Source organism: Caldithrix sp. (assembly GCF_056497305.1).
Map to the genome: position 1 here is coordinate 1 of NZ_JBSMDE010000154.1, position 42036 is coordinate 42036.

Genomic DNA, 42036 nt, shown 5'->3' on the forward strand with positions numbered 1-42036 from the left:
AATCTTTGCTTTGTAAAATTTGATTTCTAAATGTTCATCTACTCAAACGTTTGGGATTGCCCTGTAATTAGGCAGCTTAAAAATTTTCGCATCCCGCTAAGCGGGATTATAAGTTTTGAAGGAAGTATTCTAACCTGGCTTGTTTCCTGGCACTAATTCAACTAAATTGTCGATAATATGGAGGGATTATGATCAGAACCATTTTACATGTGGACATGGATGCTTTCTTTGCTTCCGTTGAACAGAGAGAGCATCCCGAGTTAAAAGGAAAGCCGGTTATTGTCGGCGCCGATCCTGGTGGGGGACGGGGAAGGGGCGTTGTTTCTACCTGCTCTTATGAGGCACGCAAATATGGGGTTCATTCGGCCATGCCCATTTCACAGGCCTATCGACTCTGTCCGCATGGAATCTACCTTCCGCCGAATGGTAAGTTGTACCAGCAGGTCAGTCAAAATATTTTCCAGATATTTTATGAATTCACAGACCTGGTAGAGCCCATTTCCATCGATGAAGCCTTTCTGGATGTAACGGGTAGCCAGCGTCTGTTTGGCGACGGAACAACCATTGCCCGAAAAATAAAAAAACGCATCGAAGAAAAGGAGCAGCTTACGGCATCCATTGGCGTTGCGCCCAATAAATATCTGGCAAAAATCGCTTCCGACCTGAAAAAACCGGATGGGCTGGTTGTGGTCCGGCCTGATGAGATTGAAGCCTTTCTATGGCCTCTGGATATCTCTCGCCTATGGGGCGCCGGAGAACACACGCAGCAGACGTTGAGAAAAATGGGCATTCATACCATTGGCGATCTGGCCCGATTTCCCCTGGACGTTTTGAAACAAAAACTGGGCTCTGCCGGCGAACATTTTTATCGATTGGCCCATGGCCTGGATGAACGTCCGGTAAGCGTGGAACAGGGCGTAAAATCGGTAAGTAATGAACACACATTTGCTCAGGATGTGAATGATGTGGAAGAGCTTACCAGAAAGCTGGTTTACCTGTGCGAAAAGGTGGGCTATCGATTGAGAAAAAAGAATTTGAAAGGTAAAACCATTCACCTTAAGCTGAGATATGATAATTTTTCAACCATTACGCGTAATCTGACCCTTTCTCAAGCAACCAATCAAACGCGTCAAATTGTCGATGTGATTCTGAATCTCTTTGAAAAAAATTACATGGCCGGGCGAAAGGTACGCTTGTTGGGCGTTGGCGTAAGCAATTTTGATCAACCTGGCGGCCGACAGATCAGCCTTTTTGACCTGCTGGATGAAAAACAGAACCGCCTGGATCGAGTTCAGGATTTACTGAGTAACCGCTTTGGGCACGATATTGTACAGCGCGCCGAAAGCCTGCCCCAAAAAAAAGGAGGCGGTAAAACGTAAAGTTGATTGTCCTTTGGGGCAAAAGATTGTAAATGTTTGGCGCTCAAGTCTCCGGCCATTCTTTAGTTAAGAAGGCTTAGGAATGCAGAGTCCTTAAGGCCAAACAACAATATGCGTTCAGTGGCAATCTATTATTTTTTAGAATCCTTCTCTTAAAAGATCTATCACTTTAACGTGCGAAAATTTTTATGCAGTGTGAAGAAGCAAAACCGTTGATTTGTTGAATTGTTGGTTGAATTGTTGAATGAGCATCGGGCCGACCATTGGTCGTGAATGGGGCACGTGTAAGGAATCCCCAATACATGTTAAATTTTCACACACAAGTCTTCCCCCTCTCCCAGACTTTTATTCTGGGAGAGGAGGAGAGGGCTAATTCGTGAAATGACTTCCGCTTTTGGAGGAGTAGAGTTAAGAGTATATGAGTGTAAGAGTTAAAGGGTTCAGGGGCAACGGCCTGTCATTTTTTAAAGAAGTTCTTTTGGTTGCGGCTGGGCTGCCTTAGATAAATTCCTCTTGAATCGGATTAAAAATCCTTAATCTGAAAAAAGAAATAGAGCAGAAAAATAGGAAACAAACAAATTTTGCAAGCGATTAATATTGATAATGATTAAAACTTTACTTAAATTACATGTTTGTAATTTAACAAGGAGCTGAAAAGGAATATGTACACATTATTGATTATTCTCTTTATTCTGGTAAGTATTATGATGGTTGTGGTCATTTTGCTGCAGTCGGGTAAAGGTCAGGGCCTGGCTGGTTCTATTGGCGGTGGAATGGGTGGTACTTCTGTATTTGGTGGGCGTGGCGCTGCCGACTTTTTAAGTAAAGCCACGGCCTGGATCGCGACCATTTACATTATTCTGGCCATTATGATCAGCGTCATTTACAAATCCCGTGCAGAAGCAACGCAAAAAAGTTTAATAGAAAAGAGAGTGGAGCAGCAGAAAGAAATACCCGCTCCGCACATTCCGGTCGCTCCCTTGCCCGGTGAGCAGGGACAACAGCAGCAACCGGCCAACCCTTAAAAAATAAAGCTGGAGTGGTGGAACTGGCAGACACGCTATCTTGAGGGGGTAGTGGGCGAGATGCCCGTGCGGGTTCAAGTCCCGCCTCCAGCACCCTAAAAAGAGCATCTCCAGCAGGAGATGCTCTTTTCGTTTTAACTCAACTTGATGGAATGCAATGACTGAACTGCTCCTCTTTCTGAATCATATTGACACGGTGCTCTTTATCTTTTTTAATGTGCATCTGGCCAATTCTATTTTTGATGTGGTCATGCCCTTTGTGACCGATAAGCACACCTGGTATCCGGTCTGGCTGGCGACAATTGTTTTACTGACCTGGAAGGGCGGCCCAAAAGGTCGCTGGGTGGTGCTGATTACCCTGCTGGCTGTGGGCACGGCTGATCTTGGAGTCAACCGCATCTTAAAACCGTGGATCCAGCGCATTCGTCCCTGTAATGTGGTTGATCAGGCCCATCTTTTAATCGGAAAAAAATCGTCATTTTCCATGCCTTCATCTCATGCGGCCAATTTTTTTACTCTGGCCACGGTGTTTAGTTACTTTTATCGAAAGTACCGCTATATCTTCTACTTTCTGGCTGCACTGGTAGGCTATTCGCGTATTGCCGTAGGTGTGCACTATCCGTTTGATGTCCTTGTCGGTGCCCTGGTTGGAATGGCTATTGCCTATAGCTGGATCGAGCTTTTCAGGAAATTGCTGGCTTCGAAACAAAACCCCTGGCTGCAATAAGCTGTGCCGCTCCGCTGTCAGCAAATCTAACAGTATTTGTTTACTCCAATGAATAAAGAGCACAGATTATCCCCGCAAAAAAACTTGCCTGTTTTAGAAATAACAGTGAAATTGTCTCATTAAAGGAAATGTGTAATGCAACCTGCATGGATCAGCAATGCGTGTAAGCGGTAAAAAGGAGCTGGATCGTGTCTTTAAAAATTCTTTTCATCGGAGGCACCGGGATTATCAGCTCGGCCTGCGCTACGGTTTGTCTGGAAAAAGGGCATGAGCTGTACCTGATCACGCGCGGGCAGAGTGAACGGCCCATTCCCCGCCGCGCCCGACATATTTCTGCTGATGTCCATGATGTGGATTCCCTTTCTGAGGTATTGAAAAATAAGTCCTTTGACGCGGTGGTAGATTTTGTGGCTTACACTGTTGAGCATGTGGAACGCGATTTACGATTCTTTAAGGACAGAACAGCACAGTACGTCTTTATCAGTTCGGCCTCGGCTTACCAGAAATCGCCACAACGCTGGCCCATTACTGAAGACACGCCTTTAAAAAATCCATTCTGGAAATATGCCCGGAATAAAATTGCCTGCGAAAACCGTTTGATGCGCGCCTGGCGCGAAGAGGATTTTCCGGTGACGATCGTGCGCCCCTCGCACACCTATGACCCGCGTACCATCCCTTTAAAAGGCGGTTACACCAATATTGCCAGATGGCAGCAGAATAAACCGGCTATTTTGCATGGCGATGGCACTACCTTGTGGACACTGACCCATCATCTGGATTTTGCGCAGGGTTTGGTCGGCTTACTCGGTTTGCCACAGGCCATCGGAGAAGCCTTTCACATCACATCCGATGAGATTTTGAGCTGGAATCAGATCGCGGCTATTGTGGCCGAAGTTTTTGAAGTCCCGTTGCGAACATTGCACATCCCCTCTGAAGTCCTGGCTAAATATGATGCCGAATGGGCTGGAAGTCTGTTAGGCGACAAACGCTTTTGCCTGTTTTTCGACAATTCCAAAATTAAACGTTTTGTGCCAGAATTTAAGGCAAACATTCCTTTTAGACAGGGTGCCAGGCAAATGGCTGAATGGTTTAAGGCGAATCCTCACAAACAACAAGCCGATCCTTACTGGGAGAAAATATTTGACCAAATTGAACAAGACTGGAAGGCTACAATAAATGGCTAAATTAATCGATCTGTCACATCCCATTACTGCTGACATGCCGCTTTTTCCCGGTACACCTCCTGTAAAAATAAATCAGCTGCACACGGTTGAAAAAGATGGTTTTGCCGAAAAACAAATTCAATTAACCACCCATGTAGGGACCCACCTGGACGTTCCGGCGCACATGTTAACCAATGGCAAAACCGTAGATCGATTGCCTCTGGAAACCTTTTGGGGCCGTGCGCAAGTAATCGATGTGCGTGCCTTTGTGGATCAAACCATACCGGCACATCTATTCAATGCTCTGTTAAACAATGATGCTCCCGACTTTTTACTTTTCTACACAGGTTTTGGACAAAAATGGGGAACAGAGGCCTATTGGGGACGATTCCCTGTGCTGAGTGAGCAGGCTGCTGAGAGGATTGGGCAGAGCCGCGTTAAAGGAATTGGGCTCGACGCCCCTTCGGTAGATCCTATGGATGCTGTTGAATTTTCGATTCATCTTAAGTTGTTTTCCTGCCAAAAAATTATCATTGAAAATCTTACCAATCTGCGCTGGCTACCGGCCAACACCTTTTGGTTGAGTGTTTTCCCCCTGAACCTGATAGCAGCCGACGGAATGCCGGTCAGAGCGGTAGCCATCATAGACGAGGAGTAGTCATTGAAGCACAGAAAACGATGCGACTGGGTACCAGAAAACGATCCTTTGTACGTGGTCTACCACGACCAGGAGTGGGGCGTGCCACTTTTTGATGATCAAAAACTGTTTGAATTTTTAATTCTGGAGGGATTCCAGGCCGGACTGAGCTGGAGGACCGTGCTGTACAAAAGGGAAAATTTTCGCCGCGCTTTTGATTATTTTGATGCTCAGAAAATTGCAGACTATGATGAACACAAAATCGAGCAGCTCATGCAGAATGCAGGCATCATCCGTAATCGGCTAAAAATTTTGGCGTGTATTAACAATGCCCGGCGTTTTCTGGAAGTGCAGCAAAAATTCGGCAGTTTTTCACACTTCATCTGGCGCTTTACCAACGGCAAACCGATTATCAATCACTGGAAAAGTATGAAGGAATTGCCGGCCAGAACGGATTTGTCCGATCTCATCAGTAAAGAACTCAAAGCATTGGGCTTCAAGTTTGTCGGCTCAACCATTATTTATGCCCACATGCAGGCTACAGGTATGGTAAATGATCATCTGGTTTATTGCTTTCGACATGTGGAATTATCGGGAAAGTGAGTTCTGTAAGGAATGCCTCTGGTATGTAGGCCTTGATGGTCCCTGCCTGAACGGACTCTTTCTACTCGTCAAAGCGTATTTAAAATCGTGTAACGGATATTATCGCCTATGAATCGCAAAACCAATGGATTGAGACATGGCTTGTGCAACGTAGAAAATACAAGATTTTTTTGAAATTAATCGGTTCATTGACTACATTTTGGAAGATCAAAAGGCAAAAAACGACAACCAGACTCATGACAGCAAAATCCGAACTTCCAGGCGCTAACGACACTACCAAAACAGACGCTTCCTGTTCGCAAACGAGTTGTATTCAAAATAAGATGCGTTTAGTCCTGATAGCGAAATACAGCCTGATAACTTTTAAACGATTTGCTCCTTTGATTACGGTTTAAGAAGCCATGGACGAAATCAGCATTAATTAGAAAGCCTTAAAGCTTTGAGGCGCGCATGAAGATCATCATTACCGGAGCTACAGGCTTCATAGGGCGTTATCTGGTATTCTTCTTTGTAGAGAGAAAATTCTCAGTAGTTGCCCTGAGTCGCCATCCACAAAGGGCCAGAAATCTGTTCCCCCCTTCAGTAAAATGTTTACCCTGGAAAAATCAGAACCCTTCGTCCTGGATCGAAGAACTCCAGCAACCTTCAGTGATCATTAATTTGATTGGCGAAAATATTGCCGGGGGACGGTGGAGTGAGGCATACAAACAGAGGCTACGCCATAGTCGCCTGGATTCTGTAAAAACTTTACTCAAAGCCTTACAACCGCCATGGGCACAGAACCATTTGCTTGTACAGGCATCGGCGGTGGGCTATTATGGCCATGTCCAGCATGTGGTCGATGAAACCGCGCCGCCAGGCCATGATTTTTTAGCGCGTCTGGTGGCCGATTGGGAAACAGCCAGCCAACCGCTTGAAAACCTCGGAGTGCGTCGCGTCATTATGCGGCTGGGCGTGGTGCTGGGTAGAGGCGGGGCGCTGCGCAAAATGTTGTTACCTTACAGACTTTTGTTAGGCGGAAGTCTGGGCAGCGGAAAACAAGGCTTTCCCTGGATTCACATTCTGGATGTGGCCCGCGCCATCTTATTTTTGATTGAGCATGTTGAACTGAACGGGGTATTTAATTTTGTAGCGCCGCAAAAAGTGAATCAAAAGGAATTTAGCCGCGCCCTGGGCAACGTATTGCACCGCCCGGCCTGGTTACCCATGCCGGCGCCGCTCTTAAAACTACTACTGGGCGAAATGGCCCGCCTGGCTTTGCTCAGCGGACAGTTTGTGGAACCCAAAAAATTGCTTTCTGCTGGATTCCGTTTTCAATATCCTGAACTGAAAAGCGCTTTAAATGATATTCTCAGATAATACTTAAAGGTAATTGAAATGATTTCTAAAGTGTACACGGCTGCCTTGATGGGCATCGATGCTTATGTGGTGGAGGTGGAAACGCATCTGGAAAAAGGGATGCCCTATTTTGGCATTGTCGGACTGCCGGACAATGCGGTTAAGGAGAGCCGCGAACGAGTCGCTGCGGCCATTAAGAATTCTGGCATCTATTTTGTAGCCCAACAACGGATCACTATTAATCTGGCCCCGGCCGATATTAAAAAGGAAGGCTCCTCCTACGATCTGCCCATTGCCATCGGCATTTTAACTGCTCAGGGCAAAATCGACGCTCAGGCCGTGGAAGATTATCTGATCCTGGGAGAGCTGGCACTGGACGGCAGTATTCGTCCCATTCACGGCAGTCTGTCTATTGCCATTAAAGCGCGCGAGGAGCAGTTCAAGGGCTTAATTGTTCCTCAGGAAAACGCTCGTGAAGCGGCCATGGGCAGCGGTTCTGTAAAAGTCTATCCCATGAGTCATTTGCTGGACGTGGTCAATTTTTTGAATGGTCATGCTGATTTTGATCCTCTGACTGTAGATGTGCACCGGATCTTTGCCGAAGAGAGTAAATCTCCTCTGGATTTACGTGATGTAAAAGGTCAGGAGCACGTGAAACGGGCCATGGAAGTGGCTGCAGCCGGCGGACACAATATCATTATGATCGGGCCTCCGGGTTCCGGGAAAACCATGCTGGCCAGACGTTTTCCTACCATTCTACCGTTGATGTCATTGGAAGAAGCCATTGAAACAACCAAAATCCATTCTGTGGCTGGTTTGCTGCCCCCGGATCATGGCTTGATTGGCGTACGTCCCTTTCGGTCTCCGCACCACACCATTTCGGATGTCGCTCTGGTGGGCGGCGGACGTTTCCCCAGGCCAGGCGAAGTCAGTCTGGCGCACCATGGGGTTCTCTTTCTGGACGAACTGCCCGAATTCAAGAAAAATGTGCTGGAAGTATTGCGACAGCCCATGGAAGATGGCAAGGTCTCCATTGCGCGCGCTGCGTTCTCTTTAACCTATCCGGCTAAATTTATGCTGGTGGCGGCTATGAATCCATGCCCCTGCGGTTATTACGGAGATCCTACCCATTCCTGCACCTGCACCATCCCACAAATTCAAAAGTACCGTTCCAGAATCTCCGGGCCTTTGCTGGATCGCATCGATTTGCACGTGGAGGTGCCCGCTGTAAATTTTAAACAATTAACTTCCGATCGTTCCGGTGAACCCTCTGCTGTAGTGCGTCAACGTGTGCAGCGAGCCAGGGAAATCCAATTAAAACGTTTTGCCAGAGAGAAACACGTCTTCTGTAATGCCCACATGGAGAGCAACCTGATTCGCAAATACTGCGTGATTGATGAGCAGGGCAAGGAATTGATGAGCAATGCCATTAAAAATGTGGGCTTGTCAGCCCGCGCTTACGATCGGGTTCTGAAAGTGGCAAGAACCATCGCTGATCTGGAGGAGAGTGAACAGATCTTGCCCCACCATTTAAGCGAGGCTATTCAGTACCGAAGCCTGGACCGTGAGATGCCCTGAAAAAGAGAGTGATAAAGTGATGAAAAGAAAAGATGGAAGCCCCTTGAATAATTGAAGAATGTTGGTGGGGGAAAGTGGCTGGGGATGACGGTAGGTAAAAAAGTTTCCTTTCACTTACTATTTAATGCGAAATGGAGAAGGATTTGACGATCATCGCTATGAGACTGTTTTAAACTTGTAAAAAGAAGGTGCGTCGTGGTTGAAGCAGAAATAATTATTGTTGGTGGTGGGCCGGCAGGCGCCAGCTGTGCCGGGGAACTCCATCGAGCGGGGCGTGATGTATTGATTCTTGACAAAAAATCGTTTCCTCGCACCAAGCTTTGCGCTGGTTGGGTCACGCCCAGAGTCTGGAAATTACTTGGCGTTAAAGCGCAGGATTACCCCCATAGTATTGTCCTTTTTAAAAAGCTCCACTATTTTTTCGGGAAAAAACGGATTGCACTACCCACCCGCCAATATTCCATCCGACGGTATGAATTTGATCATTGGCTAATCCAGCGCTCTGGTGCGCAGTTTATACGACACGAGGTCAAAAATATCCGTCAACAGGAGGAAAATTTCATTATCGATGATCAATTCCGCTGTAAAATTCTAATAGGGGCCGGTGGAACGAATTGTCCGGTTTACCGTACCTTTTTTGCCAAACACAGACCGCGCCATCCTGAAAAACGCATCGCCACTATGGAGCTGGAGTTCCCCTTTTCCTACAGGGACCCTAACTGTTATTTGTGGTTTTTTGAAAATGATCTTTCCGGTTATTCATGGTATGTTCCAAAAGGCAACGGCTATTTAAATATTGGTATTGGCGGTAAATTTGCCGTCCTGCAAAAAAAGAGACAAACCATTCAACAACATTGGCAGTTTTTTATCAACAAGCTGGTATTAAACCATTTGATTGATGCTGATCCCGGGCCGGTGAAGGGCTACCAATATTTTTTGCGTCAGGATGATCAGGTGCAGTTAAAAAATATCTATTTAATAGGGGATGCGGCGGGCCTGGCGACCATCGACATGGGGGAAGGCATTGGCCCTGCCATTCAGAGTGGGCTGCTGGCTGCCAGAGCCATTTTAAATGGGCAGCCTTACACTATTAATAGGATACCGAAATTTAGTTTATGGGATATTCTGTTCTGGTGGCGATAAAAAATAATTAAAAATTACGAATTATGAATTTTGAATTTAAAATATGGGTTCACTCTAAAAAATATTTTTGTATTACTTCCATTAAAAGATCTAGTCCCGCCACAGCGGGATGAGAAAATTTTTGTGTTGTGTGAGGAAGTAAAACCGTTGAATTGTTGATTTGTTGAGTGGTTGAATGAGCATCAGGCTGACAGGACCAAATTCCCATTGATCGTGAATTTTACATGATAGGAAATCTCTAACACATTTGGGGAAATTTAACACACAAGTCTTCCCCCTCTCCCAGATTTTTATTCTGGGAGAGGGGGATTGAGGGGGTGAGGGCAAATAATTACTTTACGCCCTTTGCGGTCTTTTAAAAGTTGCGGCTTTGCTACCTTAGAGCACAGATTTACATTTTTTAATATCTGGAGCAGCCAGCTTTCCATTTTCCACTGCGCCACACACATCATTGGCCACTCATGTTAAAGTTTTCTGGAAAAGAGAATGGAGCAGCTACCAGTCTTAACATCAGACAAGGCGCTGAATTTCCCTGGGTAGCAATAAACTAAAGGTTGTCCCGCGGGCAGGTTCGCTGTCAACCTGAATAAGCCCTTGATGTTCGAAAACAATGCGTTGTACCAGGCTAAGACCAATTCCCGTGCCGCTGGCTTTTGTGGTGAAGTAAAGATTAAATATCTTGTCTTTTTGATCCGGCGGAATGCCCCTGCCGGAATCGGTGACATTGATCTGAATTTTATCCTCAACCTGCAGAACTTCGATGGACAGAGTCCCCTGGTTTTCCATGGCATCCAGCGCATTTTGAATCAGATTGGACATCACATCGCGCATCTGATTGGCATCCCAGAAAACCATTCCATCCCAGTGCATGTTTAATTTAAATGTAACCTGACGTTCAGAAAAGGTCGGTTGATATTGAGCCACAATGGAATTGAGCCATTCACTCAATTGAAACTTAGAAGGTCGTACTGGCTCTGGTCGTGAAAAGCGTAAAAATTCATTGATTTTTTGATTGATGCGCTTGACCTCAGTGTACACAATGTCCATCAATTCTTCGTACAGAGATTGATCTTCCTGTGGCTTAAAATCTTTTTTTAATTGTTGCACAATGGTGCTGATGCTGTTTAGCGGATTTCTGATTTCGTGCGCCACGCCTGCCGCTAACTGGCCGATAGCGGTCAGTTGTTCCTGGCGTTTGAGATGCTCTTCAAATTGTTTCTGTCTGGTAATGTCTCTCAGTACCAGAATGCTGTTTTCATGCCCTTCACTGTCCAGAAACCGGCTTTGAGAAACCAGAATGGTTTTTTGCACATTGTTCACTACCAATGGAACTTCGTGGATCTGGTCGGGCTGTTCAGCCAGGCGCTGCCGGATGGGTTCGTCTAATAGCCGTTCCAGCGGCTTACCCAGCAAGCGGTCTCTTTTTGTATTAAACAATTGCTCTGCAGAGCGGTTAAAAATTTTAATGCCTGTTCTGGAATCGGAAACAATAATCGCGTCACTCACATTTTCAATGATATTGGATGAATAGGTTTCAATGATCGTGTACTGTTTGTGCAAAATATCGTAGCGCTGTCTAAAAAAGGTGAAGGTAACCATTAACAGGGCCAGAGTGATCAAAATAAAACTTAGGACCATCAACCGGCGATAAATGCGTTGATTGATGCTTTCCAGAGCTCTGGAAGACAAACCCAGGCGAAACAGACCAATGTTGTTCTGGCGGTAGGAAAACGGATGGTCCGCTTCAAAGATGCGAACCGAATCAAAATCGAGGATTTTAAAGGAAACCGGATTTGATTGTGTAGCATGTTGTAAAAACGTTTGCTCCTCTGGAGGGGCCAGGTACTCTAATTTTCCGGCCGCAGCAATGATGTTGGTAGAATCTTGCAGGGCCAAAAAGATAATGTTGGGAACTTCGGTAGCCAGGCTACGAATTAAAGAACCGAAATCGGCCTGCTGGCTGGTTACGTTTTTCAGAGTTGCTCTGCCAATCAAAAAGAGGATTTCTCCCCGAGGAGTAAACATACATCCTACGCGAAAGAGGGAAGTATCTGCGGCGTCATTCCATCTTTCCTGCCAGAAGAGCGTGTCGCCACTCACCGCACGTAATTCAAGGGCTTTGTCCAGTAAATGATTCAACTGATCTAAGGAAAACTGTTTGAATTGTCCGCTAAGCAAAAAGGGTGTGTACAGCGAATCGAGAAAAAGCAACCCATCGATGTTGGCTCGGCGCATGGTCTTTTCTATTTCTCTGAAAGAGATGCGTTCCTCAATACTTAAAGCGTAAAAAGTCTGTAAAATGCGGGCCAGATGGTTCTCAATAATTTTTTGCCCCTGAACATTATTTTTAATCAGGTTTTCAGAGGCCATAATGACCGAGTGTAGTGTGGCTTCTGACTGATTGCGCATCAATTCAAGAAGCTCGTTCCTGCTCTGGCGCATTTCAAACAGGGCATTGGCAATCAACAAAAAAGCCACCAAAAGGTAGAGTAAAATGAGATAGCGGTAGGTCTTTATGGATGTGATGATTCTTTGTAACATGTTAATTAAAAAGCCACCCTCAAAACGGAGGATGGCTTTTCGACATATTATTTCTTTTTTGGTATCGGGTGTGCAATTTTGGCTGCATATTGCTTAAAATTAAAGGGTTTATGGAAAGGATTTTTTTCGTTATGACAGGTTACACAAACCTTTTCTGTCGGAATGATCAACCCATTGGCTTTAGCCTTTTCAAGATTTTTCATGACGCTCATTTTTTTGTACGCGCTGCCAGGGCCATGGCAGGATTCACAGGACACGCCTTCTTCCATGGTTAATTTACCCTTAGGATCGATCTGGGCTTTATCAACGGCCGCCATGGTTGAATGGCACGTAGTACATTTGGGATCCTTGGAAGGATCGGCAATCCCATGTTCTTTGGCATATTTCATGGCTTTTTCACTTTTCAACGATTCCATGGCTTTGGCATGAGGGCCATTTTTCCAGATAGTGTATTGTTTGCCGCTCTTCTTTGTGTTGTGGCAGGTCTTACATTTGGCAACGCCTACATATTTAAAATTGCCGGCCAAAGCATAATTGCTCCATACACTAAATGCAAGAAAGAGCGTTACCAGAAATTGCATGGTTTTTCTCATAGTTCCATCCCCTACGTTAATTGGACACTTTTAATTACTACAAGAATAAGATAGCGATATCTTTAATTTAATTCAACTCTAACGCCTAAAATTTTTTCATGTTTCATCCTTTTAAAAAATTTTGTTAATTTGTGAACAAAATTTTAAAATAACTAAAAATCGTTGTATATTTGTCTTTTGAAAAGAAGTGAGCGCGCTTCAGCCAATGTGCGCCTAAATAACAGAGAAGAGTAGGGAAAAAGGCTTTTAAGCCCTGAAGCCATATATGATAAATAGATTAATCGGAATAAAAAATTCGGGTTTAAACCTCAGGTTTTTGGTTTACTTTTTACTCTTTGCTTATGTGCCACTAACCATTTTCAGTGTGGTCGGTTATTTTTTGAACCGTCGAATTTTGCATCAGATTTACAGCCAGGATCAAAAACAATATGTTTTAAGATGGGAAAGAAGCTATCGTCAAATCCTGGAAAGTGAAAAAGCCGTCTATTCGATTCTATTAACCAACCTGGACGACCCGCTTAAAATCTTCGAACTTAAAAAATCACACAGAGCCCTTATCAGTCATCCCTGTGCTTTAATAGTGAAAGGAGAGGTATTTTCTCCCTATAAGCAAGATAACGATTTTAATCGCGATATCCGTAAGGCGTTAACAGCCCAGAGCGATCTGTATTTCAATCTGAAAAACACCACCTTCTGGTTAAGGTTACATCTGGATGCCGATCATATCCTCTTTGTCAGATACCCCGTGCACAATTTACTGACCACGGGTCTGGGGCTGCAACAAAACACGCAAATTTTTTTGATTTCAGAAGATCAGGGGGTGGTCATTTCCAAACAGGAAATACGGGTATTCGACGACCAGGCTCATGACAGAAGCAGGGAGATTACGGAATTTGTTCAGAAATTAAAAGACAATCCGGAATGGCTTACGGTCCTGTCCGATTTTGAACCAGGCTGGCAGGTAGTTTACCAGAGGAGTACAGCAGCCATTTTCAGCCCTTTAAAGAAATTTCTTTTTCAAATTATTGTGGCCAATCTGGCCATAGGTATTTTGTTGCTTGTTTTTGCCGTGTTCACGGCTCAGAGTATTTCACGGCCCATCAGAATGCTGGCCGAAGCGGCTAAACGAATCAGCCATGGGCATCTGAACGAAGCTTTTCCTATTAAAGGAAAAGATGAAATCAAAGAACTGGCCGTGGAGTTCGAGACCATGCGCCAGAAGCTGCTGGAATCGTATCAGAATTTGGAAAAGAAGATCGAAGAGCGCACACGGGCTCTGCGTGAAGCGCAGTTTCAGATATCGCATCAGGAAAAAATGGCCAGCATCGGATTGCTGGCGGCTGGCATTGCCCACGAAATTGGCAATCCCTTAACCAGCATCTCTTCCATGACTCAAATTATTAAACGCAAAGTCAACGACGAAAATGTCGAGCAATATTTGAACACCATCCGCGAGAACATCGAACGCATATCACGTATTGTGCGGGAGCTGGTCGATTTCGCCAGGCCTTCCAGTTTAGAGGCAACCTGGGTGAACGTAAACGATGTTATTCGCAACGCCTATGGCATCCTCAAATATGACAAACGGGCCAAGGCCGTTGAATTTAAGTTAAGTTTGCAGGAAGACATTCCGAACCTGTTTCTTGTGCCTGATCAGCTGTTACAGGTGGTCCTTAATATTTTGTTAAATGCCATGGACGCTCTGAAAGAAGGCAAAGGCCGGATTGAAATCGAATCCCGATTGGAAGACGAACATATTTTGATCACCATTGCGGATAATGGGGTGGGCATTCCTGAAGAGCATTTGAGTAAAATATTTGAACCTTTCTTTACCACCAAGGATGTAGGCCGCGGCACAGGACTGGGGCTTTCGGTGAGTTATGGAATCATTAAGAACTTTAACGGCTCCATTTCTGTTCAAAGTAAAGTGGGCGAAGGGAGCGCCTTTACTATTAAACTACCGGTGAAAAATAATATGGAGAACATAGATGCAAGCTAATATTCTTGTAGTAGATGATGAACGATCCATCCGCGACTCCCTGGAACTGGTATTAAAAGAAGAAGGTTACGGAGTACAAACCGCGACAGACGGTAAACAGGCCATGGAACTGTTACAAAATCATGATTTTGACATCATGATTACGGACCTCAAAATGCCGGAAGTCGATGGCATTCAACTTACCCAACACTGTTTGCAAACCTATCCCCAGACCTCGGTAATTATAATTACAGCCTATGGTAGCCTGGAAACCGCTATCGAAGCTTTACGGTTGGGCGCCTACGATTACATCCTGAAACCGTTCGAATTTGACGATGTGCTCATTAAGGTGCAAAATCTGATTAAACACAAAGAACTGATTCTGGAAAATCAGGCTCTGCGTCGGGAGATTCATGCCCGTTACGACTTTAGCAATATCGTGGGTCAGAGCCCGCAGATGAAAGAGGTTTTTAAGCTGATTGAAAAAGTAGCCAAAACAAAGGGCAACGTTCTGATTACCGGAAAAAGCGGAACGGGAAAAGAATTGGTGGCCAGAGCCATCCATTACAATAGCGACCGGGCCAATAAACCTTTTGTGGCCATCAATTGCGGCGCTATTGTGGGCACGTTGATGGAGAGTGAATTTTTCGGCCACAAAAAAGGCGCCTTTACCGGAGCTATTCGTGACAAAGACGGATTTTTTAAGATAGCCAACGGAGGCACCCTGTTTTTAGACGAAGTAGGGGACATCCCGTTGCACTTGCAGGTTAAACTTTTACGCGCGATTGAAGAGGGCGTCATTTTGCCGGTGGGAGGCACCACGCCCATTAAGATTGATGTCCGCATTATTGCGGCTACCAATCGTGATCTGCTAAAGGATATTGAGGAAGGTCGGTTTAGAGATGATCTCTACTACCGTTTAAATGTGGTTGAAATAAAACTTCCTTCCCTGAATGAACGAAAGGAAGACATCCCTTTACTGGTGGACCACTTTATTAAAAAGTACAACTACGAATTAAAACGCCGTGTTCTGGGAACCGACAATGAGACCATGCGCATTCTGATGAACTATCCCTGGAAAGGTGGAATTCGGGAGCTGGAAAATGTGATTGAACGCGCGCTCATCCTTTGCGAAGGAGATTACATCACCAAAAAGGATTTGCCTCCCAATATGGTTCAGGATGAATATTTGAATGCCATACCCGATCGTTTGAAAGATGCCGTAGCAGCTTTTGAAAAAGAACACATTTTGAATATTTTAAGACGCACCGGAAACAATAAAGAAGAAGCTGCTAAATTATTAGATATCAGCTTATCGTCGCTTTACAGAAAGATGGATGAGCTGGGAATTAAAAATGTTCGCTAAAACCCAATTTTGGAGGTTGACATGATTCGAAAAGAAGATGCGCTGGCCTATCATTCTGAAGGCCGCAAAGGGAAAATTGAAGTAGTTAACACTAAACCCTGTTTAACACAACGCGATTTAAGTTTAGCTTACACGCCGGGCGTTGCCGAACCCTGCCGTGAAATCGAGAAAAACCCGGATCTAGCTTACGAGTACACGGCCAAGGGCAATCTGGTAGCGGTTGTTTCCAATGGGACGGCCGTTCTGGGGTTGGGTGATATCGGTCCATTGGCTGGTAAACCGGTTATGGAAGGCAAGGGTGTATTGTTCAAACGCTTTGCCGATATCGATGTGTTCGATATTGAGATCAATTCCAAAGACCCGGACGAAATTGTGCGTACGGTTAAATTGCTGGAACCGACCTTTGGCGGAATTAATCTGGAAGATATCAAAGCTCCGGAGTGCTTTTACATTGAAGAAAAACTGATTGACATCATGGATATTCCCGTTTTTCATGACGATCAACACGGCACGGCGATTATTTCTGCGGCAGCGCTGATTAATGCCCTCTATTTACAGGGTAAAAACATCGAAGATGTAAAAGTAGTGTTCAGCGGCGCCGGAGCGGCCGGCATTGCCTGCGCTACATTGTACTGTGAATTGGGCGTGCGCAAAGAAAACCTGTATCTGGTCGATTCTAAAGGTCTGGTTTACAAAGGGCGAAAAGAAGGCATGAACCCTTACAAGGAACGGTTCGCCAATGGCGATAGCCCGGCAACCCTGGCCGAGGTCATCAAAGGGGCTGATGTTTTTGCCGGCGTTTCGGTAGCCGGTCTGGTCACCAAAGAAATGGTTAAATCCATGGCCGATAAGCCCATCATCATGGCCATGGCCAATCCCGATCCGGAAATTCGGTATGAAGAGGCGACTTCAGTACGCGATGATTTGATCATGGCTACCGGTCGTTCCGATTATCCCAATCAGGTGAATAACGTTTTGGGATTTCCTTTCATTTTCCGTGGCGCTTTAGATGTCCATGCCCGAAAGATCAATATGGAAATGAAAAAGGCAGCCGTGTATGCCCTGGCCGAACTGGCCCGTCAGGATGTGCCAGATTCAGTGATTAGAGCCTATGGCGGTAAACCGTTTCATTTTGGTCCGGAATACATCATTCCCAAACCTTTTGATCCGCGTGTGTTAACCTGGGAAGCCATGGCTGTGGCCAAAGCAGCGGTTAAAACGGGCGTAGCCCGCAAAAAAATCACGGATTGGGATGCTTATCGCGATAGCCTGGAAAGCCGACTGGGGCGTTCGCACGAAGTTTCGCGCATCCTGATTAATAAAGCCAAAGACATCAAAAAACGCATTGTTTTGCCCGAAGGAGAAGAGATCAAAGTGCTGCGCGCCACCCAAATTTTATTGGACGAAGGCATTGTTGAACCCATCTTATTGGGCCGTAAAGAAAAGATTCTGGAATTAGCCAGAGAACACGATCTGGATATCAGCAAAGCCAGGATCATCGAATACGCGGAGAGCGAACACATTGACGAGTATGTGGACGAGTTGTACCGATTACGGCAACGTAAAGGTCTAACACGCAATGCCTGTCACCGATTATTAACCACCGATCACAATTATTACGGGGTGATGATGGTGCGCAAAGGTCATGCCGATGGCATGGTTTCCGGAGTCAATCATTATTATCCGGAAGTGATTCGTCCGGCGCTGCAAATTCTTGAAGTGCAAAAAGATAAAAAGTTTATCGCCGGCCTTTATGCCATGGTTTTTAAGAAAGAAACCATCTTCTTTGCCGATACGACCGTCAATATTGAATCCACGCCGGAAATCCTGGCCAATACGGCTATTCTGGTGGCCGATAAGGTGAAAAAGACCTTTGACATTGAACCGCGTATTGCCATGCTTAGCTTCAGTAATTTTGGTAGTGTGCGCCATCCCTACTCGGAAAAGGTAGCTAAGGCTACAAAGATGGTCAAAGAGATGAGGCCGGACCTGATCGTTGATGGCGAAATGCAGGTTGACCTGGCTTTTGACACGGAATTGAGAGAAAGAGATTACAGCTTTTCAGATCTGAAAGGTCGGGCCAATATTTTGATCTTCCCCTCGCTTGAGGCCGGTAATATTGGCTACAAACTGATGATGCGACTGGGCGGAGCAGAGGCCATTGGACCTATTCTGGTCGGCCTTGAGAAATCGGTGCATGTTCTACAACGACATTGCGATGTGGACACCATCGTCCGGATGTGCGCGATTGCCGCACTAGATGCTTAATAAAATTGAAAACATCCCCGAATATAGGTTCGGGGATTTTTTATTTGGCAAATTTTAGGCCCAAAAATCGGGAGGGCATTATTATGGAGCAGCTTATCCTTTCTTCGATCGAATCCAGCTTAGCTGAAATGAAAAGCGCCAAGAATTGTGAACGCATTCTTCACAACCAACTCGGCGAACTTGTTAAGCTGCTTGACTTAAATGTGGCAGCCATTATTGAACTCAATCCGGAAACGGAGCAACTTGAAATACGAAACTTTTACAATTTGTCCTGGAATTTTTGCAAAAATTACCGCCGTCCTATCGATTCTGCGTTATTACGTGAACTAATCTGGAATAATCAGGATATTAATATTCCCGAAAAAAAACACGGACAAAAAGTGGTAGAACAACTGCGCATGGATCACCATTTTGTTTCGGCTTTTGTCACCAGTTTAAATGCCCTTCAGCAACCCCTGGGCTTTTTGTATGTGGATTCTTTAGAGCTGAATTTTTTCAATGAAGAGAGGCAGCGCATTGTGCGAATTTTTGCCAGCTTAATCTCTACCGTTCTTCATCTGGAACGGCTTTCGCAAAAATTAAAAGGCCTGGATCGCTTTGACGAAGAATCCGGCGCTCTGCGTTTTGAGTATTACCTGCCCTTTTTAAAAGAAAATGTTCATCGCAGTACGCGCATGATTGAACCCTATTCGCTTCTTTTGCTCGATCTGGAAAAGTACGGCCATGTGATTACTCAATTTGGAATACAAATCGCAAAAGATTTATTACAGGAATTGGTTCAAAAAATTAAAACGCAATTACGTAAATACGATGAAATATGCCGCTTTGGGGCAGATGAGTTCTTAATTAGCCTGCCTGCAACAAACAGGCAAAACGCTTTTGAGGTGGCCAGAAAGATAAAAAAAGTGGTGGAACAGTCTGAATTCACGGAAAAAAGATTGAAAGTTTCGCTTTTTATTGGGATTGCTTCTTTTCCCGAGAATGCCAATTCGCTGAACGGTTTGTTGGTGGCGGTAAAAAATGCCTTGATGACGGCCAAACGAACAACCGATCCAAACCGAATAGCAACAATCTCAACCAAATTTGAATAAAAGAAAGGACTTGCCATGTTGAAAAGCTTTAAGCAGTTACTGAACCAGGTTTCAAAAATGGAAACACGAAAAATTGCGGTGGCCATGGCACAGGATTCTGAAGTATTATTAGCCTTAAATGCTGCTTATTCAGCCGGATTGGGCGAAGCCATTTTGGTGGGCGACAGACAGGAAATTATTAAACGGGCCGAAGAAGAGCATATTAATGTCAAAAATTTTGAAATTGTTGATGTGAAAGAGGAAAAAAAATGTGTTAGAGAGGCGATCGAAATCGTTCGCTCTGGAGAAGCTCAGGTGATTATGAAGGGGCTGTGCAGCACGGCCAATTTTTTAAAAGGTATTTTAAATAAAGAGTACGGATTACGGGCAGCTGAGGTGCTTTCGCATCTGGCCATTTTTGAGAGCCCGAATTATCCAAAATTATTGTTTATGTCAGATGCCGCCATGAATATTGCGCCGGATCTTAAGACCAAAATTGCCATTACGAACAACGCTATTCGGGCAGCCCATGCTCTGGGTTACAAACGGCCCAAAGTAGCTTTGCTGTCTGCTGTGGAAAGAGTAAATGCCGAAAATATGCCTTCATCGGCTGAGGCGGCCATCATGGCTAAAATGGCCGAAAGAGGACAATTGGGAGAAGCCATTGTCGATGGTCCGCTGGCGCTGGACAATGCACTTTCGGCTAAGGCTAATCAGATAAAAGGTTTACAATCTCCGGTAGGGGGCAAGGCCGATATTTGCATTGTGCCCAACATCGAAGCCGGAAACATTTTTTACAAGTTGATGACCATTTTAGGTAATGCCCTGGTGGCCGGAATTATTTTAGGGGCAGCCGTTCCAGTTGTTTTAACATCCAGGGCGGATTCCGAAAACGCCAAGTTTCTTTCCATTGCCACAGCACTGGCCGTAAGTTAACAGGGAGAAAAACGATGAGCGAAAACAAAGAACCGTTGATTTTGGCCATTAACCCCGGATCAACCAGTACCAAAATTTCTCTGTACCAGGGCGAAGATGAAATCTTTACAGAAAATATTGCTCACAAAATTGAAGAACTGGCCCGTTTTAATCGGGCATCTGATCAGGATTTGTACCGCATGGAGCTGATCATACGCTTTTTGCGCGACAAAAAAGTAAATTTGAACGAGATTGCAGCCGTGGTCGGTCGGGGAGGACTGGTACGCCCCATAGAAGGTGGAACTTACATTGTAACCGAACAGATGGTGGCGGATTTAAAAAAGGGGATCATGGGTGATCATCCCTCCAATTGCGGGGGCCTGATTGCCTATGCCATCAGTAAAGCGCTTGGTTGCCAGGCATTTATTGTCGATCCTGTGGTGGTGGATGAATTGCAGGATTTAGCCCGAATTTCGGGAATGCCGTTGATCCCCAGAAAAAGCATCTTTCATGCTTTAAATCAAAAAGCGGTTGCCCGCGAAACGGCCAAAAAATTGGGTAAAAAATATCAGGAATGTAATCTGATTGTGGCGCACATGGGAGGTGGCGTTACAGTAGGGGCCCATCACAAAGGAAAAGTTATTGATGTTAATAACGGTCTGGATGGCGATGGCCCTTTTAGCCCGGAACGCAGCGGCGGGGTGCCGGTGGGCGATCTGGTCAAAGTGGCCTTCTCCGGAACCTATACCTATCAGGACATGAAAAAGCTGATTAAAGGTCATGGCGGCATGGTGGCTTATCTGGGAACTCATGACCTGCGCGTGGTGGAAGATCGCATTGACAAAGGCGACAACGAGGCAAAATTGATCTTTGAAGCTATGGCCTACCAAATTGCCAAAGAAATTGGCTCCCTGGCAACGGTCCTTTTCGGAAAGGTGGATGCCATTGCCCTGACAGGAGGAGTGGCCAAAAGCAAACGTTTTGTGGACCTGATCAGGAAACGCGTTTCTTTTATTGCTCCCATTTATGTTTTTCCGGGTGAAGAAGAAATGAGGGCCCTGGTTTTGGGAGCTTTACGTGTTTTGAGAAAAGAAGAAGAAGCAAAAGTGTACTAAAAGCCCCGCACCGCAAAAAATGTCCCTTTACGGAAAGCGCAACATCAAAATTAATTTGCTAAAATGGGGGAAGCATGCATTACATATTATTTACTTTAGGCGGAGCCATTGCCGGTTTTTTTATCGGTCGGTTTATGTCAAAATCGGGTTTTGGTTGCCCCCTGATTTGTGACCCGAGAATAAGCACTATCTATTTTGCGTTAATAGGTTTGTTTTTGAGTATTAGGTAAACAAAGAAGAAAGGAATACTATGGCGACACAAGTTAAAGGTAAAGTGGTTCATATCAAAGGCGTAACTTTTAATGGTATTACGGATTCCAACCACTGGGTGGTCATGGACGGCCCGCCTAAATTTGGCGGTGAGAACGGCGCTATTCGCCCCAAGGAATTGTTGCTACTTTCGTTGGCTGGTTGTACGGGTAGCGATGTGGCATCCATTCTAATTAAAATGCGCCAGAAATTTCATCGTTTTGAGGTCCATGTGGATGCCGAAATGGCCGATGAACACCCCAAAGTTTACACCAAAATACATCTGACCTATAAAATTTGGGGCGAAGTAAATGAGCAAAATCTGATCAAAGCGATTAACCTTTCCCAGGATATTTATTGTGCCGTAACCGCAATGCTGAAAAATTCTGTAAATATTACCCACTCCTATGAAATAAATCCACAAGAATAGAGAAGAATGAGCAGATGGAATTCCCATTTGCTCATTTTTTATTAAATTTTTTCAAATATTGTCGAGAACAAGTAAAAATGTTTAATCAAAGGAAGTTTCCAATGGAACAAAAAGTAATTGATTGGGAGACGGCGATTGAACGCTTAGGGGGCGATAAAGAATTTCTAATTGAGCTTCTCAATGAATTGGTTGAACAAATCGACCAGAGTTTACCAGAGCTTAAAGCGGCCATTGAACAACAAAATTTTGCGGAAGTGCGCTCCCTAGCCCATGGTCTGAAAGGCGCAGCCGCGAACCTGGGGGCGGATAAGATTTCTGCCAGGTTTTACGAGCTGGAAATGATGGGCAAAGAAGAGAAATTGGATGGGGCGCTGGATCAATTCGATAGTATTTTACAACTCAAAAAGGAATTAAAAGCAGAATTGAATAGCGTTTGATTGCACACTAGTCCCATGTCCCATGTTTATGTATTAGAGCAGCAGTGCCGCAACGTAACTCGAGCTTCAGCTCGAGACTTTTATAAGGGCGAAATGACAGTCAGTGAGGCTTCGTGCCGAGCGTCATTTCAAATACCGATCCTCGGGGACAGGCCAGTCTGGCAGCACCAGCCTGACAGGCCCGTCTGGCAAGGCTCAGCCTGACAGGTCTGGCCACCGGACAGGCCATTCAACAATTCAACGATTCAACCAATCAACAATTCAACAGTTTTACTTCCTCACTCTGCACAAAAATTTTCGCATCCCGCTTTTTTGGCGGGAATAGATCTTTTAAGGGAAGTATTCTAATCGCACTTCGCTCCTCTCCATTCAATCATTCGACTAATCAATTATCGATTCATTAAACGATGGAAAAAGATTTTACACGTTAAAGCGTTAGACCTTTCAAAGGAAGTATTTTAAAAAGCCCCGATTGTTCGGGGCTTTCTAGAGTTAATTGCTGTGTCGGCTGCTCAATAATTTAAGCTCCGGCAAGTTGGTTAAATCTTTGATGCGTTCTTTGGAATAACCAAGGGCTTGAAAATCTAGGATGCCGTTGGGCGTATGGCATTCCTGGCAAGTACGACCTTCTTCGGTGATTCCATGGTTAACCATTAACGTCCCCATCTGGCGCATCCAGTGCGGCTCCACATGGACTAATTTGCCGTCTTTGACCGGATAGGTGGTGTGCCACTCATCAACTCCAAAGTAGCGCATAAACTCATCCATCATAAACTCTTTAAAGGGCAATTCGTACATCCTTTTAATAATGGGATTCTTGACCGCAGTGAGCACCGATAAGCGGGCATCACCGGTTTCATAATATGTTGGATAATCAAAGGGCAAAATCATGGCGCCAAAAGGCCCCTGGTTTGACATGTCTTCAAACATGTAGGCATTGAACAATTTAAAGGGATAAATTTTGCTCTGCCCCTTTCGCATTAAGGGTTTAATGTTTTTTTCGATCATTTCATTTCTCTTTTTTAACATTTCAGGAGAGAGCTGTTCTAGCGGGTGGGTGGCCAGATGGACATATTCCTCCACATTTAGATCCTTGTATGTTTTTTTCAGTTCAATCGCAGCTTTTCGAATAGCCTCAATGATTTGCGGATCATCGATAACCGCTAATTGCCTGTTGAGAGGATTGTAATGCCCCGGATTGGATGGATTATCACCAAGGGCATTGGCCAGAAAGGTGCCGTACCCATTAAACCACAAAAAGGTGAAACCGCGATTGGTTTCTCCAGATCGGTAGATATCGGTCGGCACGTACACACCTTCTTCTTCATTCCAGGTTGGATGTACCCAATCGCGTAAAACGACATTTTCTTTTTGCAATTTAGTAATATGACAGGTTTCACATGCAATGCGGTTTACATGCCCATTTAAGATTACGCGATATTTTGACTTTGTGTGTGGAGCAGAGGTGTGGCAGTTTTCGCAGGCTACTTTTTTGCCAGGTAAGTCATTGGAGACAAGGTCCACGCCCTTGTCTCCCCGCGGAATCTTGTGTCCTTCAGGAACATGGCAATCGGTACAAACTAAACCGGCTCTGGCATGCACGTCATCTTCCGGACTAAAGCCGGTGCCTCGTTTTGTTCCCACGTGAAGTAAGCGTTTGTGTTTGTAACCTAATTTTTTACCCGACTCGTTGTACTTGTAAACATCTCCACCCAAATCGTGCTGGTGGCAAAAGAGACAATTTTTGGCCGTCGGTTTGGTCACGGCCAGCGCAGCCTTCAAACTGCGGTCTTGATTCCAGCGTAATCCCCGCGCATCTTTAATGACATAGCGTTGATTCATGTCATAAGTCTGCGAATGGCAAATCAAGCAATCTACCCCTTGTTTGGCCTCTTCCGGAATGTCTCCCACAGGTAGCATTTTTTCTGTGGCGGGCTGATAATTCCCACCAATATGGCATTGGCCACAACCTTCACTGCGAATTTCAACTTCTTTTTTATGAGCAGGCCTGGATTTGACCAGAGCGGCCCAGCCTGTCCATGAAAAGCTACCTGGTATCCCGCAGGCCCGGTCGATTTTGCCCACCGGAATTTGATGGGAATTCGGAGCATTGACCTCCCGCCCATCATATCCGTAAATCGTAAATCCGGAAGATTTGCGCTGAAACAAAAAGTGGATCGAGTTCAACACATCATCCATCGTATTAACCACTTCCTTGCTTCCATCGGCATGGTGCACGGTCATTGTTGAATGACAGGTAAGGCAGGTTTTAGGCCCTTCATACTGTCTGATGCCCGCATCTCTGAAGTATTCAATGTGTTTGTATGACGTACTATTCATAAATGAAGGCGTATTCATCAACATATTCATGCGGATTTTACGCGTAAAAGGATTGGGCTCATCTTTAGTGATTTCCTTTGCTTTCTGTTCTCGTTCCTGATAGGTTATTTCGCGGGCAATGGCTTCAAACTCTGTGTCACTTACTTTAACGCTGTTGTCATAAGTGAGCGGTCCGTTTTCAACGCCTGTGTAGGCCTCAAAGAGTGGTTCGTACAACAATTTAAACAGAATGACAATCAACACGATTAAGGCTGCAACAAGAGCGGCCCATTTTACCGTTCGGTTTGCAAATAGTTGACTTAATTTACGCTTCATCATTTGCTCCTTTTTGTTTCCCTTCTGTGTGCAGAATAATATGGTATCCTTCAATCATGCTTTTAAAATTACTGGTTACAGTGTGGCCGGTAGTCCCGAGATAAATGTGGCCAATAGTAAAGAGTGTAAGAAAATATGCGACTACCACATGTAAAATGGCCATGGGCCAAAGTCCATCCATTCCCAGTATTTTTTGTGGGGCCAGCTCCGGAAATAACAGAAACAAACCAGAAATGATCAGCAAAGGCATCAGAAAAAACATGATCGAAATGTAGGTTAATTGCTGTAATGGATTAAATTTACTGTTCTCGCTGGCTTCATAGGGATGCGGCTCGCCACGGAAAATGCCAAACAGATAAAACCGAGTTTGGCGATAGATGCGTTTTGTTAAGCCCTTGAAATCAGGAATGTAATGTTTGCCATTCCAGGTTAACAGGTTTCCGATTAAAAAATCAAGGTACATAAATACAAGAAGAATGCCCGCTGTATTATGGACAAGTCTGGCTGTCTGTAAAGGGATAAGGGGATGGTCAAGGCTGGAGTAATGCATGCTGATCCCCGTCACAATAAGAATTAAATAGAGTGTGGCGTTGGTCCAGTGCCATATTCTTAACCATAATGGGTATAGATATATTTTTTTCATCTGCTTTGTCTCCTGTTTAAAATCCAGCGGCCTAAAGCATGGGCGAAAATCCCAAGCACTACCAGAATAAAAATAATGATGGATAGTTGATCGAGTAATGGATCTTTAGTCATGCCAACAATATAGGGCGTATTGAACATGAGGGTTTTTAAAAAGCCAATCTTTTGCCTGCTCTCAGAAGTTTTAAAACGGTACAGTTTGCTAAAAAGAATCGAGTTTTGCGTATGGCACTCTTCACATTTTTTTACAGATTGTGCTGAAGGCAAAATTTTATGGGAATAAACATCGGCATCAGGTGGCGTATGGCATTCAATACAGCGAACCGATTGCCAGTGTAACCGGGGGTTGGGTAGCCATTTATGAGCTATCAGCAAATCTCTGGGGGGCTCATCTGTTATTCTGGACAATTGCATCGGTGTGGCGTGACAATTTAAACAGATTTGATTATCTTTGCGCACCATGTTCTGAACGTTTGCGTCATGAACCGTTGTTTTAAAAGAATGAGGATCGTGGCAGTTAAAGCAGGTGAACTTATCGCCCATTTTTTTGCGGTGAATGCTCACATTAAATTCGGCTTCCCGTTGTTTAAATTTGAATGGCTTAAATTCTGTGTCTTCGTGGCAATCAGTGCAATACAAATTTTGGCTTCTGGCCTGTGTGGAATGAGGAAATTGAGCAAAACCAGGATTGTCGTGACAATCTGTACAGGAAAGCTCGCCATGATTGGAATTTTTGAACTGCAGCGAATCCACATAGAGATTCACAATAGCATTGGTGATGGAATCGCGATAGGAAAGTGTTTTCATAGAGTGGCATCGGAGGCAGTATTGGTTTGAATCTTCAGAAACAGCTAACAGTTGTGTGAAATTTATCAGCAACATACCGAACAGCATCATAATGGAAAAAGATTTTATGGACATACGCAGCATTCTCCTTTCTTACGATTTATCCTTGAGATATCTGGTAATGGTTTGTTTTATTTCGTTACAATAGAATGGTTCTCGGTAGATAGGACAATAGTAACAGTCTTTATCAGCACAGGGTTCAGGTCTGTTTTCCTGCGCCCAACATGGCCCCGAGGACTTTAAATAGGCTGGACAAGTCTGGTAAACATCTTTGGTACAATCTTCAAACATCAACCAGCAGGGGCGTAAGGCTAATAGTTTGCGGATTCCTTCGATATTTAATTTGTCTTCCACGATCATTTTACGAATGCAGGTCAAACGATCAATATCCCATTGTGAAAGCATACGATGGCCGGACTGGTTCTTTTTTAAAATAATCAGGCCCGAACGCTCGTACAACCGGATGGTGTGAACACTAATGCCTAACATCCTGGCTGCCACACCAATTGGGAAAATAAATTCTTCTTTAGACTTCATCGTTCTACCTTATATTTTAAAATAAATAAATACCTATATTTCAAAATATAGATAGCAATTTACATGCCAAATATTTTACATTGTAAAATAAATGTCGATTCCTGATAATTTAAGCTTTTTTGATAATTATGAATTTTCCGAAAATGGTGCGAATTACAATTTTCAGGAAAAAAAGGTTTCAATTTATTAAGACTGGGAAAGAGAATGGCTCAAATCACAGTGTTACAGGTCTGTTGTAAAGTCGTCTCCGATTATGAGATGCCATAGTTCTAAGGCAGCCAAGCCGCAACCAAAAGACATTTACACAGGAATTTAAGTAACCACAGAGCGCACAGAGAAGCATTTTTAAAGTAAAAATTACGAATGACGAATTACGAATTAATTTGCGAAGGGGCAACTTATGCCCAGGCGGTGAGTAACCGTGCCGGCATGTCATTCTGAGAATCCCTTACATTGGCAGACCATTCGAAAGAGCAATGTAACTCGTGCTTCAGTCCGCGACTTTATGAGGGCGAAGCATTTATGGCGAGCTTTTGTTTTAAAACCCATCCCCCCGGCCCTGTCCCCTTTAAAAAAGGGAAGGGGGAGTTATAATCTTTACAATGTAAATTTTGATTTTTAAATGTTCATCTACCCTAACTTTTGGGAAAGTTTAGTAAGAATGCAGCACAAGAATTTTCGCATCCCGCTGTGGCGGGATTAGATCTTTTGAAGGAAGTATTCTAAGCATCGGTTGGTTTAAAAGTGAAGCGACACGCCGAAATGGGTGTTGCTCTTTCCCTTTTTACTAAACCGGCCGCTCAAAAGGTGATTCCTTAAATGCCATGTTCGATTTCTGGATTCTTGTGATTTCCCTCTGGGAACAAGCTTTGTTCACTGCCGCTGATCAAATTTTCTGACAGCTCGTTTTAACCTCCTTCAACAGCGATTGTGATTTTTTTGTGACCACTCAATGGCATGTTTAAGTTAAAAAATAGTAGGAAAAACCGTTGTGTGAAGGAGGTAATGGTTTCAAAAAATTTGCAAATCCGCTGATTTTTTTCCATTTTACAAAAACAAAATTTTTTTGCAGGAGGTGTCATGTCCCAAAAACGTAACCCATCCTCCCTTTCCCGCCGTCAATTTCTTAAAGGCGTAGGCAGCGGAGTTGCCGGTAGCCTGGCTGCCAGTAAAATGGTAAAAGCATTGCCCATTGAGCCGCTAAAAGAGCAATTACCTCCTGAGGGACAGGTCTTCATTCAACTCCGTGTGAACGGAAGGAATTACGCATTGCACATTGAACCACAGAGCACTCTGGCCGAAGTATTGCGCGAACATTTAAAATTAACCGGAACCAAAATTGTTTGTAATCATGGTGAGTGTGGCGCCTGCACCGTTTTGCTCGATGGTGAGGCGATCTATTCCTGCCACATGCTGGCTATAGACGCGCAGAGTAAAGAAATTACCACCATCGAAGGGCTGTTGAAAGGCGAGGAACTCCATCCTCTTCAAAAGGCCTTTGTTAAAAAGGATGGTTACCAATGCGGCTTTTGTACGCCCGGCCAGATCATGGCGGCCAGGGCTTTACTCATTAAAAATCCTCATCCGACAAAAACAGAAGTTCTACAGGCCATGTCTGGCAATCTGTGCCGTTGCGCCGCTTATCCTAAAATTATCGATTCTGTTTTAGAAGCGGCCAAAGAAAATTAAGAGAAAGGGAATGTCATGGCCGAGGACAAAATCATTAAATCCAGATTCTTTTTTGAAGAGGAAGAAATTGAACAGTTAGCCGAAGTTTCGACCCGGAAATATCAACCCTGGCCCGGTAACAAAAGGCTGAAATATGTCGGCAAAGGTCTTCCCCGACTGGATGGTTACGATAAAGTGAGCGGCAGCGCTGTTTACACCTTTGACGTCAATTTGCCACGCATGGCTTTTGCCAGAATTTTACGTTGTCCCCATCCCCATGCCAGAATCAAAGCCATCGACCTGACGCAGGCCCAAAAAATAAAAGGCGTTTTGGGCATCTTAACGCATCAGAATGCTCCTAAAGTAAAATGGTACGGAACTTCCTACCTGTTCGATCCCCATTTACGCTACGAAGGCGACGAGGTGGCCTGTGTGGTTGCCGAAAGCGAACACATTGCAGATAGGGCATTGCAAGCCATCAAGGTCACTTACGAAATTTTACCGTTTGTGGTTGATGCCAGGCAGGCCTTAAAAAAGGAAGCGCCGAAACTTTACGAAGACGGTAATTTAGTGGGCGGGCAACCTCGCATTTACGAACGGGGGGATCTGAAAAAAGGTCTGGCAGAAGCCGACGTAGTGGTGGAACGCCAGTTCAGCACCCAGGTGGAAATTCACCATCCCACAGAACCTCATGGCAGCGTGGTAAACTGGGACGGTGATCAATTAACGATCTGGGATTCAACCCAGGGCGTCTTTTCTGTACGTCGAAGCATTGCTACGGCGCTGGGATTGCCGGAAAGCAAAGTACGCGTCATCAAAAAATACATGGGGGGCGGTTTTGGCTCCAAGTTAGAAGCCGGCAAATACACTGTAATGGCCGCTTTACTCTCCAGGCAAAGCGGTCGTCCGGTGCGCCTGACTCTGGACCGACGTGAGATGAGCCTGGCGGTTGGCAACAGACCGGATTCACATCAAACCTTGAAGGGAGCCGCTAAAAAGGACGGAACACTGACTGCTCTTTATTTAAAGAACATTGCCGCGGCCGGCGCTCACCCGGCCGGAACCGGTTGCGCCTGGCCAGTGCGCAGCATGTACGCCTGCCCAAATGTTAAAGTGGAAGAGTACGGGGCGTACATCAATGCCGGGCGGGCCAGACCCTTTCGTGCCCCAGGCCACGTCCAGGGTTTTTTTGCTCTGGAACAATTGATCGATGAACTGGCCGAAAAAGTGGGCATGGACCCGCTGGAATTTCGTTTAAAAAACTACGCAGAGCGCGAACCCAACTGGAACATTCCTTACACCAGCAAATTATTAAGAGAAGCCTACCTGAAAGGCGCGGAGGCCATCGGCTGGTCGCGCCGGAACCCGATTCCAGGCGCACAGGCGGGAACGGTAAAAACCGGCATCGGCATGTCTTCACAAATCTGGTGGGGCGGCGGTGGACCGCCGGCTTACGCCACTCTAAAACTCAACCGCGACGGCAGCCTGCAAATTATTGCCGGCAGTCAGGACCTGGGTACCGGAACCTACACCATTCTGGCCCAGGTAGCTGCCGAAGTGCTACAAATTCCTCCGGAGCGAATTGAAGTGATTCTGGGCGACACCGATGTGGCCCCCTACTGTGGTTCCAGCGGGGGTAGCACCACTGCGCCCTCCGTTTCTCCGGCTGTTCGCGATGCGGCTGAGCAACTGAAAGAGAAGCTCTTCTCCGCTGCTTCGGCTACTCTGAATGTTCCGCTAAACAAGCTGACTTTTGACGGGCAAACGTTTCGGAGCAAAGAAACGCAGAGCAAGAAAATAACGCTCAGTAAATTGATTCGTGAGCTACATGAAAACGTTTTGATTGCCGTTGGTAAACGGGAAGCCAATCCCGAGGGCTATGCCATCAATTCGTTCGGCGCTCAATTTGCAGAAGTGGCTGTAGACACAGAAACGGGCAAAATCACCGTCAAAAAAATCGTCGCTGCCTACGACCTGGGACGCGTTCTGAACCGCCAAACTTTAGACAATCAGATCCATGGCGGCATCATGCAGGGTCTGGGTTACGCCCTGTTTGAGGAACGCATCATGGATCGCAACACCGGCAAAATGTTGAACGCCAATTTGCACGATTACAAGATCCCCACCATCATGGAGACGCCGCGAATCGAAATCCATATCGTCAGCGAAAACGATGAACGAATCAGTAACACTGGGGTGAAAGGCGTGGGGGAGCCGGCTATGATTCCCACCCCAGCAGCCATTGCCAATGCCGTTTACAATGCCATTGGCAAACGCATGACCCATTTACCAATGACGCCCGATAAGGTACTGATGGCCTTGTGGAGTTAAGGCAGGGGGATAACATGAAACCTTTTGTTTATCATCAACCCAAAGACCTGGAAGAAGCCAGCGTTCTGGCCCAAAAAGGATGGCAACAGGCCGCTTTGTTCGCCGGGGGCACGGATGTGCTGGGCCTTTTGAAAGATGGAATTGAGAACCCCGCACATCTGGTTAACCTCAAATCGCTTAAGGGCCTGGATAACATCCAATTTTCCAAACAAAAAGGATTAACCATTGGTGCGCTGACCAAAATTGCTCAAATCGCCGGACATCCAGAAATTAAACAGTATTTTGGCGCGCTTTCCGAAGCCGCAGCCCAAACCGCTTCGCCCCAGTTACGCAACATGGGCACCGTTGGCGGTAATCTCTGCCAGCGCCCACGCTGCTGGTATTTTAGAGGGGACTTCCCCTGTCTGCGCAAGGGCGGCGACGAATGTTTTGCCGTTGCCGGAGAAAACAAGTACCACTGTGTAATCGGCGGCGGTCCCTGTTTTATTGTGCATCCCTCCGATCTTGCCGTTGCTTTGCTTTCCCTGGAGGCCGAGCTGACCATTGTTCGGAACAACAAACAAAGAAAGGTGCCCATCAGCCGCTTTTTCGTTTTACCGGAAGACGATCCGTACCGGGAGAACATTCTGCTGCCCGGCGAAATCGTTACTGAAATACACGTTCCATTTAAAGATCAGCATTGGGTAAGCGGCTATCTGAAATTTAAAGAGCGCGGAGCCTGGGATTTTGCCGTGGTTAGCGTAGCCGCCAGCTTGAAAATCAAGGACGGCCAGATTGAACAGGGTAGAATCGCCTTTGGGGGCGTAGCGCCCAAGCCATGGGAAGAATCAGAATTGAATGCCCGGTTAAGCGGTTTTCAGCTTTCTGATCAAAATCTGGAACGATTAAAACAAATGGCCCTGAAAGAGGCCGATCCCATGGAACAAAATGCGTACAAAGTACCATTGGCCAGAAATCTGATGGCCAGACTGATCAGACAGTTATTCAAATCTGCTAAGGAAGAGTAAAGTTCGATGGACGACATTTATCAATTAATCGCCGAAGCCCTTCAACAAAACCGAAACGGAATTCTTTTAACTGTAATCGATGTCAAAGGCTCTTCGCCGGGCAAGATGGGCGGGAAAATGGTGGTTTTCGCCGATGGTCAGCATGTGGGCACAGTAGGCGGCGGCCAGATTGAATTTATGGCCCTTCAGGAAGCCCGGGCTAACATGAACAAAAAGAGCGCCTGGCGCAAAAGCTACCTGCTGGCCGAAGATGCCGGCATGCTGTGCGGCGGGAAGCTGGAAATCTTATTCGAGCCGTTCGGTCAAAAAGAATCGTTGTACATCTTTGGCGCCGGCCATGTGGGCTCGGCCCTGGCAAAAATTGCTCCGCAGGCCGGTTTCTTTACCACCGTAATCGACAACCGCCCGGAATTTGCCAGCAACCAGCGCTTGCCTGCAGCGCATCGTGTTTTGTGCGGCGAATATGAGCAAGTTCTGAAAGATCTTGTTTTTAACGAGAACACCTACATTCTGGTGGTGACTCATGGCCATGGCTTTGATCAACTCATTGCCGATTATTGTTTACGGCAACCCTTCAAATATCTGGGAGTCATCGGCAGCCGTAAAAAAGCCAAAACCTTTTTTAAACAACTGGCCGAGGCCGGGCATTCTGAAGAACAGATCGAGCGTGTTTTCATGCCCGTGGGCTTTGACATAGGAGCAGAAACGCCATTTGAGATTGCTGTAAGTATTCTGGCTGAATTAATCGCCATCCGCTATGGCAAGCCGCTGCCCGAGCACTCCCTGAAGGCGAAAATTGCCAGAAAAAAGTTACCGACCGATGGATGAACGAGTTTCAAAATGGAGCGCGGTTATTCTGGCCGCCGGCCGTTCGCAGCGCTTTGGAGCGCCCAAAGTACTGCAAACCTTTAACGGCCTGCCCTTTTTAACCAAAATCCGTAACAATGTGCAGTCCGCCGGCATTCGGGAAATCTTCCTGGTTTTAGGCCACCAGGCACGCGAACTGATCTCCCGCTTGCCCGACGCCCAACAATTTAAGATGGTCATCAATCTCCAATACGACCTGGGGCAACTGAGCTCATTGCAGGCCGCTCTCAGAGAGGTGCCCGCGACGGTGCAGGGCGTTCTGCTCTGTCTGGTGGACCAACCCCATGTACCTGCCATGGTTTATCAGGAGCTGCTTAGCTCTGCTTTACAGCAACCGGATATGTTTTTGGTTCCTGAATATGAAGGCCGTGGCGGGCATCCCATCATTATTCCCGCTCTCTTTTTTCAAGAAATTTTAAACGCCGACGCACAACAAACCACTTTAAAAGACATCATGCGTAACCATGCGCAGCAAGTAAAAAGGATTCCTGTTTCTGAACCCGCCATATTAGAAGATATTGACACCAGAGAACAATGGATCGAATTGCAACAAAAATACAAAACCTGAAGCCTGACCTTAACGTCGGAAGCGTCCGGTGTTTTGTGAAATCTGTTGCACAAACCGACAAAAATCTCTATCTTTGAGCGATTCAATCACAAACCGGAAAATGGAGAGATCATGAAACTATTAATAGGCGTTACATCTTCCATTTCAGCCTATCGCATACCCAATTTAGTATCAGCGTTGCGTAAGGAAAATATCGAGATCAAAACCATTGTGACGGAAAAAGCCAAAGCCTTTGTGGCGCCACAGGCTCTGGCCGTCATGAGTCAAAATCCCTGTTACGACGATCAGGCCGAATGGGGAAACACGCAACGTGTTGTACACATCGAGCTGGCCAAGTGGTGTGATGCTCTGCTGATCGCTCCGCTCACGGCCAACACTCTGGCCAAGATCAGCCATGGGCTGTGCGACAATCTGCTAACCTCTACGGTTCGTGCCCTGGGCGCAAAACCATTGATTCTGGCGCCGGCCATGAATACGCGCATGTGGGAAAACCCCATTACTGCTCAGCAACTGGAACGGGTAAAGGAGTTTTACAACGTAACGGTGATTCCGCCCGTGGCCAAACGGTTGGCCGACGGCGACGAAGGCATGGGAGGGCTGGCCGAAGATGAAACTATTATTTCTACCATTTTAAGCCTTTTAAACCTATGAATTAAAAGGGAACCGTTTTTCGTTCAAAAGAAAAAAGATTGCGCCGAAAACGAAAAATCAAAAGGAAAGGAAATAGACGATGAGACCTGTAATGGTAATTGTAAGGGATGGTTGGGGGTACAACGAAAACCCCAAAGGGAATGCTGTTTTGGCTGCCAGAACACCCAATATCGACGCTTACAAAGAAAAATATCCCTGGACCTTAATCGAGACCTCAGGCGAAGCGGTTGGTTTGCCGCCCGGATTTCAGGGTTCCAGCGAAGTTGGCCATCTGAACATGGGCGCCGGACGCATAGTTATTCAGGAATTAAAGCGTATTGACGACGGCTTCAGAGATGGTTCAATCTTTAAAAATGAAAAATGGCGCGGGCTGATTGACAATTGGAAGAACAACCGTTCGCGTTTGCATCTGTTCGGCCTGCTGCAGGACGAAGGGGTCCATGCCCACATGGACCACATGTTCAAAATCATGCGTCAGGCGCGCAACGAATTTCCTGAAGGAGAAATCATCATTCATCCCTTTCTGGATGGGCGCGACACGCCACCGCGTAGCTGTCTGGAATACCTGGCCAAATTAGAGCGCGTGATGAATGAAGTCGGAAATTGCCGCATTGGTACGGTAATGGGACGCTACTACGCCATGGACAGATCACGCGACTGGAAATTGACCGACACAGCTTTTAATTGCATTGTCAATGCTCAGGGCCGCCGTTCAGAATCAGCCGTGCAGGCCGTTCAAGAAGCTTATCAGAATGACAAAACGCCGGATGGCGTTGATATGTTTGACGAATATATTCCGCCTTACGTGATCGGCGATTACGACGGAGTGCACGATGGCGATTCCGTCTTCCACACCAACTATCGCCAGGATCGCGCCATTCAGCTTTCCATGGCTTTTGTGGATGACAATTACCCCGGCCATCTGACACGACGGCCCAAAGTCGTCTATCTGGGCTTTACCCAATATTACGATGAGTTTCAAAATTACCTGATGGCTTCCATGACTTCATCCGGTAACATGAAAAACATTTTGGGCGAAGTACTTTACAGAGCCGGATTAAAGCAACTACGCATTGCCGAAACACAGAAATTTCGCCATGTTACCAGTTTTTTTAACGGTAAACTGACCACCCCCTTCCCGGGAGAAGATCAGGTTGAGATCAAAAGCACCATCGATCCGGCGGCCTACGCCAGCCACCCGGAAATGGAAGCCTACCAGGTAACGGACGAATTATTGAAACGTCTGGAAAACAATCCCTACGCTTTCATCCTGGTCAATTATGCCAATGGCGATATGGTGGGCCACACCGGAGATTTTGAAGCAGCCAAAAAGGCCATTGAAGTGGTCGATGAGTGTGTGGGCCGCGTGGTCGAACGCATGCTGGAACTGGATGGGCACATTCTAATTACCGCCGATCATGGAAATAGCGAACAGATGATCGATTACGAAACCGGGATGGTCAAAACCAGCCATACCACTTTTCCAGTAGAATTGATTTATGTGGCCAAGGATTCACCCGGCACAGCATTAAAGGACGGGGGCAAGCTTTCGGACATCGCGCCTACCGTTCTGAAATTATTGAACCTGGACATTCCGTCGGAAATGACCGCCGAGGTCTTATTGAAATAGGCGATCCGTAAATTCCAAGGCAGAGCACAGCCGCAACCTTTAAAACACCGCAAAGGGCACAAAGAACGCCCGCCCGTCTGGACGGTGCCCAGCCGGACAGGTCTGGCAACCGGATAGGCAATTAAGGTTTTAAATTATTTGCCCTCTCCCCCTTAATCCCCTTCTACCGAAAATCGGGAGAGGGGGAAATATTTCAGGTGAAGAGAATTTTCCTTACTTCGGATTATGTTCGAAATGAGGGCGTTGAAAGTCTCGAGTTGAAGCTCGAGTTGCGTTTGAAGCGGGAATTCGGAATGACACAGGGCACGCGGGCCTTTCCCCTTCAGGAATAACCTGCGGTTTCACAAAACAATTCGTAATTTTTAATTTTTAATTAAAATTACTTTTTAGCGTCCTTTGTGACTTCTCTGGTGCTCTCCATGGTTTTTAAATCCCCGCGGAAATGTTTTTGGGTTGTGGGCTAAAAGGATCTTTGCCAACAGACTGAACAAAAGGCAGCTGAAAGTTCATTTTTTTGGAACAAGGAATTGCTTTCGGGCAATTATTTTAATAAATTTGCAAACTGCAATGCGAAAGTGGCGGAACTGGCAGACGCGCTAGGTTCAGGGTCTAGTGGGCGCAAGCCCGTGGGGGTTCAAATCCCCCCTTTCGCACACCAAAGCCTCGCTTTTTGCGAGGCTTTTATTATTTTAATGGAATCGGTTTCTTCAAAGTGAACACAGCCCATTTTCCCACTAATTAATAATTTGCGGCCCGTGGTGGAATTCATGACTTTTTACAGAACACATCAAATTGTTTTCCCTTTAAATTCTGCAACTATTTGACAATCAGGGCCAGAATGGCAAACAGATCAATTGCCAATAAAGCCGGACTCACTTCCTGTCTTTTCCCGCTCAACAGTTTTACGACGGTCCAGCTTAGAAAACCCCAGATGATGCCCTGGGTAATGGAATAGGTAAGAGGAATCAAAATGAAACTGAGAAAGGCCGGAATGGCATCGTCGTAGCGGAACCAGTTGATTTTTGCCACTGGTTGCATCATAAAAACACCTACCAGCACCAGAGCCGGAGCTGTGGCAATAGTCGGTACAATGGACAACAGAGGCGAGAAGAACATAAAGGGCAAAAAAAACATGCCAGCCACAATGGCTGTTAGACCTGTTCTTCCACCTTCTTCAATACCGGTTGCCGATTCGATGTAACTGGTTCCTGAGCTGGTTCCAAAAAGACCTGAAATTAAGGTGGCAAAGGCATCGATAATTAACGATTGCTTGATGTTGCGCGGTTCGCCATTTTCGTCCAATAAGCGGCCCGCCTCGGCAACGCCGATGAAAGTTGACAAACTGTCAAACAAATCGGTAAATAAGAAGGCGAAAATAACCGGCACAAAGGCCAGCCGTAGCGATCCAGTCAGGTCCAGGCTGAAGATCAGTGAGAAATCCGGTGGGGAAACAAAGCCCTTCAATTCGACTAAGGTAGGCTGCCCAAAGAGGGCGCTGGCGTCGCCCCAGAAACGGCCGATGGGCCAGGCCAGTAATGTGGTAAAGACAATACCTAAAATCAAAGCGCCATGCGTGCGTCTGGCAACCAGTATCGCCGTAAAGAAGAGCCCTATCACAAAGGTTAATGTCACGCTGTTTAATGAGCCAGAGGTTAGAATGGTAGCCGGGCTGTGAACAATGAATTTGGCGTTTTCAAAACCGATTAAACTGATAAACAGACCGATGCCCCCAGCTAGGGCAAAACGTAATTGGCGTGGGATGGCCTTGACAATGTAGGTGCGAATATTGAACACAGAAAGCAGAATGAAAATAACCCCGGACCAGAAAACCGCACCCAGCGCGGTCTGCCAGCTGACGCCCATAGACAACACAACCGAATAGGTGAAAAAGGCGTTAAGCCCCATACCCGGAGCGATTAAAATGGGGTTTTTGGCGTAAAATCCCATGGCCATGCTGCTAAAAGCGCTGACTAACACCGTAGCGCTTAGCACTCCACTGAAAGGCATGCCACTTTTACTTAAAATAGCAGGATTAACAACGATGATGTACATGGACGCCAAAAAAGTGGTTAATCCGGCGATGATCTCATTACGAAGATTTAAAGTTTCGCCCTCAATGCAGAACCATTTTTGTAACATGCTTACCTCCCGGCTCTTGCTGTACAAAGATCATTTTAACAAAAATCGTTGTTCATTTCAAAACAATGCATGAAAGATGCGAATAAATGGGAGGATAGAGTAAATTCTTTAAAAGGTCTATCCTGCTAAAGCTACAAGGCTTAATCCTTAAAAAGTCCCGTAGGGAGGAAATAATCATAGCCCACCGCGTCAGCCGTGGGTAAATCAAAAACACAGAAAACGTAGATCGTCCTCTAAGGACGAAATAGGAAACCGTTTTAACGGTTTACGTTAAAGCAGTTCCCTACGCTTTTAGTTGCGGCTCCGCTGCCTTTGCAAATAATTTGTTACTCACTTAAAATAATTTCTTTACGCCCCTTGTGCCTTCTTAAATACCAATAAGCTCCGCAATGAAACCGAAGGCGCCTTCACAACAAATTGGCCTTTATTTTTTTATTTTGTAAATTAGTCCTAAAACATGCCAATTATTACAGGAGAAACGATATGGAACTAAAAGAAGCTTTCTTGGAATTGATTCGACGCGCTGCCACGGACCTGCCGCCGGATGTCGAAGCGGTATTGCAAAAGGCCTATCAGCAGGAAGAGGAACATACGCCGGCCAAAGAAGTATTTGCCACCATTTTAGAAAATGTAAAAATGGCCCGGGAAAAGAGCACACCAATTTGCCAGGATACCGGCATGCTCGTTTTTTACATCGACTACCCTGAAGGCGGCCGAGAAAAGGATTTCAGAGAGGCCATTGAATGGGCCACAGTACAGGCCACAAATAAACAATACTTACGCCCCAATGCCGTGGATCCGGTTAGCGGCAAAAATTCCGGTAACAATTTAGGTCTCAACGCGCCGTACATCCATTTTCATCAATGGGAGCGGGATGAGGTGCGCGTTCGCATATTGTTAAAAGGCGGAGGCAGCGAAAATGTCAGCACCCAATACAAATTACCTTATCCGGCGCTGAATGCCGGGCGCGATCTTAAGGGTGTTCGAAAAGTGGTCATTGATGCTGTAAAAAATGCGCAGGGCCTGGGATGCGCGCCTGGCACTATTGGAGTTGGTCTTGGAGGTGGACGCGATGTCTCCTATGCTCTGGCTAAAGAGCAATTCTTTAGAAAAATGGGAGAACGCAACCCAGATCCGGAACTGGCCCGCTTCGAAGAGCAGTTGCTCCAGGATTTAAATCAATTGCAGATTGGCCCCATGGGCTTTGGTGGAAAGATGACCGTTTTGGATGTTTTCGTTGGCAAACAGGCCCGACATCCGGCCACTTATTATGTTTCCATTGCCTATAATTGTTGGGCTTATCGCCGTAAAAGCATGATCATTAAAGATAGCGAGGTGCGCTATGAAGATTAATCTGAAAACCCCTATTTCCGAAGAAGAGATCAGAAAGTTAAAGGTGGGCGATACGGTTCTGCTTTCGGGCATTATCGTTACGGCCCGCGATCAGGCTCACAAATTGATGGTCGAAGAGAAACCCGATTTTATCCGTCCCTATTTAAAGGAATCCGTCATTTACCATTGCGGTCCGGTGGTGCGCAAAGACGAAAACGGCCAGTGGCAGTTTGTTTCTGCCGGCCCCACCACCTCTGCGCGTGAAGAACCTTACCAGTCAACGGTGATTGGAGAGTACAATGTGCGCGGCGTGATTGGCAAAGGCGGCATGGGCCCTAAAACCGCGGAGGGGCTGCAAAAGTTCGGCGCCGTGTATTTTCACGCGGTGGGCGGTGCCGGTACCCTCATTGCCAATCGCGTAAAAAAGGTGATCGATGTGTTCAAACTGGAAGAGTTCGGCACGCCGGAGGCCTTCTGGGTGATTGAAGTCAAAGACTTCCCCCTGGTAGTCACCATGGATGCCCATGGAAACAGCATCCACAAAGATATCCTCGAAAAATCGTCTAAAATTGCTGAACAACTGATTAACCAGTAATTTATTTCGTCTGGAATTTTTAACTCCTGTTCTGCATTTAAAAAGATGCAAAACAGGAGTTTTTTGTTTAAACAAAAGGGGAAGATCATGCGTAAGGAAAAAGACGCTCTGGGCGAAGTTCTGGTTCCGGAAAACAAGTATTACGGCGCACAAACGCAACGCGCTTCAGAAAATTTTAAAATTGGCAATGAAAAATTTCCCGAAGCGTTTATTCAGGCGCACGCCATGGTTAAAAAAGCGGCGGCCCGCGTCAACCACCGCCTGGGTTTGCTGGACGCGCAGCGTGCGCAGTGGATCGAGCAGGCGGCCGATGAGGTCATTGCCGGAAAATTCAACGCACACTTTCCGCTGGTTATCTGGCAGAGCGGAAGCGGAACGCAATTTAACATGAATGTCAATGAGGTCATTGCCAACCGGGCTATTGAGCTGGCCGGCGGGAAGATCGGCAGCAAAACCCCGGTTCATCCCAATGATCATGTGAATATGTCGCAATCAACCAATGACACCATTCCCACTTCCATGCACATCTCGGCTGTCCTTTCTTTAAAAAAAGAGCTCCTGCCCGAATTAAAAACCCTGCAAAAGGAGTTGGAGCGCAAAGCATCGGAATTTGCTGCTATTGTAAAAATCGGCCGTACGCATCTGCAAGACGCCACCCCACTTACCCTGGGCCAGGAATTTTCAGGCTATGCCGCCCAGGTGGAAATGGCCGGCGAGGCCATCGAAAAATGCCTGGACCATCTTTATGAACTGGCCATTGGCGGCACGGCGGTTGGAACAGGTCTAAACACCAAAAAAGGTTACGACCGGCTAATGGTGGAGGAGCTGTCCAAAATTACGGGCCAACCCTTTAAAGTGGCCCGCAATAAATTTGCCGCCCTGGCCGCTCATGATGCCATTGTGGAGCTTTCCGGGGCCTTAAAAACCCTGGGCGCGGCTTTAATGAAAATAGCCAACGACATCCGCTGGCTGGGCAGCGGTCCGCGCAGCGGATTGGACGAATTGATTTTACCGGCCAATGAACCCGGCAGCTCCATCATGCCCGGCAAAGTCAATCCCACGCAAAGTGAGATGGTAACCCAGGTGGTCTGTCAGGTGTACGGCAACGATCTGGCCATCGGTATGGCCGGTTCTCAGGGCAACTTCGAATTAAATGTCTTTAAGCCGTTGATGGCATTCGATATTTTGCAGTCCATTCGTCTGTTGAGCGACGCCTGCCGCTCGTTTAGGGAACGATGTGTCAGCGGCATTCAGCCAAACAAGAAGAAAATTGAGCAAAACCTGAAGAACTCGCTTATGCTGGTTACGGCTCTCAACCGGCACATTGGTTATGACAAAGCCGCCGAAATTGCCCTCAAGGCCTGGCGGGAAGACAAGACTCTCAAACAAGCCGCTCTGGAGCTGGGCTACCTGACCGAAGAGCAATTCGATGCCTGGGTTAAACCTCAGGAGATGATTGCGCCGGAAGAGTAAACCCGAGCCTCAATGAGCTAAGGAAGCAAAGCCGCAACCAAAATCAACCGCAGAGAGCACAAAGATTTCAAAAAAAATAAAATTTGTTGACATGTAAGGCGAAGACTCAGCAAAGCGGCACAATTCGCTCCCCCTTACCTTTGTTAAAAAAGGGAAGGGGGCCGGGGGGTTAGGATCTTTAACACAAAAATTTTCGCATCCCGCTAAGCGGGATTATAAGTTTTGAGGGAAGTATTCTAATGCACTACATCTTTTGAGAGAAGTATTCTAAGGCAGCAGAGCCGCAACCAAAATCAACCGCAGAGAGCACAAAGATTTCAAAAAAAATAAAATTTATTGACATGTAAGGCGAAAACTTAACAAAGCTGCACAATTTGCTCCCCCTTCCTTTCTTTTAATAAATGGAAGGGGGCCGGGGGGGTTAGGATCTTCAGCACAAAAATTTTCGCATCCCGCTAAGCGGGATTATAAGTTTTGAGGGAAGTATTCTAATGCACTACATCTTTTGAGAGAAGTATTCTAAGGCAGCAGAGCCGCAAC

At 46.0% G+C, this 42036-nt stretch carries 34 protein-coding genes and 2 tRNA genes; 29 read left to right on the forward strand and 7 right to left on the reverse strand.

Annotation, left to right across the window (positions count from 1 at the left end; all coding sequences use genetic code 11):
• Positions 1 to 188 precede the first annotated feature (188 nt).
• From dinB to ACWB0I_RS12790, 10 genes are all read left to right on the forward strand, one after another.
• The gene (dinB, locus tag ACWB0I_RS12745) at positions 189 to 1379 is read left to right on the forward strand and encodes a DNA polymerase IV (RefSeq protein WP_479388451.1); all 1191 of its coding nucleotides are present in this window, start codon (positions 189 to 191) and stop codon (positions 1377 to 1379) included.
• 662 nt (positions 1380 to 2041) lie between these two features.
• Positions 2042 to 2404, forward strand: a complete 363-nt coding sequence (secG, locus tag ACWB0I_RS12750; protein WP_479388452.1) for a preprotein translocase subunit SecG — start codon at positions 2042 to 2044, stop codon at positions 2402 to 2404.
• Positions 2405 to 2412: 8 nt separating this feature from the next.
• Positions 2413 to 2497: transfer RNA gene (locus tag ACWB0I_RS12755), tRNA-Leu, on the forward strand.
• Positions 2498 to 2561: 64 nt separating this feature from the next.
• A complete protein-coding gene (locus tag ACWB0I_RS12760; protein WP_479388453.1) occupies positions 2562 to 3131 on the forward strand; it encodes a phosphatase PAP2 family protein in 570 nt (189 codons plus the stop codon).
• 188 nt (positions 3132 to 3319) lie between these two features.
• Positions 3320 to 4315, forward strand: a complete 996-nt coding sequence (locus ACWB0I_RS12765; protein WP_479388454.1) for an SDR family oxidoreductase — start codon at positions 3320 to 3322, stop codon at positions 4313 to 4315.
• Positions 4308 to 4952 (forward strand): cyclase family protein, encoded by a 645-nt coding sequence (locus ACWB0I_RS12770; RefSeq protein ID WP_479388455.1) that lies wholly within the window; start codon positions 4308 to 4310, stop codon positions 4950 to 4952. The genes ACWB0I_RS12765 and ACWB0I_RS12770 overlap by 8 nt, the downstream gene beginning before the upstream one ends.
• Positions 4953 to 4955: 3 nt before the next feature.
• A complete protein-coding gene (locus ACWB0I_RS12775; RefSeq protein WP_479388456.1) occupies positions 4956 to 5534 on the forward strand; it encodes a DNA-3-methyladenine glycosylase I in 579 nt (192 codons plus the stop codon).
• 450 nt (positions 5535 to 5984) lie between these two features.
• The gene (locus tag ACWB0I_RS12780; RefSeq protein ID WP_479388457.1) at positions 5985 to 6893 is read left to right on the forward strand and encodes a TIGR01777 family oxidoreductase; all 909 of its coding nucleotides are present in this window, start codon (positions 5985 to 5987) and stop codon (positions 6891 to 6893) included.
• A gap of 18 nt (positions 6894 to 6911) precedes the next feature.
• Positions 6912 to 8450 carry a YifB family Mg chelatase-like AAA ATPase gene (locus tag ACWB0I_RS12785; protein ID WP_479388458.1) on the forward strand — a complete coding sequence of 513 codons (1539 nt, stop codon included), beginning with the start codon at positions 6912 to 6914 and terminating at the stop codon, positions 8448 to 8450.
• A 195-nt stretch (positions 8451 to 8645) separates the two neighbouring features.
• Positions 8646 to 9593 (forward strand): NAD(P)/FAD-dependent oxidoreductase, encoded by a 948-nt coding sequence (locus ACWB0I_RS12790; protein WP_479388459.1) that lies wholly within the window; start codon positions 8646 to 8648, stop codon positions 9591 to 9593.
• 510 nt (positions 9594 to 10103) lie between these two features.
• Here the strand turns inward: ACWB0I_RS12790 and ACWB0I_RS12795 are convergent.
• Both ACWB0I_RS12795 and ACWB0I_RS12800 read right to left on the reverse strand, forming a co-directional pair.
• On the reverse strand, positions 10104 to 12134 hold the full coding sequence (locus ACWB0I_RS12795) for an ATP-binding protein (protein WP_479388460.1): 2031 nt from the start codon (positions 12132 to 12134) through the stop codon (positions 10104 to 10106).
• A gap of 47 nt (positions 12135 to 12181) precedes the next feature.
• Positions 12182 to 12727, reverse strand: a complete 546-nt coding sequence (locus ACWB0I_RS12800; protein ID WP_479388461.1) for a cytochrome c family protein — start codon at positions 12725 to 12727, stop codon at positions 12182 to 12184.
• A gap of 265 nt (positions 12728 to 12992) precedes the next feature.
• Here ACWB0I_RS12800 and ACWB0I_RS12805 point away from each other — a divergent pair, with 265 nt between their 5' ends.
• The 8 genes from ACWB0I_RS12805 (at position 12993) to ACWB0I_RS12840 (ending at position 22555) form a co-directional block, all read left to right on the forward strand.
• Positions 12993 to 14726, forward strand: a complete 1734-nt coding sequence (locus tag ACWB0I_RS12805; protein WP_479388462.1) for a sensor histidine kinase — start codon at positions 12993 to 12995, stop codon at positions 14724 to 14726.
• The gene (locus tag ACWB0I_RS12810; protein WP_479388463.1) at positions 14716 to 16071 is read left to right on the forward strand and encodes a sigma-54-dependent transcriptional regulator; all 1356 of its coding nucleotides are present in this window, start codon (positions 14716 to 14718) and stop codon (positions 16069 to 16071) included. Before ACWB0I_RS12805 ends, ACWB0I_RS12810 begins: the two co-directional genes overlap by 11 nt.
• 21 nt (positions 16072 to 16092) lie before the next feature.
• The gene (locus ACWB0I_RS12815; RefSeq protein ID WP_479388464.1) at positions 16093 to 18339 is read left to right on the forward strand and encodes an NADP-dependent malic enzyme; all 2247 of its coding nucleotides are present in this window, start codon (positions 16093 to 16095) and stop codon (positions 18337 to 18339) included.
• An 83-nt stretch (positions 18340 to 18422) separates the two neighbouring features.
• Positions 18423 to 19430 (forward strand): sensor domain-containing diguanylate cyclase, encoded by a 1008-nt coding sequence (locus tag ACWB0I_RS12820; RefSeq protein WP_479388465.1) that lies wholly within the window; start codon positions 18423 to 18425, stop codon positions 19428 to 19430.
• A gap of 15 nt (positions 19431 to 19445) precedes the next feature.
• The gene (locus tag ACWB0I_RS12825; RefSeq protein WP_479388466.1) at positions 19446 to 20345 is read left to right on the forward strand and encodes a bifunctional enoyl-CoA hydratase/phosphate acetyltransferase; all 900 of its coding nucleotides are present in this window, start codon (positions 19446 to 19448) and stop codon (positions 20343 to 20345) included.
• A gap of 14 nt (positions 20346 to 20359) precedes the next feature.
• Positions 20360 to 21439 carry a butyrate kinase gene (buk, locus tag ACWB0I_RS12830; RefSeq protein WP_479388467.1) on the forward strand — a complete coding sequence of 360 codons (1080 nt, stop codon included), beginning with the start codon at positions 20360 to 20362 and terminating at the stop codon, positions 21437 to 21439.
• A gap of 250 nt (positions 21440 to 21689) precedes the next feature.
• The gene (locus ACWB0I_RS12835; protein WP_479388468.1) at positions 21690 to 22118 is read left to right on the forward strand and encodes an OsmC family protein; all 429 of its coding nucleotides are present in this window, start codon (positions 21690 to 21692) and stop codon (positions 22116 to 22118) included.
• Positions 22119 to 22219: 101 nt separating this feature from the next.
• Positions 22220 to 22555, forward strand: coding sequence for an Hpt domain-containing protein (locus ACWB0I_RS12840; protein ID WP_479388469.1), 336 nt, complete (start codon positions 22220 to 22222; stop codon positions 22553 to 22555).
• Between the two features lie 492 nt (positions 22556 to 23047).
• Here the strand turns inward: ACWB0I_RS12840 and ACWB0I_RS12845 are convergent, their stop codons facing one another.
• Genes ACWB0I_RS12845 through ACWB0I_RS12860 form a run of 4 tightly spaced genes read right to left on the reverse strand, consistent with a single transcriptional unit; the run spans position 23048 to position 27235 of the window.
• Positions 23048 to 25213, reverse strand: coding sequence for a nitrite reductase (locus ACWB0I_RS12845; RefSeq protein ID WP_479388470.1), 2166 nt, complete (start codon positions 25211 to 25213; stop codon positions 23048 to 23050).
• Positions 25200 to 25853 (reverse strand): thiosulfate reductase cytochrome B subunit, encoded by a 654-nt coding sequence (phsC, locus tag ACWB0I_RS12850; protein WP_479388471.1) that lies wholly within the window; start codon positions 25851 to 25853, stop codon positions 25200 to 25202. Before phsC ends, ACWB0I_RS12845 begins: the two co-directional genes overlap by 14 nt.
• Positions 25850 to 26773, reverse strand: coding sequence for a hypothetical protein (locus ACWB0I_RS12855; protein WP_479388472.1), 924 nt, complete (start codon positions 26771 to 26773; stop codon positions 25850 to 25852). The genes phsC and ACWB0I_RS12855 overlap by 4 nt, the downstream gene beginning before the upstream one ends.
• Positions 26774 to 26791: 18 nt before the next feature.
• Positions 26792 to 27235, reverse strand: coding sequence for a MerR family transcriptional regulator (locus ACWB0I_RS12860; RefSeq protein WP_479388473.1), 444 nt, complete (start codon positions 27233 to 27235; stop codon positions 26792 to 26794).
• A 1080-nt stretch (positions 27236 to 28315) separates the two neighbouring features.
• Here ACWB0I_RS12860 and ACWB0I_RS12865 point away from each other — a divergent pair.
• The 8 genes from ACWB0I_RS12865 (at position 28316) to ACWB0I_RS12900 (ending at position 36610) form a co-directional block, all read left to right on the forward strand.
• The gene (locus ACWB0I_RS12865; protein WP_479388474.1) at positions 28316 to 28924 is read left to right on the forward strand and encodes a (2Fe-2S)-binding protein; all 609 of its coding nucleotides are present in this window, start codon (positions 28316 to 28318) and stop codon (positions 28922 to 28924) included.
• Positions 28925 to 28939: 15 nt separating this feature from the next.
• Positions 28940 to 31234, forward strand: coding sequence for a xanthine dehydrogenase family protein molybdopterin-binding subunit (locus ACWB0I_RS12870; protein ID WP_479388475.1), 2295 nt, complete (start codon positions 28940 to 28942; stop codon positions 31232 to 31234).
• A 14-nt stretch (positions 31235 to 31248) separates the two neighbouring features.
• Entirely contained in the window at positions 31249 to 32241 is a 993-nt protein-coding gene (locus ACWB0I_RS12875; protein ID WP_479388476.1) for an FAD binding domain-containing protein, read from the forward strand.
• Between the two features lie 6 nt (positions 32242 to 32247).
• On the forward strand, positions 32248 to 33069 hold the full coding sequence (locus tag ACWB0I_RS12880; RefSeq protein ID WP_479388477.1) for an XdhC family protein: 822 nt from the start codon (positions 32248 to 32250) through the stop codon (positions 33067 to 33069).
• Positions 33038 to 33676, forward strand: a complete 639-nt coding sequence (locus ACWB0I_RS12885; protein ID WP_479388478.1) for a nucleotidyltransferase family protein — start codon at positions 33038 to 33040, stop codon at positions 33674 to 33676. Before ACWB0I_RS12880 ends, ACWB0I_RS12885 begins: the two co-directional genes overlap by 32 nt.
• 111 nt (positions 33677 to 33787) lie before the next feature.
• Positions 33788 to 34327, forward strand: coding sequence for a flavoprotein (locus ACWB0I_RS12890; protein WP_479388479.1), 540 nt, complete (start codon positions 33788 to 33790; stop codon positions 34325 to 34327).
• A 79-nt stretch (positions 34328 to 34406) separates the two neighbouring features.
• On the forward strand, positions 34407 to 35957 hold the full coding sequence (gene gpmI / locus ACWB0I_RS12895) for a 2,3-bisphosphoglycerate-independent phosphoglycerate mutase (protein ID WP_479388480.1): 1551 nt from the start codon (positions 34407 to 34409) through the stop codon (positions 35955 to 35957).
• Positions 35958 to 36526: 569 nt separating this feature from the next.
• Positions 36527 to 36610: transfer RNA gene (locus tag ACWB0I_RS12900), tRNA-Leu, on the forward strand.
• Between the two features lie 163 nt (positions 36611 to 36773).
• Here ACWB0I_RS12900 and ACWB0I_RS12905 read toward each other — a convergent pair.
• Positions 36774 to 38096 (reverse strand): NCS2 family permease, encoded by a 1323-nt coding sequence (locus ACWB0I_RS12905; protein ID WP_479388481.1) that lies wholly within the window; start codon positions 38094 to 38096, stop codon positions 36774 to 36776.
• A 483-nt stretch (positions 38097 to 38579) separates the two neighbouring features.
• Between ACWB0I_RS12905 and ACWB0I_RS12910 the strand changes: the two genes are divergently transcribed.
• The 3 genes from ACWB0I_RS12910 to fumC all read left to right on the forward strand — a co-directional run bounded on the left by ACWB0I_RS12910 (position 38580) and on the right by fumC (position 41496).
• A complete protein-coding gene (locus ACWB0I_RS12910; RefSeq protein WP_479388482.1) occupies positions 38580 to 39449 on the forward strand; it encodes a fumarate hydratase in 870 nt (289 codons plus the stop codon).
• Positions 39439 to 40023 carry a FumA C-terminus/TtdB family hydratase beta subunit gene (locus ACWB0I_RS12915; RefSeq protein WP_479388483.1) on the forward strand — a complete coding sequence of 195 codons (585 nt, stop codon included), beginning with the start codon at positions 39439 to 39441 and terminating at the stop codon, positions 40021 to 40023. Before ACWB0I_RS12910 ends, ACWB0I_RS12915 begins: the two co-directional genes overlap by 11 nt.
• An 87-nt stretch (positions 40024 to 40110) precedes the next feature.
• A complete protein-coding gene (gene fumC / locus ACWB0I_RS12920) occupies positions 40111 to 41496 on the forward strand; it encodes a class II fumarate hydratase (protein WP_479388484.1) in 1386 nt (461 codons plus the stop codon).
• Positions 41497 to 42036 lie beyond the last annotated feature (540 nt).

Bases quoted from the DNA above. Each gene is read 5' to 3' on its own strand.
- dinB (WP_479388451.1), top strand. From the start codon at position 189: ATGATCAGAACCATTTTACATGTGGACATGGATGCTTTCTTTGCTTCC.
- secG (WP_479388452.1), top strand. From the start codon at position 2,042: ATGTACACATTATTGATTATTCTCTTTATTCTGGTAAGTATTATGATG.
- ACWB0I_RS12760 (WP_479388453.1), top strand. From the start codon at position 2,562: ATGACTGAACTGCTCCTCTTTCTGAATCATATTGACACGGTGCTCTTT.
- ACWB0I_RS12770 (WP_479388455.1), top strand. From the start codon at position 4,308: ATGGCTAAATTAATCGATCTGTCACATCCCATTACTGCTGACATGCCG.
- ACWB0I_RS12780 (WP_479388457.1), top strand. From the start codon at position 5,985: ATGAAGATCATCATTACCGGAGCTACAGGCTTCATAGGGCGTTATCTG.
- ACWB0I_RS12785 (WP_479388458.1), top strand. From the start codon at position 6,912: ATGATTTCTAAAGTGTACACGGCTGCCTTGATGGGCATCGATGCTTAT.
- ACWB0I_RS12795 (WP_479388460.1), bottom strand. From the start codon at position 12,134: ATGTTACAAAGAATCATCACATCCATAAAGACCTACCGCTATCTCATT.
- ACWB0I_RS12800 (WP_479388461.1), bottom strand. From the start codon at position 12,727: ATGAGAAAAACCATGCAATTTCTGGTAACGCTCTTTCTTGCATTTAGT.
- ACWB0I_RS12805 (WP_479388462.1), top strand. From the start codon at position 12,993: ATGATAAATAGATTAATCGGAATAAAAAATTCGGGTTTAAACCTCAGG.
- ACWB0I_RS12810 (WP_479388463.1), top strand. From the start codon at position 14,716: ATGCAAGCTAATATTCTTGTAGTAGATGATGAACGATCCATCCGCGAC.
- ACWB0I_RS12815 (WP_479388464.1), top strand. From the start codon at position 16,093: ATGATTCGAAAAGAAGATGCGCTGGCCTATCATTCTGAAGGCCGCAAA.
- ACWB0I_RS12820 (WP_479388465.1), top strand. From the start codon at position 18,423: ATGGAGCAGCTTATCCTTTCTTCGATCGAATCCAGCTTAGCTGAAATG.
- ACWB0I_RS12825 (WP_479388466.1), top strand. From the start codon at position 19,446: ATGTTGAAAAGCTTTAAGCAGTTACTGAACCAGGTTTCAAAAATGGAA.
- buk (WP_479388467.1), top strand. From the start codon at position 20,360: ATGAGCGAAAACAAAGAACCGTTGATTTTGGCCATTAACCCCGGATCA.
- ACWB0I_RS12835 (WP_479388468.1), top strand. From the start codon at position 21,690: ATGGCGACACAAGTTAAAGGTAAAGTGGTTCATATCAAAGGCGTAACT.
- ACWB0I_RS12840 (WP_479388469.1), top strand. From the start codon at position 22,220: ATGGAACAAAAAGTAATTGATTGGGAGACGGCGATTGAACGCTTAGGG.
- ACWB0I_RS12845 (WP_479388470.1), bottom strand. From the start codon at position 25,213: ATGATGAAGCGTAAATTAAGTCAACTATTTGCAAACCGAACGGTAAAA.
- phsC (WP_479388471.1), bottom strand. From the start codon at position 25,853: ATGAAAAAAATATATCTATACCCATTATGGTTAAGAATATGGCACTGG.
- ACWB0I_RS12855 (WP_479388472.1), bottom strand. From the start codon at position 26,773: ATGTCCATAAAATCTTTTTCCATTATGATGCTGTTCGGTATGTTGCTG.
- ACWB0I_RS12860 (WP_479388473.1), bottom strand. From the start codon at position 27,235: ATGAAGTCTAAAGAAGAATTTATTTTCCCAATTGGTGTGGCAGCCAGG.
- ACWB0I_RS12865 (WP_479388474.1), top strand. From the start codon at position 28,316: ATGTCCCAAAAACGTAACCCATCCTCCCTTTCCCGCCGTCAATTTCTT.
- ACWB0I_RS12870 (WP_479388475.1), top strand. From the start codon at position 28,940: ATGGCCGAGGACAAAATCATTAAATCCAGATTCTTTTTTGAAGAGGAA.
- ACWB0I_RS12875 (WP_479388476.1), top strand. From the start codon at position 31,249: ATGAAACCTTTTGTTTATCATCAACCCAAAGACCTGGAAGAAGCCAGC.
- ACWB0I_RS12880 (WP_479388477.1), top strand. From the start codon at position 32,248: ATGGACGACATTTATCAATTAATCGCCGAAGCCCTTCAACAAAACCGA.
- ACWB0I_RS12890 (WP_479388479.1), top strand. From the start codon at position 33,788: ATGAAACTATTAATAGGCGTTACATCTTCCATTTCAGCCTATCGCATA.
- gpmI (WP_479388480.1), top strand. From the start codon at position 34,407: ATGAGACCTGTAATGGTAATTGTAAGGGATGGTTGGGGGTACAACGAA.
- ACWB0I_RS12905 (WP_479388481.1), bottom strand. From the start codon at position 38,096: ATGTTACAAAAATGGTTCTGCATTGAGGGCGAAACTTTAAATCTTCGT.
- ACWB0I_RS12910 (WP_479388482.1), top strand. From the start codon at position 38,580: ATGGAACTAAAAGAAGCTTTCTTGGAATTGATTCGACGCGCTGCCACG.
- ACWB0I_RS12915 (WP_479388483.1), top strand. From the start codon at position 39,439: ATGAAGATTAATCTGAAAACCCCTATTTCCGAAGAAGAGATCAGAAAG.
- fumC (WP_479388484.1), top strand. From the start codon at position 40,111: ATGCGTAAGGAAAAAGACGCTCTGGGCGAAGTTCTGGTTCCGGAAAAC.